Origin of the sequence: Stenotrophomonas sp. SMYL41 (assembly GCF_036319965.1) — a bacterium.
In the GTDB taxonomy this organism is placed as follows: Bacteria; Pseudomonadota; Gammaproteobacteria; order Xanthomonadales; family Xanthomonadaceae; genus Stenotrophomonas; species Stenotrophomonas maltophilia_R.
Genome location: NZ_JAWIRX010000010.1, coordinates 30,497 through 87,849, shown reverse-complemented (window position 1 = coordinate 87,849; position 57,353 = coordinate 30,497). Strand labels below are relative to the sequence as shown.

Genomic DNA, 57,353 nt, shown 5'->3' with positions numbered 1-57,353 from the left:
AGCAGCAAATCCAACCGTGAAGGCCAGCTGGTGGTGGATGCCCTGATCGGCAACCAGGTGGTGATCCGCGGTGATGTGGAATTCAGTGGGGGCCTGTATGTGGAAGGCCGCATCCACGGCAAGGTGATTGCCGCCGAAGGCGCCAGTGGCGCGACCCTGACGGTCGCCGAGCATGGCGTGATCGAGGGTGAGATCCGCGCCCAGGTGGTGGTCATCAGTGGCCGCCTGGACGGCGATGTACATGCCACCGAGAAGGTCGAACTGACCCCGAGCGCACGGGTCAATGGCAACGTCCATTACCAGGTGGTGGAGATGAATGCGGGCGCCCAGCTGAACGGCCGCCTGATCCACGCGAGCGCGCCGATGGCGGCCCTGCCGGCGCCGGAAGGCGATGAGGCCAATGATGGCAAGGGCGATACCGCCGCACGCCGCAAGCTGGCCGAGGCGATGGCTTGAAAGCCATCGTCGGCACCCCCATGCTGGCAGCATGAGCACGCTAGTCTCCCTGCCCGGCGCCACCCCGGTTGCCGCGCCCGATTACCAGTCGCTGGAGCGCCCGCTGAACTTCACCGAGTCGGCGGCCGCCAAGGTCAAATCCCTGATCCAGGAAGAGGGCAACCCCGACCTGGCCCTGCGCGTGTACATCGAAGGCGGTGGCTGTTCGGGCTTCCAGTACGGGTTCGAGTTCGACGAGAACCGTGCAGAGGATGACCTGGCGGTACAGACCAGCGGGGTGACCCTGCTGGTCGACCCGCTGAGCCTGCAGTACCTGATGGGCGCCGAGGTGGACTACACCGAGAGCCTGACCGGTGCCCAGTTCGTGATCCGCAACCCGAACGCGAAGACCACCTGCGGCTGCGGCAGCAGCTTCAGCATGTGAGCAGGGCGCGGGGCCTGCGCCCGGCGCGACAAGGTGTTTGGAGCAAGCTCCACCCCATAGCTGGTTTCCGCGAAGCCTGCGGCTTGCCACCCGCATCGATTGGCGGCAGGCTTGGCGGATGCCCAATTCTCCTTCGCCGCTTTCCGGTTTTGCCTTCGTTGGCGAACCGCTGGAGCGCGCCGATGCCCTGCGCGAAGATGCCGATGCACTGGCGCGCCTGTGGCGGGGTGCGCGCATTCTCGTGCTCGATCAGGACGGCAGCGCCTTCACCGGCGATGACGATCAGCCGCTGGCGCTGACCGGCGCCGCCATCGGCGGTGGCCCGGGTGCCGCGATCTTCCTCGGCCTGCGGGGGGAGCAGGCGTGGTTCTCGGTTGAAGCTGCCAACGTCACCGTCAGCGCGCCACGCCGACTCGATCTGCGCCAGGCCGCATTGCTGTGGTCGATGGCCGATGCGACTGCTTTCAGCTATGCCCGCGGCATGTCGTACTGGCACTCGCGCACCCGCTTCTGCGGCGTATGCGGCGGTGCCGTGGCGTTTGCCCGCGGTGGCTTCGTCGGCCGCTGCGGGCAGTGCTCTACCGAGCACTACCCGCGCGTCGACCCCGCCGTGATCGTCGCCGTGGAGAACCAGGGCCGGTTGCTGCTGGGCCGGCAGTCGAACTGGGCACCGCGTCGCTACTCGGTGCTGGCCGGTTTCGTCGAACCCGGCGAGACCTTCGAGCAGACCGTGGTGCGCGAAGTCCATGAGGAGAGCAAGGTGCGGGTGACCGCCTGCCAGTACCTCGGTTCGCAACCGTGGCCGTTCCCCGGCGCGCTGATGGTCGGCTTCCGTGCACAGGCACTGGATGACCTGCCGACCGTGGATGGCGAGCTGGAAGATGCGCGCTGGTTCAGTGCCGAAGAGGTGGGCGCTGCGCTGGCCCGTGATGTCGAGGACGATGGCCAGGGCATCCGCCTGTCGCCACCGATCTCGATTTCGCGGGGGCTCATCGAACACTGGTACCGCCAGCACAAGGGCTGAGCCCGATTGCTGCCGGGCCGGTGGTGGCAACTGTATTGCCGCCACCTGAACACGGCCCGGGTTAGAGTCCGGTTCACCAGCGAGGGCGCCGCTGCGACAGGTAAGGTAGCGGCGCCGAGCGTTCTGTTTCGTAGGGAGACCTGCCATGTTCACCACTCTGGCCGCCGTGCTGGTGGCGTTGGCCCTGGGCCACGTTGCCCCGGCCGCTGCCGCTTCGCTGCGCCGTTTCGACGGCTTCCGGCGATGGCTGGGCTGGCTGGACGCGCATGGCGGCAAGGCCTGGCAGGGCGCGGCGGGGGTCGCCCTGGCGCTGTTGCCGCCACTGCTGTTGATGGGGCTGCTGGCGTGGCTGCTGCGCGGAGTGCTGTTCGGCCTGCCGTCGCTGCTGCTGGGCGTGGTGGTGCTGGCCTGGTGTTGGGGACCGCGCGACCTGGATCGCGATATCGAAGCGATCATCGATGCGGACGACGCCGCGACGCGGCAGGCGGCGGTGCGCAACCTGCAGGCCGCCGGTGGCAGCCTGCGCGAGGACGTGCCGTCGCTGGTCGAAGCGACGGTGCTCAATGCATTGCGGCGCTGGTTCGCGGTGCTCTTCTGGTTCCTGCTGCTGGGCCCGGCGGGCGCGCTGGGCTACCGGCTGCTGGCGCTGATGGCGGAAAGCCCGATGCGCGCGCGCGTGCCGGTGGAGCCGCTGGCATTGGCGCAGCGCCTGCTGGGCTGGATCGAGTGGCCGGTGGCGCAGTTGATGGCGTTTTCGATGGCGCTGGTGGGTAACTTCGATACGGCGTGGAAGGCCTGGCGCCAGGCCCATGGCGAACGCCTGGCGGGCGGCATCGGTTTCCTCGGCGCGGTGGCGCGGGCCAGTGTCAACGCCGAGCTGCGCGAGGATGCGCACGATTACACCGAGGCGGGGTTGCTGCCGGTGTGGCAGCGGCTGCCGGACCTGCGTGATGCGATGAGCCTGGTGTGGCGGATGCTGCTGCTGTGGCTGGCCGTGCTGGCGCTGCTGGTGATTGCAGGCTGGGTGACGTAGTTGTTTGCAGGGCTTGCAGCCCTGCACCTGCAGAAGCAACAGCAACAGCAGCTCTGGATTGCTGATGGTTGGGCGGGGCGGTGTGGGGCTTCAGGACACGCCGTAAACCCGTCCCTGGGGGCTCGATGGCGCCTTGCTCGTGTGCGCTGTCCTGCGCACACGAGCAAGCGGCGACCGAGCTTACATGGACGTACTTGCAGCGCCCCCTGCGCAGCCCACCCACCCGGCCAACCCGAAAGCTTCTACCTTCAAACGCCGCCCACCACGAGGGGCTGCGCCGTTGGCTGGAAACCTAGATCGGTGCCAGTGCGGTGAACGGTGCCCACGGCAGGTTGCGCAGCAGCGCATACCCGGGCAGCACCCAGAGCCAGAACGTGGGATTGGCCAGTACCCGCATCAGCGGGTCGAGTACGCGCGGACGGATGCCGGCGACGTTCAGCAGCATCAGCAGCAGGAAGGGCAGGCTGATGACCAGCAGCGGGTTCATCGCCATCGCGCCGGGCAGGTCGAAATGGACCAGCGAATACAGGCAGCGGGTACTGCCACAGCCCGGGCAGTACAGGCCGGTCATGGCGTACAGCGGGCAGCTCGGCAGGGGATTGCCGGCGACATATGGATTGACGTTGCGCAGCACCAGTGCGGCACCGGCGGCCAGGCCGGTGGCGGCCAGCAGCGGTGCCCAGCGGGCCAGTCTGGATCGAGTGGGAAGTGCGGACATGCAGCAACGGATCCGGCGCAGGCGCCGGATCCGTCCACGCGGATCAGTAGCCGCTGTTGCTCATCGCACCCATGCCGCCGAGAGCGACGATCAGGATGCCGTACAGCACGCCGACCACGACGGCGGCGATGGCCGACCAGATGGCCCACTTCTTGGCCTTGGCCGAGGAGTCCTGGGCGCCGGCGATGTCGCCAGCGGCCAGCTTGCCGTTGACCTGCGCGGCGTAGACGATCGACACGATGCCGGCCGGCAGGCAGCAGAACAGGGTGCTCAGGATGGCCCAGACCAGATTGTTCGGGACCTGCGGAGTGGCGGTGTTCATGGGTTCAAGCTCCTTGATGGGTGGTGGTGGTGAATCATTGGTCGGAAAGAGCGCCCAGTACGGCCAAGCCGCCGAACAGCCCGAACCACAACAGCAACAGGACCGGCAGGGCCACGGCCGAAGCCACCGCCCACCAGCCCGCCTTGCGCGACGCGCTGTAGGCCCCCGGCAGGTCGCCGGCCGCGCGGCGGCCATCGACCTGGGAGGCATAGACGATCGACACCACGCCCAACGGCAGGCAGCAGAACAGCGTCGTCAGGATCGCCCAGACCAGATGGTTGGGGATGTAGACCGGACGGCTGAGCGGTGGTGGTTGATTCAAAGCGAGACTCCATTCCTTGGTGGCCGGCCGTGGTGCATTGGCCGGACCTCCCCCCTGTGGGTGCGTAATCTACCGCAACCTGCGTTGCATGTATGCGTTTACAGGCGCGGCATGCCGTGTTCGCCACTGGACGGTGGCGTATGCGAGGAGGTCCCCAGGCCCGCGTGGCGAGCCGGTTCCATCAGGCGTGATCACCACGCAGGGCCCGTACCTGGGCCTCCAGCACCGGGGCGCTGGTGGTGTGGCCATCCACGGCCGGTGCCGCCACCACCTCGACCGTGGCGCGGAAACGGCGCGGCACGCGCATGCGGCCGAGGCGGCTGTCGCGCCGGCTCCACATGCTCGACCACATGCCGCGCAGCGCCATCGGCACCACGGGCACCGGTCGCCGCTCGAGGATCTTCTCGACGCCGGACTTGAACGGGGCCATCTGCCCGTCGCGGGTCAGCGCGCCCTCGGGGAAGATGCAGACCAGTTCGCCTTCGGCCAACGCGGCGTCGATCTCATCGAACGCGCGCTGCATCAGCGCCGGGTCTTCACGTGCGCCGGCGATCGGGATCGCCTTGGCGGTGCGGAAGATCCAGCGCATCACCGGGATGTTGAAGATCTTGTAGTACATGACGAAGCGCACCGGGCGCGGGATGGTCGCCGAAAGGATCAACGCGTCCATGTAGCTGACATGGTTGCAGACCAGCAGCGCGGCGCCTTCGTCCGGCACGTTGGCCTCGATGCCGTGCGGGCGCAGCCGGTACAGGGTGCGCACCATCAGCCAGCTGAGGAAGCGCATCAGGAATTCGGGGACGATGGTGAAGATGTAGATCGCCACCAGTGCGTTGGCGATGGCCAGCGCCAGGAACAGCTGCGGAATGGTCCAGTGCAGCAGCGTGTGCGCGGCCAGCGACAGCAGCGCCGCAGCGACGATGAAACCCGAGTTCTGGATATTCAGTGCGGCGAACACGCGCGACATCTGCGTCTTCGGCGTGCGGCTCTGGATCAGCGCGAACAGCGGTACCACGAAGATGCCGGTGAACAGGCCGATGCCGATCAGGTCGATGACGATGCGGAGGCTGCCGGGCTGCTGCAGGAATGGCCCGATGGTCAGCCCGTGTACCGGCGCTTCACCGCTGCGGGCGAAGTACAGGTCGAGCAGGAACGCGGTCATGCCGAACGCACCGAGCGGTACCAGGCCGATTTCCACCGTACGGGCCGAGAGTTTCTCGCACAGCAGCGAACCGACGCCGGTGCCGACCGAGAACAAGGCCAGCGCGAAGATGTACAGGGTCGGCTTGCCCCCCAGGTTGGTCACCGCGTAGGCCGGCAGCTGCGAAGTCAGCACCGTGCCGACGAACCAGAACCAGGACACGCCCAGGATCGAGTTGCGCACGGCCTTCTGCTGGCGCGCCATGCGCAGCACCGCCAGCGATTCCGGCAACGGGTTCCAGTTGATCTTCAGGTTCGGGTCGCCGGCATCGACCTTGGGAATCAGGCGCGCGGCGATGTTGCCGCAGATCGCCAGGGCGATGATGGCGCACGCAGCTACCACCGTGCCGTGGCTGCCGGCCACGGTGAACACCAGGCCGCCGACGATCATGCCGGAGAGAATCGACATCGAGGTGCCCATCTCGACCAGGCCATTGCCACCGGTCAGCTCTTCGGGCCTGAGTACCGACGGCAGCACCGAGTACTTCACCGGGCCGAACAGGGTCGACTGCATGCCGGTACAGAACAGTGCGACCAGCAGCACCGGCAGGCTCTGGGTGAGGAAGCCGGTGGCCGCCAGCGACATGATCACGATCTCCATGCTGGTGGTGATCACGATCAGTCGCGATTTTTCCAGTTTGTCGGCGATCTGCCCGGCCAGCGCCGAGAACAGGAAATACGGCAGGATGAAGATGGCCGGCGCCAGCGTGGCGTACAGCCCCAGTTCCTCCTCTGGCACGGCCATGAACAGCAACATGCTGATGATCGCCTGCCGGTACACGTTGTCGTTGAATGCACCGAGCGCCTGGACCACGAAGAACGGCAGGAAACGGCGCTGGCGCAGCAGGGCGAACTGGTTGTGACCGGACATGGAGCCTCCTTGACCGGCGCAGCCTAGCATTCCTGCCCACCTGCCGGGACCATGGAGGGATGCATCCATGCATGGCGTGGATCTACTGAAGCCCCACGACTGTGGGTGCGGACCGATGTGGGTGCGGACCGTTGGTCCGCACACCTGACGGCGGACTCAGACGATATCGTCGACCACGCCGCCATCCACGCGCAGCGCTGCACCCGAGGTCGCCGAGGCCTGCGGCGAGGCCAGGTACACCACCATGTTGGCCACTTCTTCGACCGTGGCGGTGCGCTGGATCAACGAGGACGGCCGGTGCGCCATCACGAACTCGCGGCCGATCTGTTCCAGCGGCTTGCCACTGCGCTGGCGTTCATCCTCGAACATCGCCGCGAAACCATCGGAGAGGGTCGGGCCGGGCAGCACCGCGTTGACGGTGACGCCGCTACCGGCCACGCGCTTGGCCAGGCCGCGCGACAACGACAGCTGCGCGGTCTTGCTGACCCCATAATGGATCATGTCGGCCGGAATGTTGCGCGCCGACTCGGAAGAGATGAACAGCACCCGGCCCCAGCCGGCATCGACCATCGCCGGCAGCAGCGCGCGCGACAGGCGCACGCCGGACATCACGTTGGTCTGCCAGTAGCGCTCCCAGGTCGCGTCATCCGTCTCGAAGAAGTCCTGTGGGCCGAAGATGCCGGCGTTGTTGACCAGGATGTCGACCTTGGGCAGGCCGGCCAATAGTGTTTCGACACCGGCTGCATCAGAAAGATCGGCGGCGACACCGAGCACGTCGGCCCCGGGTACGGCGCCCAGCAGATGCTGGCGCGCACGCTCGACGCTGTCGGTGCTGCGTCCATTGAGGATGACCCGCGCCCCGGCAGTGGCCAAGCCCTGGGCAATGGCCAGGCCGATGCCGGCGGTGGAAGCGGTGACCAGCGCGGTGCGGTTGGCAAGTTCGATCTTCATGGGGGAATCCGGAGCAGGGGATGACTCAGTATCCGCGCGCGGACGTGATCGGGGTGCATCACTGGATGCAACATGATGTTGCGCCGCCGGCAGCACCGGACCATGCCGGCGCCACCGATGTCAGGTCAGGCCGGTCACCGCTCCATTGGCCGCCGCCCGAACCTTCGGCAGCAGGCGCAGTACCAGCGCCATCTGCGTACGGATCAGTTGCAGTTTCGGCGGCATCGCCTCGTCGATCTGCTCCAGCTCGGCGGCCACGGCGCGGTCGGCGTCGTTGTCATCCTCCGCGACCGGTTGTCGTGCGGTCAGGGCCGAGGCCAGCTGCTGCAGCGCCTTGCGCACGCGCTCACCGGCGGCCAATGCCAGCGGATCGCCGGCGTAGCTGTCCACCTGGTCACGATGCGCACCCAGTGCCGACAGGTGGCCGAGCAGCGTGTTGGACAGCGCCAGAAAGTGAAAACCGGCATCCAGGTTGCGGCGCACATGGCCGGGTTCGCGCAGCATGTTCGACAACGCGGTGGACAGTGCAGCGTCGGCGTTGTGCATGTCGCGCCGTGCGATGCGGTAGGCCAGGTCGTCGCGCATGCCGCTGCGGTACTGGCCCAGCACCGAATCCAGGTAGCGGGCCGCAGTGTCCAGCACGCGTGCCAGTACAAGATGCAGCTGGCGGCCCTGCCAGTCGGGCAGGATCAGGAACGCGGCCGCTGCTGCGATCGCGCAGCCCAGCACGGTGTCGACCATGCGCGGCACGATCAGCACGAAGCCATCGCCGATCAGGTTGAAGCAGGTCAGGGCCATCACGGTGATCGCCGCCGAGGCCACCAGGTAGCGGTCGGTGCGGGTGAAGAAGAACAGCAGCGCCGACAAAAGGGCGATCAGCAGCTGCACGTGCAGCTGCGGGAACAGCTGCAGCAACGCCCAGGTCAGCACCAGGCCGGCAAGGGTGCCGACGATGCGTTGCGCAAGCCGCTGGCGGGTGGCGCCGAAGTTGGGCCGGCACACGAACACGATGGTCAGCAGTACCCACGAACCATTCTGCGCATTGAACAGGCGGATCGCTGCAAAGCCGGCGATCAGCGCAAGCGCCATGCGCAGGCCATGACGGAACAGCACCGAGCCGGGCGTGAGCTGCTGGCGGATGCGCACGCCCATCTCGCGCAGGGTATGCGGATTGCTGTCACGCAGGCGGGTATCGACATTGTCCAGGCTGGCTTCAGAACGCTCGGCATCCAGCAGGCGCCGTTCGATGCTGCGCAGGTTGTGCACCAGCAGGTCCAGCGAGCCCAGCAGGCGCTGCCATTGCGGGCGCTGCTGGCCGCGCAGATAGGCCAGCGCATCGGCCAGGTCGCGCCCGGCCTGCTGGTTGCTCTCACCGTATACGAACGGACGGCGCAGGCGGATCGCTTCGCCCAGGCGGGCACAGGCCTGGCCCTGCAGGTCGAGCAGGCGCTGGCAGCGGTACAGCACGTCGCTGTGGAAGAACGCATCCACCAGCGCGCCGTACGGGTAATGCGAGGAACTGGCACGCTCGTGGAAATCCTGCGCCATGTAATACAGGCGCAGGTAAAGGCCGGAATTCACGCCGGGCCGGCCAGAGCGGCCGAAGCGGGCCAGGATCGCGGTCTTGGCCTCGTTCAGGGCGCCGACCACGCGGCGGTTCTGTTCGGCAAGATCCAGCTGGCGGCGTTGCAGGTCGGCTTCGCGCACCGGCTCGAACAGCGCGGCCTTCAGCTGCAGGTAGCGGCCCAGCTCCTGGTACAACCGCGCTATGCGCTCACGCACCGGCCGATTGGCGAACAGCGCGGTCCACAGGATCGACAGCAGGCCATACCAGACCGCGCCGGCCAGCAGGTGGCTGACGGCTTCCAGCGCGCTGTGCAGGTCGCTGGCACCATGCTGTTCCAGGCCGATCATGGTGTAGATCGCCAGCGTCACCGTGGCCTGGGCTATGGACGCATAGCGCTCGCCGAGCGCGCCGAGCAGGGTCAGGCCGAAGGTGGACAGTGCCAGCGCGCCAATGAAGATCCACGGCCACGGGAACAGCCAGATCACCGAGGCTGCGGCAATGCAGAAGCACAGCAGCGACAGCACTACGGCCTTGGTACGACCCCACCAGTTGTCGTCGGTTTCGGCGATGGCGCTGGCGATGATGCCAAGGAACACGCCGGGCAGGGCCGTAAGCGCATCCAGCTGCCAGCACACCGCCAGCGCCGCGGCCAGGGCGATGAACACCCGCAGGCCGTAACTGGCCTTCTCGTGGGCCCACAGGCGGCTGAGGCGGGATTGTCGGGCGGACATGCAGGCTCGGTGGAAGGGTCTTCCACCATTATTGCGGGTGTGGGGTGAAATATGGAGTGCGGGCCAACGGTCCGCACCCACCGTCCATGTGCGGGCCCGTGGTCCGCATGGACGGCGGGGCCCGGTGCCTTACATTTCCCAGCGCACGCTCAGCGCGAACGTGCGCGGCAGCCCGGCACCGGCGTTGGACCAGTACTTCCGGTTGGCCAGGTTCTCGACGCCGGCACGCAGGGTCACCGGGTGACCGGACGCCAGCAGGCGATAGCCGACGCCTGCATTGACCAGCGTGTAGTCGGGCAGCTTCAGGGTGTTGTCGGCGTCGTACCAGACGTCGCCGTAGTAGCGCACTGCGGCATACGTTTCCAGGCCGTCCATCCACGGCAGCTGGTAGGTGGCGTGCACGACACCGCTCCAGCGCGCAGCACCGGCGGTACGGTTGCCTTCCTGCGCGGCGCTGCCCGGGGACAGCTTGTCGTAGGCCGGATCCAGCCAGGTGGCGCCGCCGCCGACCGTCAGTGCATCGTTGAGGTGCAGGTCAGCACTGGCTTCGATGCCTTCGTACAGCGTGATGCCATCCTGCACCAGGCGCTTGCCGGCCGGCGTGAGCGCATCGATGTTGGCACCACGTTCCAGCCGGAACGCGGCCACGTTCGCATTCCAGCGTGCCGCCTCGACCTTCGCACCGATCTCGTACTGCTTGCTGATGGTGGGATCGAGCACGTCGCCGGCGTTGATGTAGCTGTTGCCTACGCGGCTGCCTGCTTCCAGCGATTCGATGTAGCTGGCATACAGGGTGACCGCTTCGCTGGGCTTGAACATCACGGCGTAGGTCGGGGTGACCGGGTAGGTGTGGTATCGCCCCTTGGTTTCGAAGTCGTTGTAGCGCCAGCCCGCCAGCACCGACCAGCCGCTGCCGAGGTTCACCGTATCGCTTGCGAACACCGCCTGCTGCACCGTCTCGTCACCGCGGGTCATCACCCGCGAACCGACGGCGTCGTGGCGGATGGCATGGCGCTGGTACAGGTTGGCGCGGCCGATCAGGTTCCACTCGTAGGGACGGTCCCAGCCCAGCCCGGTCTGGTGGCTGATGCCCGCCACCACCTGATGCTGCAGCGGACCGGTGCGGAAGCTGCCCTGCAGCATGGCCTGGGCCAGCTTCCACTCGCTCTTGCCACCCAGTTCATAGACATTGACGTCGTAGTCGCCGTTGAGATCGTCGATGTAGGCGAAAATCTTGTTGACGTCATTCCATGAGGTGGTGACGCCATAACTCAGGCTGGCCTTCCAGTCACTGTTGATCTGCCAGTTCAGGCCGGTCGACAGCAGGCTGGATCGGGTGTCGTAGTAGGTGCCGGGTACGCTGTTGTCGGTATCTCTGGCGATCGGCCGCGGCAACGAGGTCAGGCCACGGAAGTAGTACTGCGGCGATTCCTCGCGCAGGTCGCGCGACTGGAACACACCGTCAAAGGTCCAGGTGAGTGCATCACTCAGGCGCGCGTCCAGCGACAGCGCGCCCACCTTGCGATCGACATGCCCGCCGTTGAAGGTCTCGCCCTTTTCCTGGAAGGCATTGAAGCGGTAGCCGAACATCTGCTCGTTGCCGAAGCGGCCGCCAACGTCGATGCCGCCGCTGACGACGCCCTGTTCGCGCCAGCCCAGCTGGGCGGAGAGGGTGGGCGTGTCGGTCGGCTTCTTGGTGATGTAGTTGACGATGCCGCCGGGGGTGCCGAAGCCATACAGGAATCCGCCCGGGCCTTTCAGCAGATCGACCTGTTCCATGACTTCCAGCGGCCATTCGGTGCCCCAGGACGAGACCTGCAGGCCATTGACCCGGTAGCTGTCGTAGTTCAGCTCCAGACCGCGGTTGCGGATCGGCGAGCTCCAGCCACTGGCATAGGCGCTGACCTGGGTGCTGACCGAGGGGTCGAGCAGGAAGGCTTCACCCAGCGAGACGACCTGGCGCTGCTCGATCTGCTCGCGGCCAACCGCGGTGATCGCGAACGGGGTATCGCGCAGCGCACGGTCGCCCAGTGCGCCGGCTTCGGTATGGGTGCGCTCGGCGGTGACTTTCACCGCATCCAGATCGGTGGCACTACGGCTGCCGGCCGGCGCTTCGGCGTGGGCGGCGCAGGCGGCGGACAAGGCTACGGCCAGCAGGGCCAGGCGGGGAGAACGGAACGTCAGCATCGATGGTGATCCTCGACGGACGGCCACAGGCCATCCGCCCACGGGTGGGGGAATGTGCAGTGGCTGGGATCACGCAGGCTGGCCGGAGATGGCAGCGGGGCGCCGCGATGGGGCGCAGGACCATGGCTGGATGAGAATTGTTCTCTTTTCGTTACGGCGCGTCAAACCCGGAGGCGTGCGGTCCAACGGTCCGCACCCACCATCCGCACCCACGGTAGCGCCGGCCGCTGGCCGGCGATCCGATCAGGCCCGCTGCGCGCGCTTGAGCAGCTTCGCTTCGCGCTTGCGTGCGCGACGTGCGCGCCAACGCTCGGCCAGGCACGAGAAGATCACATACAGCGCCGGCGTGCTGAGCAGGGTCAGGCTCTGCGAGAACAGCAGGCCGCCGATCATCGCGATGCCCAGCGGACGGCGCAGTTCGGACCCTTCACCCAGGCCGATCGCCAGCGGTACGGCTGCCAGGATCGCCACCATGGTGGTCATCATGATCGGGCGGAAGCGTACGATGCTGGCCTCTCGCGCGGCGTCGCGCGGTGCCAGTCCATGCTCGCGCTGCGCGACCAGCGCGAAGTCGATCATCATGATCGCGTTCTTCTTGACGATGCCGATCAGCAGTACCAGCGCGATCATCGAGATCACCGACAGCTCGGTGTTGGTGCCGAACAACGCCAGCAGTGCACCGACGCCCGCCGCCGGCAGCGTGGACAGGATGGTGACCGGGTGGATCAGGCTCTCGTAGAGCATGCCCAGCACCAGGTACACGGTCAGGATCGCGGCAAACACCAGGATCAGCATGTCGCTGGGATCGGAGTTGAAGCCGAAGCCCGCATCATCGGCCAGGCGGATGTCGCCGGGCATGCGCATGCCGGCCACGGTCGCGTCGATGATCGCCTTGGCCTCACCCATGCTCACGTTCGGTGCCAGGTTGTAGCTGAGGTCCATCGTCGTGTACTGGTTTTCATGGGTGATCTGCGAAGGCGCCAGCCCCGGCACCTGCTTGGCCACCGCAGTGAGCGGCACCATGTCGCCATTGCCTGCACGCACATGCACCTCGTCCAGCGCCGCCGGCGTGGCGGTCTGCGAGGGCAGCGCATTGACCACCACGCTGTACTGGTTGATGTCCGAGTAGATGGTGGAGATCTGGCGCTGGCCGAACGCACCGTACAGCGCGCCGTCGATGGCACCCACGGTGATGCCCAGGCGCGCGGCCTTGGCGCGGTCGATCTGGATGTTCTGGCGCAGGCCGGCGTTGTCCACGTCGGTACCGACGTCGCGCAGTTTCGGGTTCTTCTTCAGTTCCGCCTGCAGCTTGGGCAGCCATTCCTGCAGTGCGGCCAGGTCATTGCCCTGCAGGGATATGCGGTACTGCGCGCCCTGGCTGGAACCGCCGCCATCGTTGCTGGGCAGGTCCTGGATCGCGCGCAGGCGCAGCTGCAGGTCCGGGTATCGGTCGGCCTTGGCACTGAGCCGCGCCAATGCGTGTGCTGTGGTTTCGCGGCGGCCGTCGCTGCGCGATTTCAGCTCGATGTTGAACTGTGCGCTGGAGCCCTGGCGGCCGCTGCCCAGGCGCACACCCACGGTCTTCACCGCCGGGTCGGCCATCAGCATGTCGGTGATGCGGCGTTGGCGGGCGACCATGTCCTCGAAGGAGACGGTGGCACTGGAGTTGGCGCGGCCCCAGATCAGCCCGGTGTCCTGCGGTGGGAACGCGCCCTTCTTCACCGCGCCGAACAGGAAGATGGTGACGCCGATCAGGATCAGCGGGGTGAGCGACAGCAGCAACGCGTGGCGCAGCGAGAAGTCGAGGAACACGGTGTAGATGCGCAGCATGCGCTCGTGGCCGGCATCCAGCCAGCGGCCGAAGCGCGACGGGGCTGCCTTGTGGTCGTGTGCGCTGAGGAAGCGGCTGCACAGCGCCGGGGTCAGCGTCAGCGAAACGATCATCGAGACCACGATGGCCGCAACCAGGGTGACGGTGAATTCGCGGAAGAACGCGCCCATCATGCCGCTGGCGAACAGCAGCGGGATGAACACCGCCACCAGCGAGGCGGTGATCGAGACAATGGTGAAGCCGATCTCGCGGGCACCGGTCAACGCCGCCTGCATGCGCGGCATGCCTTCGTCGAGATGGCGCATGATGTTCTCGATCACCACGATCGCATCGTCCACGACGAAGCCGATCGCGATCACCAGCGCCAGCAGGCTCAGGTTGTTCAGGGTGAAGCCCATTACGTACATCACCAGCGCGGCACCGGCCAGCGACAGTGGCACGGTCACTGCGGCGATCAGCGTCGGTGCCAGCCGGCGCAGGAACAGCGCCATGGTCAGCACCACCATCGCCAGGCTGATCAGCAGGGTGATCTGCACTTCGTGCAGCGACGAGCGGATGGTCGGCGTGCGGTCGAAGTACGGCGTCATCGTGGTGCCCGGCTGCAGGTAGTCGCGCAGGGTCGGGATCTGCGCCTTGACCCGGTCAACGGTCTCGACGATGTTGGCGCCGGCACGGGTGAACACGTACATCACCACCGCCGGCTTGTGGTCAAACCACGCGGCCTGGTAGGCATCCTGCTGGCCGTCGTAGACATTGGCGATGTCCTTCAGGCGGATCACCCGGCCATCGCCCTGGGTCTTCACCACCAGGTCGGCGAAGTCGGCCGCACGCGCCACCGAGTCGTTGGCGATGATCGCAGTGGTGGTGTTGCCATCGCTGAGGAAGCCGGTGGGCGAGGTCACGTTGGCCGCGCGCACCGCGTTGCGCAGGTCATCGGCGGTCAGGCCCAGCGCGTTCATCAGGCGCAGGTTCACGTCCACGCGTACCGCTGGCGTCGAAGCACCGGCGATGTCGACCGAAGCAACACCACTGATCTGGCGGATGCGCTGCGCCAGCAGCGAATCGGCGACGTTGTACAGTTCGTCGGCCGACTGCGTCTGCGAGGTCAGCGCGATGGCGATCACCGGGTCATCGTTCGGGTTCGCCTTCTGGTACATCGGCGAGCCCATGCCCGTGGGCAGGTCGGCCTGCGCCGAGTTGATCGCGGTCTGTACGTCCAGTGCCGCCGAATCGATGTTGTGGCCGCTCTGGAAGATCATGAAGACCAGCGAGCTGCCTTCCGAGCTCGACGAGCGCATGCGGTCGATGCCCGGCAGCTGGCCGAGATGGCGTTCCAGCGGTGCAGTGACCGTAGAGGCCATGGTCGCCGCATCCGCGCCCGATTGGCTGGCGTGCACGAAGATCACCGGGATCTCGATGTTCGGCAGCGCCGACACGCCCAGCCGCAGGTAGCAGATCAGGCCGACCATGAACAGGCCGATGGCCAGCAGCGCGGTGCCGATCGGACGGCGGATGAAGGGGCCGGACAGGTTCATCGTGCGGCCCCCCACGGCACCGGGGAGTGGTTCATGCCTGCGGCTCCTGCAGCGAACCGTCGCGCAGTGCGCGCTGCTCACGGCGACGCTCCAGCCACTCGGAGAAGCGCTCCATGTACAGGTAGATCACGGGTGTGGTGTACAGGGTCACCAGCTGCGACAGCAGCAGGCCGCCGACGATGGCGATGCCCAGCGGGCGGCGCAGTTCCGAACCGATGCCGGTGCCCAGTGCCAGCGGCAGCGCGCCGAGCATGGCCGCGGCCGTGGTCATCATGATCGGGCGGAAGCGCAGCAGGCAGGCGCGGCGGATCGCTTCGTGCGCGTTGGCACCGGCGCGGCGCGCCTCGATCGCGAAGTCGACCATCATGATGCCGTTCTTCTTGACGATGCCGATCAGCAGCACGATGCCGACGATGCCATCCACCGACAGGCTCAGCCCGCACAGCATCAGCGCCAGCAGCGCGCCGACACCGGCAGGCGGCAGGGTGGAGATGATCGTGATCGGATGGATGTAGCTCTCGTACAACACGCCCAGCACGATGTAGATCACCACCAGCGACGCCAGCAGCAGCCACACCACATCGGTCTGGCTGCCGGTGAACTCGGCGGCCTTGCCGATGAACTCGGCATGCAGGTGGGTGGGCATGTCCAGGCTGTCCTTGGTCTCCTGGATTGCCCGCACGGCATCGGACAGCGAATAGCCCGGCGCCACGTTGAACGAGACCGTCACCGCCGGCAGCTGCTGCTGGTGGCTGACCAGCAACGGCGCACTGCTGACCTTGGCTTCGGCCAGCGCCGACAGCGGGATGATGTTGCCGGCACCAACGGTGATGCCGGTGTTCTGCGCGCCGATGCCTGTAGCGGTCGACGAGTTCGACGAGGTGACCTGGCCGAAGCTGGTGGCATTGGTGCCGGTCAGTGCACCGGCACCGTTGGACGCCACCGCCAGCTGTTCCATCAGCGCGGTGCTGGTGCGGAACTCCGGCGCCACTTCCAGCACCACGCGGTACTGGTTGAGCTCGGTGAAGATGGTCGAGATCTGGCGCTGGCCGAACGCATCGTAGAGCGTGTCGTCGATGGTCTGCATCGGCACGCCCAGCACGCTGGCCTTGTCGCGGTCGATGTTCAGCTCAAGCGCACGGCCCTGGTTGGACAGGTTGTTGTCGACGTCGGCCAGTTCCGGGCGCTTGCGCAGTGCTTCGGTCAGGCGCGTGGCCTGGGTCGCCACCGTTGCCGAATCCACGTCCGACAGCGAGTACTGGTACTCGGTGGCGGCCACGCGGGTATCCAGGGTCACGTCCTGCACCGGCTTCAGGTACAGCGCCACGCCGGGAATGCCGGCCACGGCCTTCTGCAGGCGCGGCAGGATCTCATCCAGGCCATCACGCTCGCCGCGCTCCTTCAGCACGATCGACAGCTGGCCCTGGTTGAGCGTGGGGTTCATGCTGCCGGCGCCGATGAAGGCCGACACGCCGGTCACGTCCGGGTCCTGGCGCAGGGCTTCGGCCACCTGCCTGGTGCGCTGCTCCATCTGCGGAAAGGCGATGTTCTGGTCGGCCTGCACCACGCCGGTGATCAGGCCGGTGTCCTGTTCGGGCAGCAGGCCTTTGGGAATCAGCACATACAGCAGCACGGTCAGCACCAGTGCGCCGCCGGCCACGGCCAGGGTCAGGCGCTGGTGGCCCAGCACCCAGTCCAGGCTGTGCTCGTACAGGCCCACCGTACGCGTCCACAGGTTCTGCTTGCCGGCCGCTGCCGCGCGCTCATGCGCGTCTTCGCCCTCGGGCAGGGCATCGGGCTTGAGCAGGTAGGCGCACATCATCGGGGTCAGCGTCAGCGAGATCAGCATCGACAGCACCACCGCGATGCTCAGCACCCAGGCGAACTCGTGGAACAGGCGGCCGGTGACGCCGGGCATCAGCAGCAGGGGCAGGAACACCGCCACCAGCGAGACGGTCAGCGACAGCACGGTGAAGCCGATCTGGCGCGCGCCGATCTCGGCCGCTTCCTTGCCACTCTTGCCCTGCTCGATGTAACGCACGATGTTCTCGATCATCACGATCGCATCGTCGACCACGAAGCCGGTGGCCACCACCAGCGCCATCAGCGACAGGTTGTCCAGCGACATGCCGGCGAAGGCCATCACCGCGAAGGTGCCGGCCAGTGACAGCGGTACCGCCACCGACGGAATGATCGTGGCCCACAGCCGGCGCAGGAACACGAAGATCACCGCCACCACCAGGCCGATGGTGAGGATCAGGGTGAACTGCACTTCATGCACCGAGGCGCGGATGGTCTCGGTGCGGTCGTTGAAGATCTCCAGGTGCACGTCGGCGGGCAGCACGCCTTGCAGCTGCGGCAGGATCGCGCGGATGCGCTCGACGGTCTGCACGATGTTGGCACCGGGCTGGCGTCGCACTTCCAGCAGCACCGCCGGCTTGCCGTCGGCCCAGGCGGCAAGCTGGTCGTTCTCCACGCCATCGATCACCTCGGCCACGTCCGACAGCCGTACCGGGCGGCCGTTCTTGTAGCTGATGATGGTGTCGCGGTACTCGGCGGCGCTGGCCAGCTGGTCGTTGGTACCGATGCTGTAGGACTGCGTCTTGCCGTTCAGCGAGCCCTTGGGCGCATTGACGTTGGCCTGGGTCAGCGCGCTGCGCAGCTGTTCCAGGGTCAGGCCCATGTTCGACAGCTGCGCCGGATTGACCTGGATGCGCACGGCCGGGCGCACGTTGCCTGCAATCGAAACCAGGCCGACGCCCTGCACCTGCGACAGGCGCTGGGCCAGGATGGAGTCGGCGTAATTGTTGACGTCGCGCAGCGGGCGCGTGTCAGACGTCAGTTTCAGGGTGACGATGGCCGCGTCGGCCGGATTCACCCGGTTGTAGACCGGCTGGTAGGGCAGTGACGAGGGCAGGGTGGCCTGGCGGATCGCCGCCTGCACGTCCTGCGCGGCAATGTCGATGTCGCGGTCCATCGAGAACTGCAGGATGATCGTGGACAACCCGGCCGACGAGTCGGAGGTCATCAGTTCCAGCCCGGAGATCTGCCCGAACTGGCGCTCCAGCGGCGTGGTGACCAGCGAGGCCATGGTGGTGGCGTTGGCGCCGGGGTACTGGGTGGTGACCACCAGGCTGGGCGCATCGATTTCCGGCAGCGCCGACACCGGCAGCTTGCGGTAACCGAGAATGCCCAGCAGCAACAGGCCCGCCATCAACAGCGAGGTGGCGATCGGGCGGCGGATGAAGATCGTCGAAAAGCCCACGGACTGATCCTTGCTGGCACTTCAATGTCGGCGCCGGCAGGTTCGCCGGCGCGAGGGAGGTCAGTGGCCTGCGCTCAGCGCGGGCCACCACCGCGACGGCCACCGCTGCCGTTCTTCTGCTCGGCGGCCTTCAGTTCGGCCTCGGTCGGTGCGGCAGGGGTCTCGCCCGGCTTCAGTGCGGTGACCTTGCTGCCTGGCTTCAGGCGGAACTGGCCTTCACTGACTACCCGCTCGCCGCCCTTCAGGCCTTCGGCGATCTGCACCTGGCTGTCGCCCACTTCCACGCCGCTGCGCACCGTCTGCATCTTCACCGTGTTGTCGCCCTGCACGACATAGACGTACTCGCCGTCCGGGCCGCGCAGCACCGCTTGGGTGGGGATGACCACGCCGCCGGCAATCGTGCGCAGCTGCATGCGCACGTTGACGAACTGGCCCGGCCACAGGCCGTTGTCCGTGTTGTCGAACAGGGCGCGCGCCTTGAACGTGCCGCTGTCGGCACTGATCAGGTTGTCGACCACGTCGAGCTTGCCGTCGCCGGACAACACGTGCGAATCGGCACGGTCCAGCGCGGCCACCGGCACCGTGCCGGCCGCCTGCGCCTGGCGCACATCGCCGAGCTGGCGCTCGGGGAGGTTGAACAGCACGTGGATCGGATGGATCTGGGTCAGCGTCACCAGTGCGGTGCCGGCGTTGACCACGTTGCCAGCGTCGACCGCGCGGATGCCGGCGATGCCGGAGATCGGTGCGGTGACCTTGGTGTACTGCAGCTGCACCTGTGCCGAGCGCATGCTGGCCTCGTTCGCTGCGACCGCGCTTTCGTACTGTGCCACTTGGTTTCGCTGTGTATCCAGGTCGGTCTTGGCGACGTATTGGCGATACTCCGGCGCGTTCGAACGCTGGAAGTTGGAGCGCGCGGTGGCCAGCAGGGCTTCGTTCTGGCGCTTGGCCGCGGCGGCCTGGTCATAGCTGGCCTGGGCCGTGCGCGGATCGATCACCGCCAGCACATCGCCCTGTTTCACTTCCTGGCCTTCGCGGAAATTCAGGCTCATCAGCTGGCCGCCGACCTGCGGGCTGACGGTCACGGTGTTCATCGCGGTCACCGTACCCAGCGCGCTGGCATACACCGGCACGTCCTGGCGCGTGGCATCCACCACGGTCACCGGCACCGGGCCGGCATCCGGATCTTCGCCGCCCTGGCGCGCGCCCGCAGCGGGTTTTCCAGGCTTGTCCTTACCTCCGCCCATGACGCGCAGGCCGACCACGGCCAGCACCAGTACCGCCACGACCAGCAGCACGATCTTCCAAACACGTGACATTACGAGGACTCCAAGTGGGCTGGACAGGGCGGTGCCCCGGTTGGCAATGCGCAAAGCATACCTGTGCCACATCACGTTTCCTGCATGACGGATGGGACGGGCGCTAGGACCGGATCCGGCCGCGGAGGTTCCCGTGACGGCAGTGTTGCCCTACATTCAGCTGGAACCCCCTGCCGTGGAGATCGTGATGCGCCGTTCGTTGCTGCTGTCCGCCCTGCTGCTGGCCTTGCCGGCCCTCGCCCATGCCCAGGACGGGCAGCGCCCGGAAGTGACCGCCGCCGCCCAGCGGCTGCAGGCCAAGGTGGTCGAATGGCGCCGCGACTTCCACCAGCACCCGGAACTGTCCAACCGCGAGGTGCGTACCTCGGCCGAGGTCGCCAAGCGCCTGCGCGCGATGGGCCTGAAGCCGAAGACCGGCATCGCCCACCATGGCGTGGTGGCGATCATCGAAGGTGGCAAGCCCGGGCCGAAGATTGCCCTGCGTGCGGACATGGACGCGCTGCCGGTGACCGAACAGACCGGTCTGCCGTTCGCCTCCAAGGCCACCGACCAGTACCGCGGGCAGACCGTGGGCGTGATGCATGCCTGCGGCCACGACGCACACACCGCCACCCTGCTCGGCGTGGCCGAAGCGCTGGTGTCGATGAAGAAGGACCTGCCGGGCCAGGTGATGCTGATCTTCCAGCCGGCCGAAGAGGGGGCACCGCCACCGGAAGAGGGTGGTGCGGCCCTGATGCTGAAGGAAGGGCTGTTCGCCGGCTTCAAGCCGGAAGCGGTGTTCGGCCTGCATGTGTTTTCCAGCGTGCAGGCAGGACAGATCGCGGTGCGGGGTGGGCCGCTGATGGCTGCTTCGGATCGATTCGGCATCAAGGTGATCGGCCGCCAGACGCATGGCTCGGCGCCGTGGAACGGCGTGGACCCGATCGTGGCCACCGCTGACCTGGTCGGCACCGCGCAGACCATCGTCAGCCGCCGCGCCAACCTGTCCAAGCAGCCGGCGGTGCTGACCTTCGGTGCCATCAATGGTGGCATCCGCTACAACATCATTCCCGATGAGGTGGAGATGGTCGGCACCATCCGCACCTTCGACGAAGGCATGCGCCAGCAGATCTTCGCCGACCTGCGCAACGTGGCCGAGCACACTGCCGCCGCGCATGGCGCGAAGGCGGTGACCGACATCTACGAGTCGGAAGGCAACCCGGCCACGGTGAACGACCCGGCACTGACGGCGAAGATGCTGCCGAGCCTGCAGGCGGTGGTGGGCAAGGACAACGTGTACGAGCCGCCGCTGCAGATGGGCGCGGAGGATTTCTCGCTGTACGCAAAGGAGGTGCCGGGCATGTTCTTCTTCGTCGGCTCCACCAGCGTGGGCATCGACCCGGCGACGGCACCGGCCAACCATTCGCCGAAGTTCCTGCTGGATGAGAAGGCGCTGGATGTGGGACTGCGCGCGCTGCTGCAGGTGAGCCTGGATTACTTGAACGGTGCCGGCACTCCTGCAGGGTGAGGGTTTCCGGCAGGGCTGCGCCCTGCACCCGCTTAGATCAACGTCAACGTCAAAAACGGGCATTCCGTGGGATGGCGGGGTGCGTCCGGTTGCGGGGGACGCCGTAAACCCGTCCATGGGGGCTTGGCCGCGGCATCCATGCCGCGGACACCGCCTCAACCGGACCCACCCCGTCTTCGACAGTTTCCCGCGGCTGTTGGTGCCCGCTGCTGTTGGTGGGTGCCGACCGTTGGTCGGCACGGCGGACGTCATGAACGTCTGAAGGATCGGATTCTGATTTTGATTTTCTGATCTTTCCCGTGGTGGATCGGCGGCAGAAATGTGTCCGGGGAGCCGGGCGGGTGGGGCTGGCGGGGTATCCGCGCCATGGATGGCGCGGCTAAGCCTCCAGGGACGGATTCACGGCGTCCCCGCCAGCCCCATCCGCCCGGCCCACTCCCGGGAATCCAGGCTTTCGACGACCCAACACCCCACTACGGAGGGGCTCCGCCGTTGGCCGGCCCGGCCGAAGGCCCGCCGTCCGCGCGATACAATGACCCCATGAACACCCCACAGGATTCCAGCCTCGGTCGCGAGGTCAGTTACCCGTCGCAGTACGATCCCGGCCTGCTGTTTCCCATCCCGCGCAGCGGCGCCCGTGCCGAGATCGGCCTGGATGACGCCGCGCTGCCGTTCGTCGGCCACGACCGCTGGCACGCCTTCGAGCTGAGCTGGCTCGACCCGCGTGGCAAGCCGCAGGTCGCCGTGGCGACCGTGCAGGTGCCGTGCACCTCGCCGCGGCTGATCGAGTCGAAGTCGTTCAAGCTGTACCTCAACTCCCTCAACAGCACCCGCATCGACAGCGCCGAGGCACTGCGTGAGCGCCTGGTGGCTGACTTGTCAGCCTGCGCCGGTGCGCCGGTCCAGGTTGAGTTCGGCCTGCCGGACCTGCGTGAGTCGCCACTGGGCGAGTCCATCGACGGGCTGGACGTGGCCATCGACTGCTATGGCCCACCCCAGGCGGAATTCCTCGCCGCCGATGCGGGCGAGGTGGTGGAGGAGATCCTGGTCTCGGCACTGCTGAAGTCCAACTGCCCGGTCACCGGCCAGCCGGATTGGGCCACGATCAGCCTGCGTTACCGCGGGCCGAAGATCGACCGCGCCGGGCTGCTGCGCTACCTGGTCAGCTACCGCGAGCATGCCGAGTTCCACGAGCAGTGCGTCGAACGGATATTCAGCGAGGTGTCCGCGCGCTGCCAGCCACAATGGCTGGAAGTGGAAGCCCGTTACACCCGCCGCGGCGGCCTGGACATCAACCCCTGGCGCGCCAGCCCCGGCATCGCCGCCCCGGCCGCGACCTACCGCGAGTTGCGCCAATAGCCGCCGCAGGCGGTTAAGGCTGGTGCCGGTCCCGGGCCGGCAACCGCGAAGGATCTGCCAGCGGGGCAGGCCGGCCAGCGGCCGGCACTACCGGGCACCCGGCTTCCCGATTGTTCAGCCGCCCCCCGGGGCGGCTTCACATCTGCACCATCCCCATTTAACAACCACCATGGCAACGTGCATGCAACGTAGTCATGCAGACGGGAGTTGTGGATGAGTACCGAGAAGAAAGCCGATTTCTCCGGCGTCAGTGGCAGCGTCGACAGTACCGCCGAGCACGTGCCGAAGGCAGACTTCTCTGGCGTCAGCGCTTCGGTGGACAGCACCGCAGACGTCGTCAGCGGTGGTACCTACACCGTGCAGAAGGGGGACTCGCTGTCGAAGATCGCCAAGCAGCATCTGGGCGATGCCAATGCTTGGAAGAAGATCTTCGAAGCCAACCGCGATGTGCTTGATGACCCGGACAAGATCTTCCCGGGCCAGACCCTGAAACTGCCGCCGAAGTAAACGGCGACCGAACGCCGTCCGACAATTGCCCTGGGAGGAACCCCGAATGATCAAGACCACCCCGCTCCAGACCGCCCTGATCGCCGCCCTGCTGGGCAGCGTTGCCCTGGTCGGTTGCAAGAAGAAGGAAGAGTCGACCGACAACAATGCCGCGCCTGCCGCAACCGCTCCGGCCGAGCCGGCACCGGCGCCGATGACCGGTGCGCCGCCGCCGATGGCGGAAGCTGCAGCGGTCAGCGTTTCCAACGTCACCGTGGGCAAGACCGCTGCCGCCGACAAGTCGGTTGCACCGGCGGCACTGTTCGCGCCGAAGGATGATGTCATCGTCTCGGTCAAGACTGACGGCGCCGCCAACAACGTGAGCGTCGCTGCCAAGCTGACCTTCCAGGACGGCCAGGTGGCCGGCGAACAGACCGCGACCCTGAATACCAGTGGCGCGGAAACCACCAACGTCACGTTCAAGAATGCAAAGGGCTGGCCGGCCGGCAAGTACCGCGCCGAGGTCATGGTTGATGGCAAGGCGGCCGGAACGCCGCAGGAGTTCGAGGTCAAGTAAGTTCTGCCGACTCTCTCCCGGCAGGGCTCACGATGGACGCAGCCGCGAGGCTGCGTCCTTTTTTGTTGGGCGATGACATGGATCCGGGGTGCGGCGCGATGTTCTGGCAGCTCCACGCCCAGCGTGGATGGATCACAGCGTTGCCCGCGTGCAGTACCGCCGCGTATGGCGTGGCTTTGCCCCGCGCGGCTGAAAACGCGACAATGCAGGGGTTTCCCCGTCGCGCGCCCACCCTGACGGCGACGGGGGAAAGCGTGGGGCCCAGCCCCGCGCGCGACACGGTTGCACGTGGCCCGGCGCTGGCGCCGGCCTTCCCCTGAGCACTGCTACAGAGTCCAAGTCCCCCATGTCCAAGATTCTCTACACGCTGACCGACGAAGCCCCGTTCCTGGCTACCCAGTCGCTGCTGCCGATCGTCGATGCCTACACCGCCACTGCCGGCATCGTGGTGGAAACCCGTGACATCTCGCTGTCTGGCCGCATCCTCTCGCAGTTCCCTGAATTGTTGTCCGATGCGCAGAAGGTCAGCGACGACCTGGCCGAGCTGGGCCAGCTGGCGACCACCCCGGACGCCAACATCATCAAGCTGCCGAACATCTCCGCCTCGGTGCCGCAGCTGAAGGCGGCCATCAAGGAACTGCAGGACCAGGGCTATCCGCTGCCGGATTACCCGGAAACCCCCGCCGACGACCAGCAGCGCGACTACAAGGCGCGCTACGACAAGGTCAAGGGCAGTGCGGTCAATCCGGTGCTGCGCGAAGGCAACTCCGATCGCCGCGCACCGCTGTCGGTGAAGAGCTACGCGCGCAAGCACCCGCACCGCATGGGCGCCTGGGCGTCGGATTCGAAGTCGCACGTCGCCCACATGGCCGCCGGTGATTTCTACGGCAGCGAGAAGTCGGCCACCATGGCCAACGCCGGTTCGCTGAAGATCACTTTCCACGGCAAGGACGGCAGCACCGTCGTGCTGAAGGAAAAGACCGCGGTGAAGGCTGGCGAGATCGTCGATGCCGCCGTGATGAGCCGCAAGGCACTGGCCGCGTTCATTGGCGAGCAGATCGCCGACGCCAAGGCCCAGGGCGTGCTGTTCTCGCTGCACCTGAAGGCGACCATGATGAAGGTCTCCGACCCGATCATGTTCGGCGTGGCGGTCAACGAGTTCTACAAGGACGTGCTGGCCAAGCACGCCGAGGTGCTGAAGCAGGCCGGTTTTGATGCCAACAACGGCATCGGTGACCTGGCCGCCCGCCTGCCATCGCTGCCCGAAGCCACCCGCGCTGCGATCGAAGCCGACCTGGCTGCCGAGTATGCACAGCGTCCGGGCGTGGCCATGGTCAACTCGGACAAGGGCATCACCAACCTGCACGTGCCGAGTGACGTGATCGTCGACGCTTCGATGCCGGCGATGATCCGCGACTCCGGCAAGATGTGGAACGCCGAAGGCAAGCTGCAGGACACCAAGGCGGTCATTCCGGACCGCTGCTACGCCGGCGTGTACCAGGCCGTCATCGACGACTGCAAGGCGCACGGCGCCTTCGACCCGGCCACCATGGGTTCGGTGCCCAACGTCGGCCTGATGGCGCAGAAGGCCGAAGAGTACGGCTCGCACGACAAGACCTTCCAGATCGCCGCCGATGGCGTGGTCAAGGTCACCGACGATGCCGGCACCGTGGTGTTCGAGCACGCCGTGGAAGCCGGTGACATCTGGCGCATGTGCCAGACCAAGGACGCGCCGATCCAGGACTGGGTCAAGCTGGCCGTCGAACGCGCCCGCCTGAGCAGCACCCCGGCCGTGTTCTGGCTGGACGCCGCCCGCGCCCACGACGCGCAGGTCATCGCCAAGGTCGAGCAGTACCTGAAGAACCACGACACTACCGGCCTGGATATCCGCATCCTGCCGCCGGTGGAGGCCACTGCGTTCTCGCTGGACCGCATCCGCAAGGGCGAGGACACCATCTCGGTGACCGGCAACGTGCTGCGCGATTACCTCACCGACCTGTTCCCGATCATGGAACTGGGCACCAGCGCCAAGATGCTGTCGATCGTGCCGCTGATGGCCGGTGGTGGCCTGTTCGAGACCGGCGCCGGTGGTTCGGCTCCGAAGCACGTGCAGCAGTTCGTCGAAGAGGACTACCTGCGTTGGGATTCGCTGGGTGAGTTCCTGGCCCTGGCCGCGTCGCTGGAGCACCTGGGCAACCGCTACGACAACGCCGCCGCCCGCGTGCTGGCCAAGGCGCTGGACGAAGCCAACGGCCAGTTCCTGGACAACGACAAGTCGCCGTCGCGCAAGCTGGGCGGCATCGACAACCGTGGCAGCCACTTCTACATCGCGCTGTACTGGGCCCAGGCCCTGGCCGCACAGGACGAAGACGCCGCACTGAAGGCGCGCTTCGCCCCGCTGGCCAAGGCACTGACCGACAACGAGCGGAAGATCGTCGAAGAGCTGATCGCGGTGCAGGGCAAGGCCGTGGACATCGGCGGCTACTACCGGCCGGACGTGACCAAGGCCAGCAAGGCGATGCGCCCGAGCGTGACCTTCAACGCCGCGCTGGAGCAGCTGCGCGGCTGATCCACTGCCGCCAGGTCGTGACACCGGAACCCGCGCTTCGGCGCGGGTTTCTTTTTTGGCTCTGGGGGTCAGATCCCTTTTGCCATGCAAAAGGGATCTGACCCCAGGCGATGAAACTGCGACATCCGTCGGCTGTCGGAATGCCGTCAAAGGGGTATGAAACTTGCCCGCGATGGCCGTCGCAGAACCGATAGGAGACGGTCTGCAGCCGCCCTCAATCTGAGCAGTTGATCACGACGGCCCTCGTCGGCAATGCCCTAGCCTTGGCGACACGAGGCCACCGGGGAGGTGGCCGCACGGGGAACACGGATGGCACGCGTGCTGGTAGTGGGAACCGACATCCAGGGCGAGCAGGCCCTGCTGCAACGGCTGCGCCTGGCCTCGGCACTGCCGGATGGCCAGGTCCGCCGCAGCCAGGATCTGGACGATTGCGACCTGCTGGTCATCCGCGATACCCCGGCACTGCGCAACGCGGCCCAGCGCATGCGCCAGCAACGCCCGCGATTGCAGTGCTGGATCGAGGATATCGGCGGCCAGCTGCGTGACGGCGACGGGCTCCAGGATGTGCTTGACGATGGTGCCATCGGCCGCGCGCTCCGCCGCATGCAGTTGGCACCGGAGTCCATGGCCATGCACGCACCCGCACCGATCCGTCTGGCCGATGGCGCGCACGCCATCACCCGCCTGCTGCGCGAGCGGCTGCCGTTGAGGCAAGGGCAGGCATTGTTGAGTGATGCAGGCGAGCCATTGCTGCTGATGGACCTGGAGCATGACCAGGCCGTGCTGTTGCAGGAGCCCGCGAGCGCGCTGGTGGAGCGCCTGGCCGATGCCTTCGAACGCCTGCAGCTGGATGCACTGACACCGGCGCGCCTGCAGGCGCTGGGTGGTGAGCGACCACGCCAGCCGCTGCGGCCGCTGTTATGGCAATGGGCGCAACGCAGCCGCCATTGGCAGGCACTGGACGAACGCCTGCGCGGCGCCTCGGTAAAGCTGCTGCGCTGGCCGGATTTCCGCGTACTGGGTCACGACCACGATGGCTTCCGCCTGTGCTCGCTGCTGCTCAAGCGCGCGTGCACGGTTGAAGAATGCGCGATGCTGCTCGAGTTGCCGGCTGCGGCGGTGCGCGATTTCATCCATGCAGCCTATCTCTGCGGTTACGCGCAGTTGCAGAGCGCCCCGGTGACACCGATGACAGCACTACGCGGCAATGGCGCCGACCACGGCCTGCTTGCCCGCCTGTGGCGGCACCTGCGCGGGAGCGAGCGCAATGCGTGAGCACAAGGTGGTGGTGCTGGGTGGCATGGGCAGCGGAAAGTCGACACTCGTGCGCAGCATCGCGGCCGGTGCGGTGGTCGACACCGACGTGGCCAACAGTGATCGCCTTGGCGCCGACAAGGCTTCCACCACCGTCGCGCTGGACTACGCAGACATCGACCTGCCCAACGGCGAACGCCTGCGTCTCTACGGAACGCCCGGCCAGCAGCGCTTTGATTTCCTGTGGCCGATCCTGCTGCAGGGCGCGCGTGGCGCGGTGCTGCTGCTGGATGCGCGCCGCGCCGGGTTGGCGACCGAACTGGACGACTACCTGCAGGTGCTGCAGCCGTTCGCATCGTCACTGGCGCTGGTGGTGGCGGTCACCCACCTGGACCAGGCGCCACAGGCCGCACTGGATGGCTGCGCCGCCCGTGCCTGCCTTGACGGCCAGCCGCTGCCGCTGCTGGCCGTGGATGCCCGCGACCGCGAACAGGGACTGTTGCTGATGGATGTACTGATGAGCGAAATGGAAGCGCACGCATTGGTGGCGGCGCATGGCTGACGGGCATCTGGCGGTGCTGCCCGATGCCGGCCAGCGTGAGCGCCTGCAGCCGCTGCTGCAGGACCTGCAGCAGCGCGTTGAAGGCGTGCGCACGGTGGTGCTGGCCAGTGTCGATGGCTTCGCGCTGGTCAGCGCCGGCGCCGAAGGGCGCGGCGAACGGCTGGCGGCGATGACCAGCGCGATGCTGGCGCTGGCCGCAGCGGTGGGGCGCGAACTGGTGCTGGGCGATCTGCAGACGCTGATGCTGGAAGCGATGGGCGGCAAGGTGCTGATGCTGGCGATCCAGGCCGAAGGGCGCGCACCGCTGCTGCTGATGGCGGCCTGCGACCAGCGCAGCGTGATCGGCCAGGTGCTGTGGCAGAGCAGGGAATGTGGCCAGGCAATCCTGGCCGAACTCGGCGGAACGTGAGCCCGGCCGCAGGGGAACGAGGGGCTCGAACCAACATCGACAAGGGGTGCGACGTGGCTGGATTGACTGAATCGTTGGATGCACTGATGGGCATCGATGGCGCGCAGGCAGTGGCGCTGGTCGACTACGAAAGCGGCATGCTGCTGGGCGAAGCCGGTGCCGGCATGGACATGGAAGTGGCCGCCGCCGGCAACACTGAAGTGATCCGCGCCAAGATGAAGACCGCCGCGTCGCTGAACCTCAACGACAGCATTGAAGACATCCTGATCTCGCTGGGCAAGGCTTACCACATCATGCGCCCGGTGGCGAAGAAGAAGGGCCTGTTCTTCTACATCGTGCTGGACCGCACCAAGTCCAACCTGGCATTGGCCCGGCGCAAGGTGCAGGACGTGGAGACCGAACTGGCGATCTGAGCGAACGGCTTCTGTAGCCGAGCCATGCTCGGCTGCTGCGGTCTCCGCCCTTCGTAGCGTCGAGCCTGCGCGACTGCGGCAGAGGCAGCCAGGCAGGCTCGACGCGAATCTCAAGCTGCTGGAAGCAGCAGTGCAGAGACGAACGATAGAGCCTTGCTGTCGCGCGCGGCGAAGTACTTGGATGCATGATTGGGCAGCCACACTTCGTTGAAGTGGCGGCGGAAGTCCTCGTAGAACTCGTTGGGATACAGCTTGGCCTGCACCGTGCGGCCGTCCGGGTAGGCGTGGTCATACGTGGGCAGTGCATCGGTGTTGACGCCGCGATGATCCCTCAGCCATTTGCAGAACAGGCGGCCTTCGGAGATGTCCGGCACCAGCGCCTGCGGGAGCGTGTAGCCCGCCTGCTCCAGCGGTGCGATCAGGTTCAACGTCAGCTCGTTGAGCATCGAGAAATGGGTGTACGGCACCTTGGCACGGTTCTGCATGTAGCGGTCGATGTGCACGGGCATCACCGCGTTGGCGCGGCCCTGCTGCCATTCCACCACCCACTGCGAGACCTTCACCGCGAACTTGCGCGACAACCACTGGCCGAGGTTGATGGCGAGGTACGGGTGGATCCAGGTACCCTGCATTGCCGGGTTTCCACCGGATACCACGTGGATCAGTTCATTCTCGGCCAGCTTCGTCTGCGCCATGAGTTCCTGCAGGAACTCCTCCGTTGATTTCAGCGCCCGGTAGTCGGACCAGCGCTTGCCGACGGACTGGCACAGGGCGGTGGCACTGATGTAGCCGTCGCGGGCGCGCTGCGGGATTACGTTGCCTTCCTCCACGCGCGGAATAAAGGTCATTTGCTGCATGCGTCACCTTGTGCCGTTGTTGGGCCTGACAGGGTAGGCAGCACGGGGGCGCGGGGTCTGTAGGAATCGTTGCGTTTGTCGCGGCGCGCAGTGGCGCGCTGGCCCCTCTGGGACCAAACCGATGCTCGGCTGTACTTCGGGCAGATCGCGGCAAACCAGGCCGGGCATAGGCTCGGCTCTACACAACCCACCCCACGCCAGCGTATGGTGAAGCCGGTCCTCCCGGGGTGAGCCCTGCATGTCCGAGCCTGACATCGCTGCCGAGCTGGCGCCGCGCATCGCCGGCGCCATCCGCGATGGTTTCGAGCAGTATCATGCCCGTTTCGCGGCGATCACCGCGCGGGCGCGGCAGCGCTTCGAGCAGCGCGACTGGGCCGGTGCGCGGCAGGATGCGGTCGAACGCATCGCCCTGTATGACCTGTGCATCGCCGAGCAGATGGATGCGCTGCGTCGCCTCGCCGGTGAGGCGATCGGCGAGCGCGCACTGTGGCTGCAGGTGCACGCGCGGTACAGCGCGCTGCTGCAGGGCCTGATCGATGCCGAACTGTACAAGACCTTCTACAACACGCTGTCGCGGCGTCTGTTCGCTACCCGGGGCGTGGACCCGGCGCTGGAGTTCATCGCTTTCGACGTCGAGCCGTCCGATGCAATCACCCACCCCGTCGCGCGGCATACCTATGCGGTCTCGCCGACGCGGCCGGTGGAGGCGCTGCAACGCGTGTTGGCCGACTACCGCTTCGACACGCCCTATGCGCACCAGTTGCGCTGCGCGGCGGCCATCGCCGTGCGGCTGCAGGATGACCTCGCCCATTGGGGTGACACGCCGGTACGCAGCATCGAACTGCTCGACACCGTGTTCTACCGCGAGCGCCGTGCCTACCTGGTCGGCCGCGTGTTCGGCGAGCACCGCTTCTCGCCGTGCGTGATCGCCCTGGTCAACGACGAGCGCGGCCTGCGTGCCGATGCAGTGCTGACCCGGCGCCGTGATGTCGCTCACCTGTTCGGTGTATCACGCAGCTACTTCCAGGCCGACCTGGGCACGGTCGGCGACGCCGTGGTGTTCCTGCGCAGCCTGCTGCCGGGCAAGCCGATCGACGAGATCTACACCGTGCTGGGCCGGGCCAAGCAGGGCAAGACCGAGCGCTACCGCACGTTCTTCCGGCACTTCAACGAGCACCCGCAGGAGCGGCTGGTGCACGCCGAAGGCACGCCGGGCATGGTCATGGCGGTGTTCACCCTGCCCAGCTATCCGCTGGTATTCAAGCTGATCCGCGACCGCTTCGCCTGGCCGAAGTCGATGTCGCGCCAGCAGGTGGAAGAAAAGTATGCGCTGGTGTTCAACCTGGATCGTGTCGGCCGCCTGCTTGACGCACAGCCCTATCGTCATCTGCGCTTCCCGCGCGAGCGCTTCGCGCCGGCCTTGCTGGAAGAGCTGCTGCAGCAGTGCGCGCAGAGCGTACGCATCGATGGCGAGGAGGTCGAGATCGCACTGTGCTATGTGCAGCGTCGTTTCCGTCCCTTGAACCTGTACCTGCGCGAGCAGTCCCGGGAGGCGGTGCGCGCTGCGGTGCTCGACTACGCGCAGGCGATCACCGACATGGCACGCAACAACATCTTCCCCGGCGACATGCTGCCGAAGAACTTTGGTGTGTCACGGCACGGCAGGGCCGTGTTCTACGACTATGACGAGCTGTGCCTGGTCAGCGACTGCGTGTTCCGCGCCTGGCCGCAGCCGCGTACGCCGGAGGAAGCCATGGCCGACGAGCCCTGGTTCCATGTCGGGCCACGCGATGTATTTCCCGAGCGCTTCGGCCCGTTCATGGGCCTGCCGGCGGGCGAGCTGGCCGCGGTGCGCGAACATTACCTGCACCTGTTCGATCCAGCGTGGTGGCAGGGCCTGCAGGAACGCTTCGCCCAAGGTGACTATCCGGACACGCCGCCCTACGCGGTGGCTCATCGCCTGGCCTGAACGGATTGGCGTGAACCGCCTGCCGGTCCCGTCCAGGCTGGGGTACGCTCGGGGACCACCTCATCACCATGGATCCGGCAATGATGCGTTCTCCCCTGTTCCTTGCGCTGGCCCTGGCGTTCACCGCCGGTGCTCCCCTGCTGCCGGCAGACGCCGTTGCCCAGAACGCGCGCGCGGTGCGCGCAGCTGCCGAGATGAGCATGGCGCTGTCGGGCAGCATCGACGTGGCGGCCGACGGTTCGGTCAGCAAGCTGGTCCTGGACCAGCAGGCGATGCTCGCACCGGGTATCGCATCATTCGTGGAAGGCACCATCCGTGGCTGGCAGTTCGAGCCGACGCTGCGCGATGGCAGGCCGGTGGCCATCCACGCGCCGCTGCGGGTACGCCTGCGTGGCAAGGAGCAGGACGATGGCGGCTACCAGGTCAGCATGACCAGTGTCGACTTCTCTGAATATGATCCGAAGGCTACTGACTCGGTCACCCAGAAGCGCATGCCGCCACCGCGCTACCCCGAGGATGCCTTCCGCAATGGTGGGCAGGGTGACGTACTGCTGCTGGTCCAGGTGGCGCGCGACGGTACCGTTGCCGATGTCATTGCCGAACAGGTGAACATGACGGTGGTCGCACCGGAACGGACCATGGCCAGGATGCGCGACATCCTCGCCAAGGCCAGCATCAGTGCGGCCCGCAAGTGGACCTTCGTGCCGCCGACCACCGGCGAGGACAGCACGCGGGACTCCTGGACCGTGCGCGTGCCGGTCACCTTCGCACTGAACAACAATGGCAACGCCCAGCCGGAACGTTACGGGCGCTGGCGCGCCTTCATTCCCGGCCCGCGCCAGGCCGCACCGTGGCGCACGCCGGATACCGCCGGGCAGGCGGGCAGTGATCTGCTGCCGGCCGGCGGCGTGTACATGGTCGATGGCACCCAGCGCGGCCTGCGCCTGCTGACGCCGCTGGCGCAGCGCTGATTCCGGCGCGGTGAAACAGCCGGCCTGGCCGGCTGCTTCTCAGTCCGCGTATGGGTAGACCACCACCCGGTTGCGGCCTCGTTCCTTGGCCATGTACAGCGCCTTGTCGGCCAGCCGCAGCGCCTGTTCGGCATCGACATGGAAGCTGGGGAAGTGGGCGACGCCCAGCGACACGGTGATGGTGCCCACCGGCTCGAACGGATGGTCGGCGATGTGCTGGCGCAGGCGCTCGCCGGCCTGGCGTGCCGAGTCGGTACTGATGCCCGGCAACAGCAGCAGGAATTCCTCGCCACCGGCGCGGCAGAGGATGTCGCTGTCGCGCGAGTAGCGGCGCATCTGGTCAGCGATATGGACGATGGCGGCGTCGCCGACGTCATGGCCGTGGCTGTCGTTGATCGATTTGAAGCGATCGATATCCAGCGCCAGGATTGCGAACGGTATGCCCTGCACCTGCAGTGCATCCAGCGCTTGCTGCAGGCCCCGGCGATTGAGCAGGCCGGTCAGCGGATCGGTGCGGTTGGCACGGCTGAGTGTACCGATCCGCTCCTGCAGGGCGTTGAAGCTGTGCAGTACCGCCTGCTTGAGCTGGGCAACCTCGAAGTACCACGCGCGGATGCCGCTGACGTGGTTGATTGCATTGCCGGTGTCCTCGCCGCCCTGCACATTGCGCGCCAGCTGCCACAGCGGCATCGAGATGCGCCGGGCGAACCACCAGGTGATCAGCAGCGAAAGCAGGCCGAGCGGAATCGCGTTCCAGATCACCGCGGTCATCAACCGCGACAGCGGCTGCAACGTGGCCTCGGTCGGCCGCTGGGCGATGATGCCCCAGCCAGTGGCCGGTACCGGCGCATAACCAGCCAGCATCGACACGCCGAGGTTGTTGCGTACCTGCTGCGCGCCGCGTTCACCGCGCACCACCGCCTTCACCGCCGGGTTGCCGACCACGTAGTCGCCGACCCGCTTGCCGTCGGCGTGGTACAGCAGGCGGCCATGGCGGTCGACCACGTACAGGTAGGAGCCATCTCGATAGTAGTGCTTGCCCAGCAGCGTGTGCAGCGCGCTGCGCTGGCGCAGGTACAGGGTGCCGCTGACGTAGCCGCGGTAGCGGCCCTGGCGATCGAAGATCGGGTGCGACAGCGAGACCAGCAGCTTGCCCGTGGCCGACTGGTACGGGTCACTGATCATCGGCTGGCGCGCGGCCAGTGCGGCGTTGTTGCCGACGCTGTGCAGGATCTCGCCCTGCAGCTGCAGGGTCTGCGGCGAGGTGGCGATCACCAGGCCGTCGGCGTCCACCACCAGCGAGGAGTTGAAGCTGTTGGTCTGCAGCTGCAGGCGGCTGGCTTCATCCTGGGCCTGCTTCGGATCCAGGTCGCTCTGGCCGAGCCGGGTGGCGGCGTAGGCCAGCTCCTGCTGCGCGGCCAGCAGGAAGTTCTGGGTGGTCTCGGCCAGCTTGGTGGCATAGACGCGGTTGGCTTCCAGGGTAGTGCCGACCAGCTGGTCGCGCTGCACGCGGTAGCTGGCCAGCAGGGTATTGGCCAGGGCGATGATGGCGCTGAGCAGGGCCAGGGCGAGGATCAACTTGCCCAGGTTGAGGCGGGGAGACAGCGTTGGCATGCGTCGACGGATCCGGCAGGAGGCTGGACCCGACCGGTTCTCCGGAAGGGGCGACAGCGGGAATCGGTGCCCACGCCCGCAGGGCCGGGCAGGGTGGTGGGCGGATTATCGCCAAAAGCGGTCGGCGGCAAAGTGAAGTGGGTCGCCCTGCAGGCAAAAAAAAACCTGCCGCAGCGAGCGGCAGGTTCTTTTCGATGCAACGCCGTGGATCAGCGCTTCATCGAACCGAAGAACTCGTCGTTGGACTTGGTGTTCTTCATCTTGTCCAGCAGGAACTCCATCGCGGCCATTTCATCCATCGGATGCAGCAGCTTGCGCAGGATCCAGATCTTCTGCAGCAGCTCCGGCTCGATCAGCAGGTCTTCGCGGCGGGTGCCGGAACGGTTGATGTCGATGGCCGGGAACACGCGCTTTTCAGCGATACGACGGCTCAGGTGCACTTCGCTGTTGCCGGTGCCCTTGAACTCTTCGTAGATCACCTCGTCCATCTTCGAGCCGGTATCGACCAGCGCGGTGGCGATGATGGTCAGGCTGCCGCCTTCTTCCACGTTGCGCGCGGCACCGAAGAAGCGCTTCGGGCGGTGCAGGGCGTTGGCGTCCACACCACCGGTCAGCACCTTGCCCGAGCTCGGTACCACGTTGTTGTAGGCGCGGGCCAGGCGGGTGATGGAGTCCAGCAGGATCACCACGTCCTTCTTGTGCTCGACCAGGCGCTTGGCGCGCTCGATGACCATTTCGGCCACCTGCACGTGGCGCGCGGCCGGCTCGTCGAAGGTCGAGCTGATGACCTCGCCGCGCACGGTGCGCTGCATTTCGGTCACTTCTTCCGGGCGCTCGTCGATCAGCAGCACGATCAGGTGCACGTCCGGGTGGTTGGTGGTGATGGCGGTGGCGACCTGCTGCATCATCATCGTCTTGCCCGCCTTCGGCTGGGACACGATGAGCGAGCGCTGGCCCTTGCCCTGCGGTGCCATCAGGTCGAGGATGCGGCCGGTGATGTCTTCCGACGAACCGTTGCCACGCTCCAGGGTGAAGCGGCGGCGCGGGAACAGCGCGGTCAGGTTCTCGAACAGCACCTTGTTCTTCGACGCTTCGATCGGCTCGCCGTTGATGGTGTCGACGATGTTCAGCGCGAAGTAGCGCTCGCCGTCCTTCGGGAAGCGGATGCGGCCGGAGATGTGGTCGCCGGTGCGCAGGTTGAAGCGGCGGATCTGGCTGGGCGAGATGTAGGTGTCGTCCGGGCCGGCCAGGTAGCTGGCTTCAGCCGCGCGCAGGAAGCCGAAGCCGTCCGGCAGGATTTCCAGCACGCCGTCGGCGGCGACGCCGTCGCCGTGGCGGGTCAGCACCTTCAGCAGGGCGAAGATCACATCCTGCTTGCGGGCACGGGCAACGCCTTCGGAGATCTGCAGCTGCTCGGCGATTTCCAGCAGCTTCTGCGCCGGCATGCGCTTGAGGTCGCTCAGCGAGTAGACCGGGAAGCCCTCGGGCACGTTGGCGTGCGGGCGCGGCACGAACGGCTGCTGCTCGCCACCGTCCTGCGGCATGCCGTCATCACGGCCACCGCGGTTGCGGTCACGGTCGCGACGGTTGCGGAAACGGTCGCGGCGATTGCCCTGGCCCTGCTGGCCGTTCTGGTTGTAGGGATTGTTGTTCTGACCCTGGCCCTGGTTCTGGCCACCGCCCTGGTGGTTCTGCTGGCGCTGTCCGGATTCGCGACCTTCGCCACCCTCACCGCCGCCGGAGGCAGGGGCTTCAGCGGCAGGCGCGCTCGGCGCGGGGGCGGCTGCAGCCGGTGCCGGCGCTTCGGGCGCGGCTGCCAGCGGCAGGGTCGGTTGCGCCGGAGCGGCGCTGGTTTCGGCGGCTGCCGGAGCGGCGGCCTTGCTCACGCGGGGCTTGCGCACGCGCTTTTCGGCGGGCGCATCGGCGCTGCCGGTTTCGGAAGTGTTATCGGACAAGAGCGTTATTCCTCGCTTGAAGGTGCGAGCGCCCGGCTGGGGCGGCGAACGTTGGGAATGGGTCTGGAAGAAACTGCGTCCAGAGGGTGCGGCACGCGAACGCGGCCGGATATGCCGACACTATCATCGGCCTGCGGCGCCATGCAAGGGTCGCCAGGAACAGCATTCATCATGGACGCTGGGCGCCCGCCGGCAGCCGCGGGCGGCGGCTGCCGGGAACAGCAGGATCAGGCCAGGGCCTTGTCCAGCAGGCCGGCCAGCTGGGCCTTGCCCACCGCACCGATCTGCTCGCCGACCTTCTCGCCGTCCTTGAACACGACCAGGTACGGAATCGAACGCACGTGGTACTTGGCGGCCAGCGCGCGGTTGTGGTCGACGTTGACCTTGGCGATCTTGGCGCGGCCCTGGTAGGCATCGGCCAGTTCGTCCAGCGCCGGGGCGATCATCTTGCAGGGGCCACACCACTCAGCCCAGAAATCGACCAGCACCGGTTCCTTGGAATTCAGCACTGCGCTATCGAAGTCGGCGTCGCCGACATGTACAACCTTGTCGCTCATCTTGGTTTCTCGTCTTGGATTGCACCCGGCCATGCCGGAGGTGGGTGAACTGGGCCATGCCCGGTGGCGCGACCCTCGTCGTTGCCTCGCGGCGCACTGCCGCGGTGCGTTCGGCGGGATGCCTGGACGCTCACGGCCGGCAGTGTACCCCTATCGCAGGGCCGGGACAGGCGCCGGCTGGAACCCAGCGTATCGTGATCGCTTCGATGCCCGGTATGTGCCGGATTTCACTGTCTTCCTGTACATGGGGCTGGCAGTGGGGGACACCAACGGCCCTGGGCAGGCCGTTCAAGTCCGGTGTGGCTGGGTGAAGGTGGCGTCTCCATGTTCGGTGAGACGCCGCATTCCGGTTTGCCTGCCCGAGTGCGTTAAACTGGGCCATTGTGCGGCGCGCGGACCAGGTGGTCCCAGCCTGCCAACCCGCCGCAGGGGCCGCAGTTTGCGACGGTGCCCCTAGACGATGAAGTGCCAGCCGCCCCACGGGCCGGCGGCCATACCAAGACGGACTCATGAGCGACAAACCGCTGACCGATTTGACCTTCTCCTCCTTCGAGCTGCACCCGGCCCTGCAGGCCGGCCTTGAAGGAGCCGGATTCACCCGTTGCACCCCGATCCAGGCGCTGACCCTGCCGGTCGCGCTGCCCGGTGGTGATGTCGCCGGCCAGGCCCAGACCGGCACCGGCAAGACCCTGGCCTTCCTGGTGGCTGTCGTGAACCGCCTGCTGACGCGTCCGGCCCTGGCCGATCGCAAGCCGGAAGATCCGCGCGCGCTGATCCTCGCCCCGACCCGCGAGCTGGCCATCCAGATCCACAAGGATGCGGTGAAGTTCGGTTCCGACCTGGGCCTGCGTTTCGCCCTGGTCTACGGCGGCGTGGATTACGACAAGCAGCGCGAGCTGCTGCAGCAGGGCGTGGACGTGATCATCGCCACCCCCGGCCGACTGATCGACTACGTCAAGCAGCACAAGGTGGTTTCGCTGCACGCCTGCGAGATCTGCGTGCTGGACGAAGCCGACCGCATGTTCGACCTGGGCTTCATCAAGGACATCCGCTTCCTGCTGCGCCGCATGCCGGAACGCACCATCCGCCAGACCCTGCTGTTCAGCGCCACCCTCAGCCATCGCGTGCTGGAGCTGGCCTACGAGCACATGAACGAGCCGCAGAAGCTGGTGGTCGAAGCCGAGACCATCACCGCCGCGCGCGTGCGCCAGCGCATCTACTTCCCGGCCGACGACGAGAAGATCCCGCTGCTGCTGGGCCTGCTGTCGCGCAGCGAAGGCGCGCGCACCATGGTGTTCGTCAATACCAAGGTGTTCGTCGAGCGCGTCGCCCGTTCGCTGGAAAAGGCCGGCTACCGTGTCGGCGTGCTGTCCGGTGACGTGCCGCAGAAGAAGCGCGAGAGCCTGCTCAACCGCTTCCAGAAGGGCCAGCTGGAGATCCTGGTGGCCACCGACGTGGCCGCGCGCGGCCTGCACATCGATGGCATCAAGTACGTCTACAACTACGACCTGCCGTTCGACGCCGAAGACTACGTGCACCGCATCGGTCGTACCGCGCGCCTGGGCGAAGAGGGTGATGCGATCAGCTTCGCCTGCGAACGCTACGCCATGGGCCTGCCGGACATCGAGGCCTACATCGAGCAGAAGATCCCGTCTGAGCCGGTCACCAAGGAACTGCTGACCCCGCTGCCGCGCCCGGAACGCCCGGCCCCGGCCGCTGGCGAGGAAGGTGAGGAGAGCGAGAGTGTCGGCCAGATCTTCCGTGAAGCGCGCGAAGCACGTGCCGCCGAAGAAGAGCGTCGTGGTGGTGGTCGCAGTGGTGGCCGCTCCGGCGGTGGCCGTGGCGAGCGTCGCGACGGTGAGCGCAGCGGCGAGCGCCGTTCGCGTGGCCCGCGCAAGCCGCGCGTGGAAGGCGAGCAGTCCGCAGCTGTCCCGGCCGAAGGTGCCGTCGCCCAGGCCCCGCGTCCGCCGCGTGCCGAGGGTGCGCCGGAAGGTGCCGTGGATGGCGAGCGCAAGCCGCGCAAGCGCCGTCGTCGTCGTCACGGCCGTCCGGTCGAGGGTGGCGAGGGCATGCAGGCCAACGCCGGCAACGGTGCCAGCCCGGTGACCCCGGTGCAGGTGGTGGCCAAGCCGGTGCGCAAGGCGGCCGACTCCGGCGATTCGTTCCTGACCCGCATCGGCCGCAAGATCCGCCGGATGCTGTCGGGCAACTGAGCCGGCAGCGCCCGACCGTTGGTCGGGCGACATCCAGGGTGTGCCGACCAACGGTCGGCACCCACCACGCCAGACCGGCAGCACCCGACCGTTGGTCGGGTGGCTTTCAAGGGTAGTGCCGGCCGATGGCCGGCATGCCGCGCAGCCGCCTGCCACGCAACGTTGTCGCATCTGACTCTGGCTGCGCCTGCCGGCCTCCAGCCAAGCTGGCTCCTCACGCATGCGGAGGACTCACGCGATGGCATCCGTACCCTGTTACGACGCATTCGATCTGCATTACGCGCAGCACGTGGCGGCCTCTGCATCCCGTCCGCTGGAACGCCGGACGCTGCTGGAGCTGGCCGGTCCACTGCAGGGGCGGGATGTCATCGATCTGGCCTGCGGCTCCGGCGATTTTGGCCGCCACCTTCTGCTGCACGGAGCACGTAGTGCCCTTGGTGTCGATCTGTCCGCCGCGATGATCGAACAGGCGCGCCGGCTTTCCCGGCAAGGCGGTGACGCCATGCAGTTCCTGCACGGCGACGCGACCCGGCTGGACCTGCCGGCCCGCTTCGATATTGCCGTGGCGGTCTGGCTGTTCAACCACGCCGATACGCTGCAGGAACTGGAGCGCATGTACCGGGCGGCGGCCCACGTCCTCAGACCGGGCGGACGGCTGCTGGGCATCGTCACCCATCCGGCCTTCCGCTTGGCCCGGGGCGACTTCTCGCGCTACGGCGCACGCATCGTCCGGCAGCAGGCGCTGGACGATCATCACCTGGTGGAGGTCGCGTTCGCCGATGCTGCCGAGGCCCGCGTCACCGACCATCAATGGCGCGCGGACCAGCATGAGCAGGCGGCCGCCCGCGCGGGGCTGCCCGGGCTGCAGTGGCAGGTGCCGGCGCCGACGGCGGCGGAGTGCCAGGGCCGGCCTGCCGGCTTCTGGGATGAATACCGCGACAACAACGCGTTGGTGGTCCTGCACGCCCGCAGGGAGGGCTAGCGCCCGGCAAGGCCCGGCGGGCGCAGCCGCGGATCGAAGATTCCGCCGGGCCGGGCCCGGCGCTACCGATCCGTCGCGCCGGTCCTGCATAATCGGGGCATGAGTGTCCTGCGCTTCGACAATGTCAGCAAACAGTACGCCGGTGGCCACGAGGCGCTGATCGATGTCAGCTTCGAGGTCGCGCCGGGCGAGATGCTGTTCGTCACCGGCCATTCCGGTGCGGGCAAGAGCACCCTGCTCAAGTTGATCCACCTGGACGAGCGGCCCAGCCGCGGCGCGGTGGTGTTCGACGAGCGCAACCTGCTGAAGGTGCGCGGCGGCGACGTGCCCCGCCACCGACGCGCGGTGGGGGCGGTCTACCAGGACCATCGGCTGCTGATGGACCGCTCGATCGCCGAGAACGTGGCGCTGCCGCTGATCCTGCGTGGCACCCGCCGTGGCGACATCAGCAAGCGCGTGCGCTCGGTGCTCGAGCGGATGGGCCTGGGCCATCGCGAGAAGGCGCTGCCCTCGCAGCTGTCGGCCGGCGAGCAGCAGCGCGTGGGCATCGCCCGCGCCATCGTCGGCGAGCCCAAGCTGCTGGTGGCCGATGAGCCGACCGGCAACCTCGACCCGACCCTGGCGGCGGAGATCATGGCCCTGTTCGCCGAGCTGCCTTCGCGCGGCACCAGCGTGCTGGTGGTCAGCCACGACCTGCCGCTGCTGCGCCGCATGCGCAAGCGCGTGCTGATCCTCGACCACGGCCGGCTGGTGGATGACATCTCGCCGCAGGACCTGGCGGAGTAACCGATGGCGAAGAACGAAAACAGCGAAGCCGCCGCCCCCTCGCGTGTGGGTGTCTGGTTCCAGCACCACGTGCACAGCGTGGTGTTCAGCCTGGGCCGCGCCTGCCGCAAGCCGTGGGCGACCCTGCTGACGGTGATGGTCATGGCATTGGCGCTGGCGTTGCCGCTGGGGCTGTCGATCGCCCTGGACAACCTCAAGCAGTTCGCCGGCAGCGTGCAGCAGTCGCGCGACATCAACGTGTTCCTGAAGGGCAACGTCGATGGCCCCGGCGCGCTGCGCCTGGCCGGCCAGCTGCGCGACCGCGACGACGTGGCCGAAGTGAACGTGCGCACGCCCGAGCAGGGCCTGCAGGAACTGCGCGATGCCGGCCTCGGCGAGGCGATCGACGCACTCAACGACAATCCACTGCCTTCGTTGCTGGTGATCACCCCCGGCCAGGGCAAGGATGACGCGCGCCTGGCGCGTGCGCTGGAAGGCCTGCCCGAGGCCGACCTGGTGCAGCACGATGCGCTGTGGCGCCAACGCCTGGATGCCTGGCTGGCCTTCGGTGCGCGGCTGGTGCAGGTGCTGTCGGTGCTGCTTGGCGTGGGTGCCGCGCTGGTGGTCGGCAACACGGTGCGCCTGGACATCCAGGCCCGCCGCGAAGAGATCGGCGTGCTGCAGCTGCTGGGCGCCAGCGATGGCTTCATCCGCCGCCCGTTCCTGTACCTGGGCGCGTGGTACGGCCTGGGCGCCGGTGCGGTGGCGCTGGCCCTGATCGCCGCCGCCGGTGCCGCGCTGCGCGTGCCGCTGGCCGAACTTTCGCGCAGCTACGGCAGCCCGTTCGTGCTGCACGGCCTGGACCTGCTGCACGGCGGCCTGGTCCTGCTCGGCACGCTGCTGCTGGGTTGGCTGGGCGCCTGGCTGGTCACCGGCCACTTCCTCCGCCAGACCCGCCCGACCGACACCTGAGACCGGCATGCAACCGCAAGCGCTGAAGCACCTTGAAGGGCCCGCGACGCGGGTGATGGTGGTCGATGGTTCGAAACTGGTCCGCAAGCTGATCGCCGACGTCCTGCAGCGCGACCTGCCGGGCGTGGAGGTGATCGGCTGCGACAGCATCGAGGATGCGCAGCAGGCGCTGGCGCAGGGCCCGGTGGACCTGGTGACGACCTCGCTGACCCTGCGCGATGGTGACGGCCTGGCGCTGGCGCGGATGGTGCGCGAAGCGGCCGGCCAGGCCTATGTGCCGGTGATCGTGGTCTCTGGCGATGCCCAGCAGCACCTGGAGCAGCGCCGCTTCACCGAGTACGTCACCGACTATTTCGACAAGGCGCTGGGCCACGAGGCACTGGCGACCTTCATCCGCGGCTACGTGCAGCCGCAGACCATTCCCGGCGCCACCATCCTCTATATCGAGGACAGCCGCGTGGTGGCCGAGGCGACCAAGCGCATGCTGGAACGCCAGCAACTGAACGTGCTGCACGTGGTCAGCGCCGAAGAAGCGTTCACCCTGCTGACCGCCGAGTCGCTGGGCCGCAGCCGCCACCGCATCGACCTGGTGCTGACCGACGTCACCCTGAAGGGCGAACTGAGCGGCCGCGACGTGGTGCAGCGCGTGCGCGTGGACTTCGGCTACGGCAAGCGCCGCCTGCCGGTGCTGGTGATGACCGGCGATGGCAATCCGCACAACCAGACCGGGCTGCTGCAGTCCGGTGCCAACGACCTGGTGCTCAAGCCGATCGAAGAACGGTTGCTGGTTACCAAGGTGCTGTTCCAGCTGCGGCTGGCCCGATTGAACGATGGACCTCTGTTGCGATGATGGATGAAGTAGCCGACACCCCGACGATCCAGCTGGAACCGAGCTGGAAGCAGCATGTCGGCGATTACCTGCTGCAGCCGCAGATGCGCGAGCTGTCCGCCTTCCTGCGCCAGCGCAAGGCCGGTGGCGCGGCGGTGTTCCCGCCCGGCCCGCAGATCTTCGCCGCGTTCGACGCCACGCCGTTCGAGCAGGTGAAGGTGGTCATCCTCGGCCAGGATCCGTACCACGGCCGCGGCCAGGCGCATGGCCTGAGTTTCTCGGTGCCGCCGGGCGTGCCGGTGCCGCCGTCGCTGCTGAACATCTACAAGGAGATCGAGAGCGATCTCGGCATTCCGCGCCCGGACCACGGCTGCCTGATGCCGTGGGCGCAGCGTGGCGTACTGCTGCTCAATGCGGTGCTGACGGTGGAGGAGGGCAAGGCCGGTGCGCACCAGGGCCGTGGCTGGGAAGGCTTCACCGACCACGTGGTGGACGTGCTCAACCGCGAGCGCGAAGGGCTGGTGTTCATGCTGTGGGGCGCCTACGCGCAGCAGAAGGGCAAGGTCATCGACACCCGCCGCCATCGCGTGCTGAAGTCGCCGCATCCGTCGCCGCTGTCGGCCCATCGCGGCTTCCTCGGCTGCCGCCATTTCTCGATGGCCAACGAGTACCTGCAGCGTCGCGGGCAGGCCCCGATCGACTGGTCGCTGCCGCCGCGTTCGGCACTCTGAGCGGGCCGGGCAGTAGCCCGGCGCCGCCAGCGATGGATCAATGGCCCGCTGCTGGCGCGATATCCGCGCGCCGATAGTAGGCACGCGCGCCTTCGGCGATCACGCTGAGGGCCTGGACCGTGCCGTCGCCACCACGGTGGAACAGCAGCTCTGCGCCCACGCTGCCGGCGAGGAAGCGAACAGGGGTCAGCGCCTGGAGCACGACGGCCTTATCCCGTCCTGGAAGGCGCAGTTCCAGTCCCGCTTGGCCTGCCTGTAGATCCAACGTCGTGGCTTCGAACCAGTCAGCGAGACCGCCGCGGACGTCCATCGGCAGCGCGCCATCGAGTACGAAGTGACCGCTGAAACCTGGGTAGCTGTCGCGCAGAAGCGCCGGGTCAAGCGTGCGGATGACTGGTTTGGCATTGTGGCCGAGTGCATCGGAAAGGGCATTGCGGATTTCCCCGCGCAGTGCGGGGCCGTTGTCGCCATTGGTCAGGATGACGAATCCATCGCCGCTCTCAGGGTAGCCTTCAATGCCGGCGTGATAGCTGTCATTGCTGCCGTTGTGGAAGAAACGGCGACTGGCGCCGGTGCCGGCCAGCTCCGGACCCAGGCCACGACCGGCCGGCGCCACTTCGCTGACCATCTGCAGGGCCAATGGCTGCGGCAGCCATCCATCCTTCGTGCGGATGCTGCGCAGCAGGGCTGCGACGAACAGGCCCATGTCGTTGGCGCTGGTCCACAGCCCGGACGCCGCCTGTTCTGGAAAGCTCTGCCAGCCGCGTGGCAGGGCCTCCGGCAGGCCCTTGTTGTCGTGCGCATGGGCAACGTTGCCGTAGCCGGCAGGCAAGGGATTCTGGTACCTGCTGCGGGACATGCCCAGTGGCGCGAACACCTCGCGACGTGCGACGTCGGCGAATGCTCTGCCGGTCAGGTCTTCGATCGCCAGCTGCACCACCATGTAGCCGCCACCGGAATAGTCGACCTGCTGGCCGGGCGCGTGGATCAGGCGTATCGGTTCATTCTTCGCAGGCGCCAGTCCATCCAGTGTCTGCAGCAAGGTCGGCAAGCGTTCGGCAGGCTGGTAGTCCTGGAAGCCATGCACATTGAAGCCGGCGGTGTGCGAGAGCAGCATGCGCAGGTTGATCTGCGGGTGCAGTCCCTGCGCATCGGCAGGCACATGCCAGCGACGCAGCCGAAGGTCGATGTTCTCTTCCAGCGAGACTGTGCCGGCGGCAACCAGCTTCAGGGTGGTTGCTACAGCGCCCATCTTGCTGACCGAGCCGACCGAGAACACGGTATCGGCATCCACCGCATCGCGCGTGCCCGCCTGGCGCAGGCCGAATCCAGCGGCGTATACCACCTGGCCATTCCGGATCACCGCAACGGCAGCGCCCGGTATCTTGTAGTGGGCGAGGCGTTCCTCGATCGACCACTGCGGCAGCGCGGCGCCCAGCTGCGCGGTGCTGGGGCGCAGGCCATGGGCCATTGCCTGGGCAAAGCGCGCAGGGTCTTCAGCACTGGCGTCAGTGGCCATCACGTGGAACGGAGTCAGGGAGACCAGCAGCGAACACAGCAACAGTCGGTTCATCATCGACATCCTTGCAGGAGTGGAAGAGCGGGCGGGATCGGCACACGCGTTGCCACGCACGCCTGCCGCGTCCGGTCGTTGCGGGTGGAACGGGTTGCCGCCGCAGCGCAGGAGGCGATGCGGCGGCGGCGTCAGCGTCGTTCGCGGCGGGCGCCCTGCGCCAGCAGGTAATCGCGCACGGCCGCGTTGCCAGCCTGGTTCAGCGGTGTCCGCCAGCGCCCCAGCCAGCCGTCGGCTTCCACGCCCAGGTTGATGTCGGCGCCGTGCGCGAGCAGGTACTGCACGGTGACCAGATGCCCTTCGCGCGAGGCATTGATCAGCGGCGTCTCGTCATAGGTCACGACCCGGTTGACGTCTGCACCGGCCTGCACCAGCTGCTCGACGATGGGTTGCAGGCCCAGCGCGGAGGCGACGATCAATGGATTGCCTTCGCCCAGCGCGGCACGATCGGGGTCGGCGCCCAGCTGCAGCAGGGCGTCGACCATCGCCGGATCGCGTGCGCGGATGGCCTGGATCAGCGCCGTGCCGTCGCCGAGCACGCGCGCATCGAGATCGACGCCGGCCGCCGCCAACGCGTGGACCTGCGCGACGTCATGCGTGCTGGCGGCCTGGAGCAGCGTGTTGACGCGCGTATCGGAGGAGCTGGCAACCGGTGGTGAGGCGAGTCGTGGTGAGACAGCCACCGCGGTGCCGGTGCAGGCCAGCAGAAGCAGCAGGCCCAGCATCAACAGGCTGCGGCGCCGGGGGGACTGCGACGCGGCGTCCAGCAGCTGATCGATGCGCTGCGCCAGCTGGCTGCGTGCACTGAACATGCCCAGTGCAAGTGTCGGTGCCTCTTCGCGCAGAGCCTGCAGCTGTTCGATGCTGGCCAGCAGCGAACCTGCATAGTCCAGCGGTTCGCGTGCCTGCATCGCAGCGCGTGCATCACAGGCCATTTCGCGCAGTACCGCCAGGCGTGCCTGGGCAAGGTGCAGGAGTGGATTCCACCAGAACAGTGCTGTTCCCGCCCGCAGCAGCGTGCTTGTCCACAGGTCGCGTCGATCCAGGTGTGCAACCTCGTGGCGGACGATGTCGCGCAGCACGTTGTTGTCCAGCCGTGCCAGCAAGGGGCGGGGCAGGAGGATCTGCGGGCGCCACAGGCCGACGACCATCGGCCCGTCGACGGCGCAGGTGGCGATCGTCACGTGGGCGGGCACGATGTCGGCCAGGACCGCGCGCAATCCGGCGGACGCCGGTTGCGCCAGCTGCCGCAGCCGGCGCGCGTGCAGCATCGCGTCCAGCAGGCGCATGCCCAGCCACAGGGTGCCCAGCAGCCAAAGCAGTGCAAGCACCGTCGGCAGGGTCTTCGGTAGTTCAACGTAGTAGATGTCGGGCTGCCGTCCGGCTTCGAAGATGGCCTCTTCCGTCGTTGCCCCTTCGCCGGGCATGGGGTGGAACGCGGCCGCGGGCGGTGCCGGTGCGGGCAGGGTGGTCGACCAGCCCGGGAGGAAGGCGCTGAGCGGCAACAGCAGTGCCACTGCCATCGCTGCTGTCAGCAGCCAGGAGCGTTGTTCGGCACTGAGGGCCCGCCGCCGTGCCAGCCACAGCGCTGGCAGCAGCACAACTGCGGACAACAGCAACTGCCGAAGGCCCAGTGCCATCGCCATGTCGATGAGGTTCATTCCTTCCTCCCGGCCCTGGCATCGCTGATGCGCTGCTGCAGTGCCTGCAGTTCGTTGCGGTCGATTTCGCGTTCGTCCACCAGGTGCTGTGCCAACACGTTCGGTGAGCCGTCGAAGAACTGATGCAGCAGATGGTCGAGCGCCTGCCGGCGGGCCTGCTCGCGGCTGAGCGTGGCGTGGTAGATGTAGGCGCGACCTTCCTGGCGATGACTGACGAAGCCTTTCTTCGCCAGCACGTTGAACATGGTCAGCACCGTGGTGTACGCGACCGGCTTGTGTTCGCCGAGCACATCCGCCACTTCGCGCACGGACGCTTCGCCCTTGTCCCAGAGGATGTCCAGGATGGCCTGCTCGGCGGGGGTGGGAGTCTGCGAGACAGGACGGGCCATGTGCTTCTACGTATGAATTAGTTGATGCATCGGAGCATGTCGCCGGATGGCTGTCAACGGGTTTCTTAGTAGTAAAGGGGGCGACCCTCAGCCTTCGGGCCTGAACACCCGGCAACGTCTCCAGGCCTGAATGGACCTCCAGGCTGGCCCGTTCAGCTCCGCTTGACCGGAAATCGCCGGTTTCCGGCAGTTAATTGATTGAATTCCAAGGGATTGTGAATCCCGAAAAGCGTGCTCGCCACTGTCATCAAATCGCGCTACGGTAGGGCTCTGTTTGGGACCAGTGTTGCATCAATAGGATGCCGGAACTTTTTCCTCCTTTAGCAGTCCAAATCCCGGACTGCTAAGATGGGTGCCTATGAGCCAGAACACCTCTACTGCCCTTGTGGCAAACAATCTCCCGATTCCCAGTGCGCTCGGTTCGCTGGACGCCTACATCGGTGCCGTGCACCAGATCCCGGTGCTGTCGGTCGATGACGAACAGGACCTGGCCCGTCGCTTCCGCGACGGCAACGATCTGGACGCTGCCCGCGAGCTGGTGCATTCGCACCTGCGCTTCGTGGTGCATGTGGCCCGCGGCTACAACGGCTACGGCCTTGCCCTGGGCGACCTGATCCAGGAAGGCAACATCGGCCTGATGAAGGCGGTCAAGCGCTTCGACCCGGACATGGGCGTGCGCCTGGTCTCCTTTGCCGTGCACTGGATCCGTGCCGAGATGCACGAGTTCATCCTGAAGAACTGGCGCATCGTGAAGGTCGCCACCACCAAGGCGCAGCGCAAGCTGTTCTTCAACCTGCGCAAGTCGAAGACGCGCCTGGGCTGGATGAACGCGGCTGAGGTCAGCGCGGTGGCGAAGGACCTGAACGTGTCCGAGCGCGAGGTCATGGAAATGGAGTCGCGCCTGTCCGGTCGCGATATCGGTTTCGATGCGCCGGCCGACGAGGACAACGAACACGCGCCGCCGTCGCCGGCTGCGTTCCTGGTCGCCAACGACGAAGACCCGTCGATGGCCTACGAACGTGCCGACAGTGAAGACAACCAGATGCAGCTGCTGCGCGAAGGCCTGGCCGAGCTGGATGCGCGTTCGCGCGACATCATCCGCCGCCGCTGGCTGGATGCCGACAGCAAGGTGACGCTGCAGGAGCTGGCCGACGAGTACGGCGTGTCGGCCGAGCGCATCCGCCAGGTCGAGGCGAACGCGCTGAAGAAAATGAAGGCGCTGTTCACCGCGTAAGGCGGGACGGCGTTGAAGCAATGAAAAGGCCCGGCACTGCCGGGCCTTTCTTTTCGGGTGTTCAATCCACGCATGGCGTGCATCTCCCCCTGCTGCAGAACCAGTAGATCCACGCGATGCGTGGATGTCCTGACGCCGCGCCTGCCTCACCCCTCGCGTGCGATCGCGCGCCAGCCGATGTCGTTGCGGTGGAATTCGTTGGCCCAGCTGACCTTGGCCACGCCGGCATAGGCGTTGGCCTGCGCGTCGCGCACGCTGTCGCCCAGCGCAGCCACGCACAGCACGCGGCCGCCGGCGCTCAGCACCTGGCCCTGCGCATCCAATGCCGTACCGGCATGGAACACCTTGGCACTGGCAGGCACCTCGTCCAGGCCGGAAATCACGTCACCGGTGATCGGCGATTCCGGGTACGGCCTGGCGGCCATCACCACGCCCAGCGACGGGCGCGCATCCCAGTGTGCTTCCACCTGGTCCAGGCGGCCATCGATGGCCGCTTCCACCAGCTCCACCAGATCCGACTGCAGGCGCAGCATCACCGGCTGGGTTTCCGGGTCGCCGAAGCGCACGTTGAATTCGATCACCTTCGGCGCGCCACTGGCGTCGATCATCAGGCCGGCGTAGAGGAAGCCGGTGAACGGGATACCGTCGGCAATCATGCCCTGCACGGTCGGGTTCACCACTTCGCGCATCACCCGCGCGTGCACCTCCGGCGTGACCACCGGGGCCGGCGAGTACGCACCCATGCCGCCGGTGTTGGGGCCGGTGTCGCCGTCGCCGACGCGCTTGTGGTCCTGCGAGGTGGCCATCGGCAGCGCATGCACGCCGTCCACCATCGAAATGAAGCTGGCTTCCTCGCCGTCGAGGAACTCTTCGATCACCACGCGGGCGCCGGCATCGCCGAACGCGTTGCCGGAGAGCATGTCACGCACCGCGTCTTCGGCCTCGGTCAAGCTCATCGCGACGATCACGCCCTTGCCGGCGGCGAGGCCATCGGCCTTGACCACGATCGGTGCGCCCTTCTCGCGCACGTACGCCAACGCAGCGTCCACGTCGCTGTGCACGGCGTAGAACGCGGTGGGGATGTTGTGGCGGGCCAGGAAATCCTTGGCGTAAGCCTTGCTGCCTTCCAGCTGCGCGGCAGCGGCGGTCGGCCCGAAGATGCGCAGGCCAGCGGCGCGGAAGCGGTCGACCACGCCGGCCACCAGCGGTACTTCCGGGCCGACCACGGTCAGCGCTACGCCCTCGGCCTGGGCCAGCGCCAGCAGGCCGTCGATGTCAGTGACTTTCACCGCCACGTTGCGGCACTTGCCTTCACTGGCGGTGCCGGCGTTGCCGGGCGCCACGATCACTTCAGTGACACGGGAGGACTGGGCCAGCTTCCATGCCAGGGCGTGTTCGCGGCCGCCGGAGCCGATGACGAGGATCTTCATGGGACAGGGTTCTCGGGTGCGGAAAAGAAAAGCCGGGCAGGGCCCGGCTTCGTAATGCGGATCAATGGCGGAAGTGGCGCACGCCGGTGAACACCATGGCCAGGCCATGTTCGTCGGCAGCGGCGATCACTTCGGCATCGCGCATCGAACCGCCCGGCTGGATGACCGCCTTGATGCCGGCGGCAGCGGCGGCGTCGATGCCGTCGCGGAATGGGAAGAATGCATCGGAGGCCATTACCGAACCCTCGACCACCAGGTTCGCGTCGGCGGCCTTGATGCCGGCGATGCGGGCCGAGTACACGCGGCTCATCTGGCCGGCGCCCACGCCAATCGTGCGGTTGTCCTTGGCGTAGACGATCGCGTTGGACTTCACGAACTTGGCGACCTTCCAGGCGAACAGCAGGTCGGTGAACTGCTTGTCGGTCGGCGCCAGCTTGCTCACCACCTTCAGTTCATCGCGGGTCATGCCGCGGTTGTCCGAGGACTGCAGCAGCAGGCCAGAGCCGACGCGCTTGCTGTCGAAGTTGTTCAGGCCGTCGCCGTGCGGGATGCGCAGCACGCGCACGTTGGCCTTCTTCTGCGCGTATTCCAGCGCGGCCGGCTCGTAGTCCGGGGCAATCAGGACTTCGACGAACTGGCGGTCCAGGATCACCTTGGCGGTGGCCGCGTCCAGCGGTTTGTTGAAAGCGATGATGCCGCCGAAGGCGCTGGTCGGGTCGGTGGCGTAGGCCAGCTCGTAGGCATCGCCGTTGCCGGCACCGACAGCCACGCCGCACGGGTTGGCGTGCTTGACGATGACGCAGGCCGGCGCGTCGAACTGGCGCACGCATTCCCACGCTGCATCGGCATCGGCCAGGTTGTTGTAGCTCAGTTCCTTGCCCTGCAGCTGCTGGAAGGTGGCCAGCGTGCCCGGCACCGGGTAGAGATCGCGGTAGAACGCGCCGCTCTGGTGCGGGTTCTCGCCGTAGCGCAGGTCCATCACCTTCACGAAGGTGGCGTTCATCTGTGCCGGGTACTCGGCACGCGCCGGTACCGCGGCGTCGGTGGCGGTGACGGCCGACAGGTAGTTGCTGATCGCCGCATCGTACTGGGCGACGCGGTTGAACGCGGCCACCGAGAACGCGAAGCGGGTGGTGGCCGACAGCTGGCCGTCGTTGGCGTCCAGCGAAGCCAGCAGTTCGGCGTACTGCGACGGATCGGTCGCCACCGCCACGCGGGCGAAGTTCTTGGCCGCCGAGCGCAGCATGGCCGGGCCGCCGATGTCGATGTTTTCGACCGCGTCGGCCAGGGTGCAATCGGCCTTGGCGGTGACCGATTCGAACGGATACAGGTTCAGCACCAGCAGGTCGATGGCGCCGATGCCGTGCTCGGCCATCACTGCGTCATCCAGGCCGGAGCGGCCCAGCAGGCCGCCGTGCACCATCGGGTGGAGGGTCTTGACCCGGCCGTCCATCATTTCCGGGAAGCCGGTGACGTCGGCCACGTCCTTCACGGCCAGGCCCGCATCGCGGATCGCCTTGGCGGTGCCGCCGGTGGACAGCAGCTCCACGCCGCGTGCCGCCAGCGCAGTGGCCAGCTCGACCAGGCCGGTCTTGTCGGAAACGGAGAGGAGGGCCCGGCGGACGGGCAACAGATCAGCAGTCATGGGACAGAATCGGCAGCGGAGCGGGGCCGATATTGTAGGCGGTGGGGGCCGGTGGCGGGCGCCGGTGGGGAAAATCGGCCCGCGCCGGTGGCCCTGCGGCCGCCTTCAGCACAGCCGGGCCGGAGTGGCCCGCAGGCAACAGGATGGGGCCGGCTGCCCCAATCGGGTAGGCTGTGCCCGCACTGCCAAGGATCAGCGGGTACGGATCATGTCGATCTATGCATTGAAAGGACGTTTCCAGGACCTGTTGCGTCCGGCCGTACGCGGCCTGTACCGCATGGGGATCACCGCCAATACGGTGACCGTGGCCGCTGCCGGGGTCTCGCTGCTGGTGGCCGCCGCCGTGTGGTGCTGCGCGCCGGCCCAGCCGCTGCTGTACCTGCTGTTGCCGCTGTGGATGCTGCTGCGCATGGCGCTCAACGCCGTGGACGGCATGCTGGCCCGCGAGTTCGGCCAGCAGTCGCGGCTGGGCGCCTATCTGAACGAGCTGTGCGATGTGATCGCCGACGCCGCGCTGTACCTGAGCCTGCTCAGCGTGCCGGGCGTGCGCCCGGAGGCGCTGTGGCTGCTGGCCTGGACCGCGGCGCTGAGCGAGTACGCCGGGGTGCTGGGGCTGATGGTCGGCGCCAGCCGCCGCTATGACGGCCCGATGGGCAAGAGCGATCGCGCCTTCGTGATCGGTGCGCTGGGCCTGCTGTTGGCGTTTGAGTGGGGTGGCGCGATGACGGTCACTGGCGTGGCCGCGGCCATGGCGGTGCTGTGCGTGCTGACGATGATCAACCGCGTCCGTCGTGGACTGCGGGAAGCGGCGGTTTCGCCGAATTAATCAAGATACAAAAAGACAATCAGGAGATTGCATGCGCCAGGCGCAGGAACGGGAATTCCACAGCTTCGACCAGGTACCGCTGTTCTACCGGTACTGGGCGGGCACCACCGCCACCCCGGCCACCAAGGCCATCGTGCTGTTGCATCGTGGCCACGAGCACTCCGGGCGTGTCACCCACCTGGTCGATGAGCTGGACCTGCCCGACACCGCCTTCTTCGCCTGGGACGCGCGTGGCAATGGCCGTTCGCCGGGCGCACGTGGCGATGCACAGGGCTTCCCGGCGCTGGTGCGCGATCTGGACAGCTTCATTGCCCATATCGGCGCCGAGCATGGCATCGCGGTGCAGGACATCGTGGTGATCGCGCAAAGCGTGGGAGCGGTGGTTGCCGCGACCTGGGTGCACGATTACGCACCGCGCCTGCGCGCGCTGGTGATGGCTTCGCCGGCGTTCAAGGTGAAGCTGTACGTGCCGTTCGCACGCCCGGGCCTGGCCTTGATGCAGAAGCTGCGTGGCAACTTCTTCGTCAACAGCTACGTCAAGCCGCAGTGGCTGACCCATGACCCGGCGCGGGTGGAAAGCTACCGCACCGATCCGCTGATCACCCGGCCGATCTCGGTGCGCGTACTGCTGGGCCTGTACGAGGCCGCCGACCGCATCGTCGCCGATGCGCAGGCGATCAGTGTGCCGGTGCAGCTGCTGGTGTCCGGCTCGGACTTCGTCGTGCATCGTGGCCCGCAGGACCGCTTCTACGAGCGCCTGTCCAGCCCGGTCAAGGAGCGCGTGCACCTGCCGGGCTTCTTCCACGACACGCTGGGCGAACGTGATCGGGCGCCGGCACTGGCGCGCATCCGCAGCTTCATCCAGGCGCGTTTCGCCGAACCGCTGCGTGAGCTGTCACGGCGCGATGCGCACCGCCATGGGCCGACCTTCGAGGAATCGGAGATCCTGGCCTGGCCACCGGAGCGCAACAGCCTGGCCGACCTGCGCTGGCGCGTGGTACGTGGCGGCCTGCGCTTCGGCGGCACGCTCTCTGAAGGCATCGCGCTGGGACTGCAGACCGGTTTCGATTCGGGCAGCACGCTCGACTACATCTACCGCGATGAAGCGCGCGGCAAGGGCCCATTGGGTCGCATGGTCGACCGCAATTATCTGGACGCGATCGGCTGGCGCGGCATCCGCGTGCGTGGCCAGCACCTGCAGGAACTGCTGCGCGATGCTGCCCAGCGCCTGCGCGGGCAGGGCACGCCGGTGCGCGTGCTGGACGTGGCCGCTGGCCATGGCCGCTATGTGCTGGAAGCACTGGGCCAGGGCGAACAGCGCGCCGAGCGCATCGTGCTGCGTGACTTCAGCGATCTGAACGTCACCCAGGGCCAGGCCTTGATCGAGCGCTTGGGGGCGGCCGACATCGCCCGCTTCGAACAGGGCGATGCGTTCGACCCGGTGCAGCTGGCGAAGGTCGACCCGGCACCGACGCTGGCGGTGGTATCGGGCCTGTACGAGCTGTTCCCCGACAACGATGCGGTGCTGCGCTCGCTGCAGGGCATTGCCGCGACGGTGCCGGCGGGCGGCTACCTGGCCTATACCGGCCAGCCCTGGCACCCGCAGCTGGAGTTCATCGCCCGCGCGCTTACCAGCCATCGGGGTGGCGCCGCGTGGGTGATGCGCCGTCGTACCCAGCAGGAAATGGATGAGCTGGTGCGCCTGGCCGGGTTCGAGAAGGTGGCGCAGCGTATCGACGACTTCGGCATCTTCACCGTGTCGCTGGCGCGCCGGACCGCGTGATGGCGACGCTCGCCGCATCCCCGCTGGCCGCAGAGGGGCGCCCCTGGCGGCGCGCCCTGTTGTGGCTGGCCCTGCTGGGCCCGTTCTTCTTCGCCAGCTATGGCTTCGCCAACTGGATGGCCGGCCGCCACGCTACGCTGCCGGTGATGGCGTTCGCGTGGGAGGCGCATATCCCGTTCGTGCCGTGGACGATCGTGCCGTACTGGTCGATCGACCTGTTCTACGCGGTCTCGTTCTTCCTGTGCCGGCAGCGCCTCGAACTGGACCGGCACGCGCTGCGGCTGTTCAGTGCACAGCTGATCGCCGTGAGTTGCTTCCTGCTGTGGCCGCTGCGCTTCAGCTTCCAGCGGCCGGAGATTGGCGGTGTGTTTGGCTGGCTGTTCGACGTGCTGCTGGGTTTCGACAAGCCGTTCAACCAGGCGCCGTCGCTGCACATTGTGCTGCTGATCGTGCTGTGGGTGAAGTTCGCGCAATACCTGCACGGTGCGTGGCGCTGGGTGCTGCATGGGTGGGCGCTGCTGATCGGCGTTTCGGTACTGACCACGTTCCAGCATCACTTCATCGATATCCCGACCGGCCTGCTGGCCGGCTGGCTGTGCGTCTGGCTGTGGCCGGAGCAGGGCACGCCACCGCTGCGTGCATGGCGCACGGCACGTGATGCCGGGCGCTGGCGCCTGGCGGGGTTGTACCTGCTGGGGGCCGCTGTGCTGATGGTGCCGGTGATCCTGCTGCGGAGTGTGGCGTTGTGGCTGCTGTGGCCGGTGGTGTCGCTGCTGCTGGTGGCGCTGGCCTATGCCGGGCTGGGCACGGCGGTGTTCCAGAAGCGCGCCGATGGGCGGCTGACCATGGCGGCGCGCTGGTTGCTGGCGCCGTACCTGGGCGCGGCTTGGATCAATTCGCGGCTGTGGACGCGACGTGCGCCGCAGCCGGTGCCGGTGATGGATGGCGTGTGGCTGGGGCGCATTCCCTGTGCTGCGTTGCCAACACCCTTGGTCGGCGTGGTCGATACCTGTGCTGAACTGTCCTGTCGTGCATCGGGCGCGGCGTATGCCAGCGTGCCGATGCTGGACCTGGTGGTGCCCACGCCGGAACAGCTGCGCGCGGCGGCCGAGGCCATCGAGCGCCTGCGCATGCAGGGGCCACTGTTGGTCTGTTGCGCGCTGGGCTATTCGCGCAGCGCCGCCAGTGTGGCGACCTGGCTGCTGCGCAGTGGTCGTGTGGCCGACGCGGACGCGGCGGTGGCGATCGTGCGTGGTGCACGCCCCGGCATCGTGTTGGGCGCAGCGCACCTGAAGGCCATCACTGCTGCAGGAGCGCGCGCATGAGCAGGGCCCCCGATCTGGCGACCATGCAGTTGCTGTTGCGGCAGGGGCGTTGGCCGGCGCTGCTGTCGCTGGGCCTGTTGCTGGTGGCGTTGCTGCTGCTCGGCATCGAGCCGGGGCTGGCGATGATCGCTGCCGGCCTGTTGCTGATCAGTGTTGCCGTGGGTATCGCACAGGCCTGCCAGGCGTGGAGGGTCGGGCTGGATGCCAGCCTGCTGCAGCTGCTGCGCGATGAGGGCCTGGACGGCGAAGCCGCTGCGCGCCGCACCGATCAGCTGCTGCACGACAGTGGCCTGCGTCGCGCGGCGCCCGATGCGCCGCTGCGCGGCTGGGACGCGCGCTGGGCCGGCATGCGCCGCCTGCTGCTGCGCCAATACCTGCTGACCACAGTGCAGTTCGCACTGCTGGTGCTGGCCGTGTTGTGGCCGCAGACGTGAACGGGAGGGACCAATGTTCGCCGAGCTGATTGCCCGCGCCTGCAGTGGCGCGATCCATGTGGTGACCGGCGCCCGCGCGCTGTGGATCGGCTGCGCGCCGTCCAGCGAACGACGCGTGTATTACGGCAACCATGCCAGCCATGGTGACTTCGTGCTGATCTGGTCGTCGATGCCACCAGCACTGCGGCGCCAGGTGCGCCCGGTGGCTGCGGCCGAATACTGGCAGCGCGATGGCCTGCGCCGCTACCTGATCGACGCGGTGTTCAACGGCGTGCTGGTTGAACGCGAGGCCGGCCAGCGCCGGCAGGACCCGCTGCAGGTGCTGCGTGACGCGGTGGACGAAGACTGCTCGCTGATCCTGTTTCCGGAAGGTACCCGCAATGTGGGCGATGAGCCGCTGTTGCCGTTCAAGAGCGGCATCTACCATCTGGCGCGGCAACGGCCGGAGCTGGAGTTCGTGCCGGTGTGGATCGACAACCTGAAGCGGGTGATGCCCAAGGGGCGGTTCCTGCCGCTGCCGCTGCTGTGCACGGCCACCTTTGGCACGCCGCTGCGGCTGCAGGCCGACGAGGACAAGGCGGCCTTCCTGGCCCGCAGCCGGCAGGCGCTGCTGGACCTGGCGCCGAACGGGGGGCGTGCATGAGTTTCGTGTTGGATGTATCTGGCGATCTGGCAACGCAGAGCGTAGGCCAGCAGACCGGCCTGCTGTTTGCCGGTGTCGGTGCGGTGCTGGTGCTGGCCACGCTGGTGGCCGAGACCCTGCGCTGGCGCCAGCGCGGTCGGCCCAGTGCGGTGATCGCCAACCTGGTTTCACGCATCCGTGCCTGGTGGGTGATGGCGATCGTGGTCGGGCTGGCGCTGTTCTTCGGCCGTGCCGGCGTGATCGTGCTGTTCGCGATCATCTCGCTGTTCGCGCTGCGCGAGTTCATCACCCTGGCACCGACACGCTCAGGGGACTACTACGCGTTGCTGGCCGCGTTCTACATCGTGCTGCCCTGGCAGTACTACCTGGTGTGGATCGACTGGTACGGCATGTACACGCTTCTGATCCCGGTGTACGCGTTCCTGTTCCTGCCGATCCTGTCGACCATCGGTGGCGACACCACGCACTACCTGGAGCGCACGGCGAAGGTGCAGTGGGGGCTGATGATCTGCGTGTTCTGCATCTCGCACGTGCCGCTGCTGCTGAACCTGCACGTGCCCGGCCATGACCCGTCGCGCAACGTGCTGCTGTTCGCCTTCCTGGTGATCGTGGTGCAGTCCTCGGACGTGCTGCAGTACATCTGGGGCAAGTTGCTGGGCAGGCACCTGATTGCGCCGAAGCTGTCGCCGTCGAAGACCGTGGAGGGCTTCGTGGGCGGCGTGCTGAGTGCCAGTGCGCTGGGCGCGGCGCTGTGGTGGATCACCCCGTTCACGCCGCTGCAGGCGTTCGGCCTGTCGCTGCTGATCAACCTGATGGGATTCTGGGGCGGCCTGGTGATGTCGGCGATCAAGCGCGACCGCGGCATCAAGGACTGGGGCCACATGATCGAGGGCCATGGTGGCATGCTCGACCGGCTCGATTCGGTGTGCTTCGCCGCCCCGGTGTTCTTCCACGTGGTGCGGTATTACTGGAAGGCAGGCGGAGGCGGCTGATTCTGCCGGGGCGGCATCCACGCATGGCGTGGATCTACGGGTAGTGCCGGCCGCTGGCCGGCAGACGCCAGACTCGTAAAGGTAGATGGGGTTGACGGCCCCCGCCCGCCCCAA

47 protein-coding genes (1 of these 47 cut by a window edge) are annotated in these 57,353 nt (G+C 67.2%); 28 read left to right on the top strand and 19 right to left on the bottom strand.

What is annotated here, in order from left to right:
- The 4 genes from V3B30_RS13290 to ampE all read left to right on the top strand — a co-directional run.
- A protein-coding gene (locus V3B30_RS13290) for a polymer-forming cytoskeletal protein (protein ID WP_100474163.1) crosses the window boundary here: on the top strand, positions 1-456 show its 3' portion. Its footprint begins 9 nt before the window's first position; only the last 456 of its 465 coding nucleotides appear in the window; the start codon falls outside the window, past its left edge; the stop codon is at positions 454-456.
- Positions 457-487: 31 nt separating this feature from the next.
- A complete protein-coding gene (gene erpA, locus V3B30_RS13285; RefSeq protein ID WP_005419789.1) occupies positions 488-880 on the top strand; it encodes an iron-sulfur cluster insertion protein ErpA in 393 nt (130 codons plus the stop codon).
- 118 nt (positions 881-998) lie between these two features.
- On the top strand, positions 999-1,904 hold the full coding sequence (nudC, locus tag V3B30_RS13280; RefSeq protein WP_262083598.1) for an NAD(+) diphosphatase: 906 nt from the start codon (positions 999-1,001) through the stop codon (positions 1,902-1,904).
- A gap of 145 nt (positions 1,905-2,049) precedes the next feature.
- Positions 2,050-2,937, top strand: a complete 888-nt coding sequence (ampE, locus tag V3B30_RS13275; RefSeq protein WP_100474157.1) for a regulatory signaling modulator protein AmpE — start codon at positions 2,050-2,052, stop codon at positions 2,935-2,937.
- 292 nt (positions 2,938-3,229) lie between these two features.
- Here the strand turns inward: ampE and V3B30_RS13270 are convergent, their stop codons facing one another.
- The 10 genes from V3B30_RS13270 to V3B30_RS13225 form a co-directional block, all read right to left on the bottom strand.
- Entirely contained in the window at positions 3,230-3,655 is a 426-nt protein-coding gene (locus tag V3B30_RS13270; RefSeq protein ID WP_262083597.1) for a DUF2752 domain-containing protein, read from the bottom strand.
- Positions 3,656-3,698: 43 nt separating this feature from the next.
- Positions 3,699-3,977 carry a CD225/dispanin family protein gene (locus tag V3B30_RS13265; RefSeq protein ID WP_100474151.1) on the bottom strand — a complete coding sequence of 93 codons (279 nt, stop codon included), beginning with the start codon at positions 3,975-3,977 and terminating at the stop codon, positions 3,699-3,701.
- A gap of 34 nt (positions 3,978-4,011) precedes the next feature.
- On the bottom strand, positions 4,012-4,299 hold the full coding sequence (locus V3B30_RS13260) for a CD225/dispanin family protein (RefSeq protein WP_005419784.1): 288 nt from the start codon (positions 4,297-4,299) through the stop codon (positions 4,012-4,014).
- 181 nt (positions 4,300-4,480) lie between these two features.
- The gene (locus V3B30_RS13255) at positions 4,481-6,370 is read right to left on the bottom strand and encodes an MFS transporter (RefSeq protein ID WP_262083596.1); all 1,890 of its coding nucleotides are present in this window, start codon (positions 6,368-6,370) and stop codon (positions 4,481-4,483) included.
- Between the two features lie 156 nt (positions 6,371-6,526).
- Complete coding sequence (locus V3B30_RS13250) at positions 6,527-7,321, bottom strand: SDR family oxidoreductase (RefSeq protein ID WP_262083595.1); 795 nt, start codon at positions 7,319-7,321, stop codon at positions 6,527-6,529.
- A 120-nt stretch (positions 7,322-7,441) separates the two neighbouring features.
- The gene (yccS, locus tag V3B30_RS13245; protein ID WP_100474142.1) at positions 7,442-9,619 is read right to left on the bottom strand and encodes a YccS family putative transporter; all 2,178 of its coding nucleotides are present in this window, start codon (positions 9,617-9,619) and stop codon (positions 7,442-7,444) included.
- Positions 9,620-9,748: 129 nt separating this feature from the next.
- Positions 9,749-11,806 (bottom strand): TonB-dependent receptor, encoded by a 2,058-nt coding sequence (locus V3B30_RS13240; RefSeq protein WP_329809660.1) that lies wholly within the window; start codon positions 11,804-11,806, stop codon positions 9,749-9,751.
- A gap of 243 nt (positions 11,807-12,049) precedes the next feature.
- On the bottom strand, positions 12,050-15,172 hold the full coding sequence (locus tag V3B30_RS13235) for an efflux RND transporter permease subunit (RefSeq protein WP_262083593.1): 3,123 nt from the start codon (positions 15,170-15,172) through the stop codon (positions 12,050-12,052).
- A 31-nt stretch (positions 15,173-15,203) separates the two neighbouring features.
- Positions 15,204-18,437 carry an efflux RND transporter permease subunit gene (locus tag V3B30_RS13230; RefSeq protein WP_262083592.1) on the bottom strand — a complete coding sequence of 1,078 codons (3,234 nt, stop codon included), beginning with the start codon at positions 18,435-18,437 and terminating at the stop codon, positions 15,204-15,206.
- Positions 18,438-18,511: 74 nt separating this feature from the next.
- On the bottom strand, positions 18,512-19,753 hold the full coding sequence (locus tag V3B30_RS13225; RefSeq protein ID WP_262083591.1) for an efflux RND transporter periplasmic adaptor subunit: 1,242 nt from the start codon (positions 19,751-19,753) through the stop codon (positions 18,512-18,514).
- 187 nt (positions 19,754-19,940) lie between these two features.
- On the opposite strand from V3B30_RS13225, the gene V3B30_RS13220 reads away from it, so the two are divergent.
- From V3B30_RS13220 to V3B30_RS13180, 9 genes are all read left to right on the top strand, one after another.
- On the top strand, positions 19,941-21,260 hold the full coding sequence (locus tag V3B30_RS13220) for a M20 family metallopeptidase (protein ID WP_262083590.1): 1,320 nt from the start codon (positions 19,941-19,943) through the stop codon (positions 21,258-21,260).
- A gap of 540 nt (positions 21,261-21,800) precedes the next feature.
- A complete protein-coding gene (gene queF / locus V3B30_RS13215; protein WP_262083589.1) occupies positions 21,801-22,619 on the top strand; it encodes an NADPH-dependent 7-cyano-7-deazaguanine reductase QueF in 819 nt (272 codons plus the stop codon).
- Between the two features lie 213 nt (positions 22,620-22,832).
- On the top strand, positions 22,833-23,126 hold the full coding sequence (locus tag V3B30_RS13210) for a LysM peptidoglycan-binding domain-containing protein (RefSeq protein ID WP_262083588.1): 294 nt from the start codon (positions 22,833-22,835) through the stop codon (positions 23,124-23,126).
- A gap of 46 nt (positions 23,127-23,172) precedes the next feature.
- On the top strand, positions 23,173-23,682 hold the full coding sequence (locus V3B30_RS13205) for a hypothetical protein (RefSeq protein ID WP_262083587.1): 510 nt from the start codon (positions 23,173-23,175) through the stop codon (positions 23,680-23,682).
- A gap of 346 nt (positions 23,683-24,028) precedes the next feature.
- Complete coding sequence (locus V3B30_RS13200; RefSeq protein ID WP_262083586.1) at positions 24,029-26,251, top strand: NADP-dependent isocitrate dehydrogenase; 2,223 nt, start codon at positions 24,029-24,031, stop codon at positions 26,249-26,251.
- Between the two features lie 309 nt (positions 26,252-26,560).
- Positions 26,561-27,526 carry a hypothetical protein gene (locus tag V3B30_RS13195; RefSeq protein ID WP_262083585.1) on the top strand — a complete coding sequence of 322 codons (966 nt, stop codon included), beginning with the start codon at positions 26,561-26,563 and terminating at the stop codon, positions 27,524-27,526.
- The gene (locus V3B30_RS13190) at positions 27,519-28,067 is read left to right on the top strand and encodes an ATP/GTP-binding protein (protein WP_262083584.1); all 549 of its coding nucleotides are present in this window, start codon (positions 27,519-27,521) and stop codon (positions 28,065-28,067) included. Before V3B30_RS13195 ends, V3B30_RS13190 begins: the two co-directional genes overlap by 8 nt.
- Positions 28,060-28,476: a roadblock/LC7 domain-containing protein gene (locus V3B30_RS13185; protein ID WP_262083583.1), complete on the top strand. Its 417-nt coding sequence runs from the start codon at positions 28,060-28,062 to the stop codon at positions 28,474-28,476. Before V3B30_RS13190 ends, V3B30_RS13185 begins: the two co-directional genes overlap by 8 nt.
- Before the next feature lie 53 nt (positions 28,477-28,529).
- Positions 28,530-28,889 carry a hypothetical protein gene (locus V3B30_RS13180; protein WP_100474123.1) on the top strand — a complete coding sequence of 120 codons (360 nt, stop codon included), beginning with the start codon at positions 28,530-28,532 and terminating at the stop codon, positions 28,887-28,889.
- Positions 28,890-28,999: 110 nt separating this feature from the next.
- Here the strand turns inward: V3B30_RS13180 and V3B30_RS13175 are convergent, their stop codons facing one another.
- Positions 29,000-29,746: a KilA-N domain-containing protein gene (locus V3B30_RS13175; RefSeq protein WP_100474122.1), complete on the bottom strand. Its 747-nt coding sequence runs from the start codon at positions 29,744-29,746 to the stop codon at positions 29,000-29,002.
- A 238-nt stretch (positions 29,747-29,984) separates the two neighbouring features.
- Here V3B30_RS13175 and aceK point away from each other — a divergent pair, with 238 nt between their 5' ends.
- Positions 29,985-31,715 carry a bifunctional isocitrate dehydrogenase kinase/phosphatase gene (aceK, locus tag V3B30_RS13170; protein WP_262083582.1) on the top strand — a complete coding sequence of 577 codons (1,731 nt, stop codon included), beginning with the start codon at positions 29,985-29,987 and terminating at the stop codon, positions 31,713-31,715.
- Positions 31,716-31,795: 80 nt separating this feature from the next.
- Complete coding sequence (locus tag V3B30_RS13165; RefSeq protein ID WP_262083581.1) at positions 31,796-32,686, top strand: energy transducer TonB; 891 nt, start codon at positions 31,796-31,798, stop codon at positions 32,684-32,686.
- A 39-nt stretch (positions 32,687-32,725) separates the two neighbouring features.
- Here the strand turns inward: V3B30_RS13165 and V3B30_RS13160 are convergent, their stop codons facing one another.
- From V3B30_RS13160 to trxA, 3 genes are all read right to left on the bottom strand, one after another.
- The gene (locus tag V3B30_RS13160; RefSeq protein ID WP_262083580.1) at positions 32,726-34,300 is read right to left on the bottom strand and encodes a sensor domain-containing diguanylate cyclase; all 1,575 of its coding nucleotides are present in this window, start codon (positions 34,298-34,300) and stop codon (positions 32,726-32,728) included.
- Positions 34,301-34,509: 209 nt separating this feature from the next.
- Entirely contained in the window at positions 34,510-36,255 is a 1,746-nt protein-coding gene (gene rho, locus V3B30_RS13155; RefSeq protein WP_100474118.1) for a transcription termination factor Rho, read from the bottom strand.
- Between the two features lie 227 nt (positions 36,256-36,482).
- Positions 36,483-36,812 carry a thioredoxin gene (gene trxA / locus V3B30_RS13150; protein ID WP_005411275.1) on the bottom strand — a complete coding sequence of 110 codons (330 nt, stop codon included), beginning with the start codon at positions 36,810-36,812 and terminating at the stop codon, positions 36,483-36,485.
- 509 nt (positions 36,813-37,321) lie between these two features.
- Between trxA and rhlB the strand changes: the two genes are divergently transcribed.
- From rhlB to ung, 6 genes are all read left to right on the top strand, one after another.
- Complete coding sequence (rhlB, locus tag V3B30_RS13145; RefSeq protein ID WP_262083579.1) at positions 37,322-39,025, top strand: ATP-dependent RNA helicase RhlB; 1,704 nt, start codon at positions 37,322-37,324, stop codon at positions 39,023-39,025.
- A 238-nt stretch (positions 39,026-39,263) separates the two neighbouring features.
- The gene (locus V3B30_RS13140; protein WP_262083578.1) at positions 39,264-40,007 is read left to right on the top strand and encodes a class I SAM-dependent methyltransferase; all 744 of its coding nucleotides are present in this window, start codon (positions 39,264-39,266) and stop codon (positions 40,005-40,007) included.
- 99 nt (positions 40,008-40,106) lie between these two features.
- Complete coding sequence (gene ftsE / locus V3B30_RS13135; RefSeq protein ID WP_014648630.1) at positions 40,107-40,793, top strand: cell division ATP-binding protein FtsE; 687 nt, start codon at positions 40,107-40,109, stop codon at positions 40,791-40,793.
- A 3-nt stretch (positions 40,794-40,796) separates the two neighbouring features.
- Positions 40,797-41,744, top strand: a complete 948-nt coding sequence (gene ftsX, locus V3B30_RS13130) for a permease-like cell division protein FtsX (RefSeq protein WP_262083577.1) — start codon at positions 40,797-40,799, stop codon at positions 41,742-41,744.
- Positions 41,745-41,751: 7 nt separating this feature from the next.
- Entirely contained in the window at positions 41,752-42,594 is an 843-nt protein-coding gene (locus V3B30_RS13125; RefSeq protein ID WP_049424094.1) for a response regulator, read from the top strand.
- Positions 42,591-43,304, top strand: a complete 714-nt coding sequence (gene ung, locus V3B30_RS13120; protein WP_262083576.1) for a uracil-DNA glycosylase — start codon at positions 42,591-42,593, stop codon at positions 43,302-43,304. The genes V3B30_RS13125 and ung overlap by 4 nt, the downstream gene beginning before the upstream one ends.
- Positions 43,305-43,341: 37 nt before the next feature.
- Here ung and V3B30_RS13115 read toward each other — a convergent pair whose 3' ends face one another.
- From V3B30_RS13115 to V3B30_RS13105, 3 genes are all read right to left on the bottom strand, one after another.
- Positions 43,342-44,877: a serine hydrolase domain-containing protein gene (locus V3B30_RS13115; protein WP_262083575.1), complete on the bottom strand. Its 1,536-nt coding sequence runs from the start codon at positions 44,875-44,877 to the stop codon at positions 43,342-43,344.
- Between the two features lie 131 nt (positions 44,878-45,008).
- On the bottom strand, positions 45,009-46,538 hold the full coding sequence (locus V3B30_RS13110; protein ID WP_262083574.1) for a M56 family metallopeptidase: 1,530 nt from the start codon (positions 46,536-46,538) through the stop codon (positions 45,009-45,011).
- Positions 46,535-46,927 (bottom strand): BlaI/MecI/CopY family transcriptional regulator, encoded by a 393-nt coding sequence (locus tag V3B30_RS13105; protein WP_100474111.1) that lies wholly within the window; start codon positions 46,925-46,927, stop codon positions 46,535-46,537. The genes V3B30_RS13110 and V3B30_RS13105 overlap by 4 nt, the downstream gene beginning before the upstream one ends.
- A gap of 358 nt (positions 46,928-47,285) precedes the next feature.
- Between V3B30_RS13105 and rpoH the strand changes: the two genes are divergently transcribed.
- On the top strand, positions 47,286-48,161 hold the full coding sequence (rpoH, locus tag V3B30_RS13100; protein WP_049424102.1) for an RNA polymerase sigma factor RpoH: 876 nt from the start codon (positions 47,286-47,288) through the stop codon (positions 48,159-48,161).
- Positions 48,162-48,307: 146 nt separating this feature from the next.
- Here rpoH and purD read toward each other — a convergent pair whose 3' ends face one another.
- The gene (gene purD, locus V3B30_RS13095; protein ID WP_100474110.1) at positions 48,308-49,591 is read right to left on the bottom strand and encodes a phosphoribosylamine--glycine ligase; all 1,284 of its coding nucleotides are present in this window, start codon (positions 49,589-49,591) and stop codon (positions 48,308-48,310) included.
- A 61-nt stretch (positions 49,592-49,652) separates the two neighbouring features.
- Positions 49,653-51,236 (bottom strand): bifunctional phosphoribosylaminoimidazolecarboxamide formyltransferase/IMP cyclohydrolase, encoded by a 1,584-nt coding sequence (gene purH / locus V3B30_RS13090; RefSeq protein WP_262083573.1) that lies wholly within the window; start codon positions 51,234-51,236, stop codon positions 49,653-49,655.
- A 208-nt stretch (positions 51,237-51,444) separates the two neighbouring features.
- On the opposite strand from purH, the gene V3B30_RS13085 reads away from it, so the two are divergent.
- From V3B30_RS13085 to V3B30_RS13060, 6 genes are read left to right on the top strand one after another with little or no spacing between them, the layout of a single operon-like run.
- Positions 51,445-52,062: a CDP-alcohol phosphatidyltransferase family protein gene (locus V3B30_RS13085; protein ID WP_100474108.1), complete on the top strand. Its 618-nt coding sequence runs from the start codon at positions 51,445-51,447 to the stop codon at positions 52,060-52,062.
- Positions 52,063-52,093: 31 nt separating this feature from the next.
- Entirely contained in the window at positions 52,094-53,845 is a 1,752-nt protein-coding gene (locus tag V3B30_RS13080) for a bifunctional alpha/beta hydrolase/class I SAM-dependent methyltransferase (RefSeq protein ID WP_262083572.1), read from the top strand.
- Positions 53,846-53,868: 23 nt separating this feature from the next.
- Positions 53,869-55,170 (top strand): phosphatase PAP2/dual specificity phosphatase family protein, encoded by a 1,302-nt coding sequence (locus V3B30_RS13075; RefSeq protein WP_262083626.1) that lies wholly within the window; start codon positions 53,869-53,871, stop codon positions 55,168-55,170.
- Entirely contained in the window at positions 55,167-55,604 is a 438-nt protein-coding gene (locus tag V3B30_RS13070; protein WP_262083571.1) for a hypothetical protein, read from the top strand. Before V3B30_RS13075 ends, V3B30_RS13070 begins: the two co-directional genes overlap by 4 nt.
- Before the next feature lie 13 nt (positions 55,605-55,617).
- On the top strand, positions 55,618-56,247 hold the full coding sequence (locus V3B30_RS13065; RefSeq protein WP_087923790.1) for a lysophospholipid acyltransferase family protein: 630 nt from the start codon (positions 55,618-55,620) through the stop codon (positions 56,245-56,247).
- Positions 56,244-57,239, top strand: coding sequence for a phosphatidate cytidylyltransferase (locus tag V3B30_RS13060; RefSeq protein WP_087923789.1), 996 nt, complete (start codon positions 56,244-56,246; stop codon positions 57,237-57,239). Before V3B30_RS13065 ends, V3B30_RS13060 begins: the two co-directional genes overlap by 4 nt.
- Positions 57,240-57,353 lie beyond the last annotated feature (114 nt).

Excerpts from the sequence above, each read along its gene's own strand:
- erpA (WP_005419789.1), top strand. The coding sequence starts at position 488 with ATGAGCACGCTAGTCTCCCTGCCCGGCGCCACCCCGGTTGCCGCGCCC.
- nudC (WP_262083598.1), top strand. The coding sequence starts at position 999 with ATGCCCAATTCTCCTTCGCCGCTTTCCGGTTTTGCCTTCGTTGGCGAA.
- ampE (WP_100474157.1), top strand. The coding sequence starts at position 2,050 with ATGTTCACCACTCTGGCCGCCGTGCTGGTGGCGTTGGCCCTGGGCCAC.
- V3B30_RS13270 (WP_262083597.1), bottom strand. The coding sequence starts at position 3,655 with ATGTCCGCACTTCCCACTCGATCCAGACTGGCCCGCTGGGCACCGCTG.
- V3B30_RS13265 (WP_100474151.1), bottom strand. The coding sequence starts at position 3,977 with ATGAACACCGCCACTCCGCAGGTCCCGAACAATCTGGTCTGGGCCATC.
- V3B30_RS13255 (WP_262083596.1), bottom strand. The coding sequence starts at position 6,370 with ATGTCCGGTCACAACCAGTTCGCCCTGCTGCGCCAGCGCCGTTTCCTG.
- V3B30_RS13250 (WP_262083595.1), bottom strand. The coding sequence starts at position 7,321 with ATGAAGATCGAACTTGCCAACCGCACCGCGCTGGTCACCGCTTCCACC.
- yccS (WP_100474142.1), bottom strand. The coding sequence starts at position 9,619 with ATGTCCGCCCGACAATCCCGCCTCAGCCGCCTGTGGGCCCACGAGAAG.
- V3B30_RS13240 (WP_329809660.1), bottom strand. The coding sequence starts at position 11,806 with ATGCTGACGTTCCGTTCTCCCCGCCTGGCCCTGCTGGCCGTAGCCTTG.
- V3B30_RS13235 (WP_262083593.1), bottom strand. The coding sequence starts at position 15,172 with ATGAACCTGTCCGGCCCCTTCATCCGCCGTCCGATCGGCACCGCGCTG.
- V3B30_RS13225 (WP_262083591.1), bottom strand. The coding sequence starts at position 19,753 with ATGTCACGTGTTTGGAAGATCGTGCTGCTGGTCGTGGCGGTACTGGTG.
- V3B30_RS13220 (WP_262083590.1), top strand. The coding sequence starts at position 19,941 with ATGCGCCGTTCGTTGCTGCTGTCCGCCCTGCTGCTGGCCTTGCCGGCC.
- queF (WP_262083589.1), top strand. The coding sequence starts at position 21,801 with ATGAACACCCCACAGGATTCCAGCCTCGGTCGCGAGGTCAGTTACCCG.
- V3B30_RS13210 (WP_262083588.1), top strand. The coding sequence starts at position 22,833 with ATGAGTACCGAGAAGAAAGCCGATTTCTCCGGCGTCAGTGGCAGCGTC.
- V3B30_RS13205 (WP_262083587.1), top strand. The coding sequence starts at position 23,173 with ATGATCAAGACCACCCCGCTCCAGACCGCCCTGATCGCCGCCCTGCTG.
- V3B30_RS13200 (WP_262083586.1), top strand. The coding sequence starts at position 24,029 with ATGTCCAAGATTCTCTACACGCTGACCGACGAAGCCCCGTTCCTGGCT.
- V3B30_RS13195 (WP_262083585.1), top strand. The coding sequence starts at position 26,561 with ATGGCACGCGTGCTGGTAGTGGGAACCGACATCCAGGGCGAGCAGGCC.
- V3B30_RS13190 (WP_262083584.1), top strand. The coding sequence starts at position 27,519 with ATGCGTGAGCACAAGGTGGTGGTGCTGGGTGGCATGGGCAGCGGAAAG.
- V3B30_RS13185 (WP_262083583.1), top strand. The coding sequence starts at position 28,060 with ATGGCTGACGGGCATCTGGCGGTGCTGCCCGATGCCGGCCAGCGTGAG.
- V3B30_RS13175 (WP_100474122.1), bottom strand. The coding sequence starts at position 29,746 with ATGCAGCAAATGACCTTTATTCCGCGCGTGGAGGAAGGCAACGTAATC.
- aceK (WP_262083582.1), top strand. The coding sequence starts at position 29,985 with ATGTCCGAGCCTGACATCGCTGCCGAGCTGGCGCCGCGCATCGCCGGC.
- V3B30_RS13165 (WP_262083581.1), top strand. The coding sequence starts at position 31,796 with ATGATGCGTTCTCCCCTGTTCCTTGCGCTGGCCCTGGCGTTCACCGCC.
- V3B30_RS13160 (WP_262083580.1), bottom strand. The coding sequence starts at position 34,300 with ATGCCAACGCTGTCTCCCCGCCTCAACCTGGGCAAGTTGATCCTCGCC.
- trxA (WP_005411275.1), bottom strand. The coding sequence starts at position 36,812 with ATGAGCGACAAGGTTGTACATGTCGGCGACGCCGACTTCGATAGCGCA.
- rhlB (WP_262083579.1), top strand. The coding sequence starts at position 37,322 with ATGAGCGACAAACCGCTGACCGATTTGACCTTCTCCTCCTTCGAGCTG.
- V3B30_RS13140 (WP_262083578.1), top strand. The coding sequence starts at position 39,264 with ATGGCATCCGTACCCTGTTACGACGCATTCGATCTGCATTACGCGCAG.
- ftsE (WP_014648630.1), top strand. The coding sequence starts at position 40,107 with ATGAGTGTCCTGCGCTTCGACAATGTCAGCAAACAGTACGCCGGTGGC.
- ftsX (WP_262083577.1), top strand. The coding sequence starts at position 40,797 with ATGGCGAAGAACGAAAACAGCGAAGCCGCCGCCCCCTCGCGTGTGGGT.
- V3B30_RS13125 (WP_049424094.1), top strand. The coding sequence starts at position 41,752 with ATGCAACCGCAAGCGCTGAAGCACCTTGAAGGGCCCGCGACGCGGGTG.
- ung (WP_262083576.1), top strand. The coding sequence starts at position 42,591 with ATGATGGATGAAGTAGCCGACACCCCGACGATCCAGCTGGAACCGAGC.
- V3B30_RS13115 (WP_262083575.1), bottom strand. The coding sequence starts at position 44,877 with ATGAACCGACTGTTGCTGTGTTCGCTGCTGGTCTCCCTGACTCCGTTC.
- V3B30_RS13110 (WP_262083574.1), bottom strand. The coding sequence starts at position 46,538 with ATGAACCTCATCGACATGGCGATGGCACTGGGCCTTCGGCAGTTGCTG.
- V3B30_RS13105 (WP_100474111.1), bottom strand. The coding sequence starts at position 46,927 with ATGGCCCGTCCTGTCTCGCAGACTCCCACCCCCGCCGAGCAGGCCATC.
- rpoH (WP_049424102.1), top strand. The coding sequence starts at position 47,286 with ATGAGCCAGAACACCTCTACTGCCCTTGTGGCAAACAATCTCCCGATT.
- purD (WP_100474110.1), bottom strand. The coding sequence starts at position 49,591 with ATGAAGATCCTCGTCATCGGCTCCGGCGGCCGCGAACACGCCCTGGCA.
- purH (WP_262083573.1), bottom strand. The coding sequence starts at position 51,236 with ATGACTGCTGATCTGTTGCCCGTCCGCCGGGCCCTCCTCTCCGTTTCC.
- V3B30_RS13085 (WP_100474108.1), top strand. The coding sequence starts at position 51,445 with ATGTCGATCTATGCATTGAAAGGACGTTTCCAGGACCTGTTGCGTCCG.
- V3B30_RS13080 (WP_262083572.1), top strand. The coding sequence starts at position 52,094 with ATGCGCCAGGCGCAGGAACGGGAATTCCACAGCTTCGACCAGGTACCG.
- V3B30_RS13070 (WP_262083571.1), top strand. The coding sequence starts at position 55,167 with ATGAGCAGGGCCCCCGATCTGGCGACCATGCAGTTGCTGTTGCGGCAG.
- V3B30_RS13065 (WP_087923790.1), top strand. The coding sequence starts at position 55,618 with ATGTTCGCCGAGCTGATTGCCCGCGCCTGCAGTGGCGCGATCCATGTG.
- V3B30_RS13060 (WP_087923789.1), top strand. The coding sequence starts at position 56,244 with ATGAGTTTCGTGTTGGATGTATCTGGCGATCTGGCAACGCAGAGCGTA.